Genomic DNA, 57,671 nt, shown 5'->3' on the forward strand with positions numbered 1-57,671 from the left:
GCTCCATAAGGTCTCATGCCTCTTAATATAATCAAAAAACTGTCAATTTCCTATTACTTATGCAAAACTCAATAAGTTCGTCACAGCGCTACAAACAAATCGAATCTCTCGACTTCACATGAGTTGCCGGCACAAGGAAGCAAGAGTATCTGTAAAAATCAAGACCTTCCTGTGCCGCCAGCCTCAACGCCGATCGCCGCAATCCGCAACAGTTCTCTTTCCCCAGCCGGAGGTTGTTCCGCATTGCTGCGATTCTGGCGACGGCGTCTGACGATTCACTTCAGACGCCAATAGGGGAACATCGTTCTTTCAAATCCTATGCCATCGACCGTGGAATTGGTAATATGATTTTCCTGGAATTAACCCCCTGCCACGGCAGCGTTGACGGTGCCTGTTTTCCGGCAATTCTCATCTCTGCGAAAACGATTCCGAATTCTTGAAGTGCGAACAAAAACGGCGCACGTGCAGGTGTGCGCCGTCGCACCGGCGATTGGGGGGAGCGGCAGCCTGCGCGCAACACCTCCGCGCTGCGGGCAACAGCCTCTCCTCCTTCTTGCCGGTCGGTCTCTCCCCGGGCTACCGCCTCACAGCGCGGCGTGATACGCTTCCGGCCTGAAGCTCTTCAGCGCTTTCATGTATTGCGCGCGTTCGAATGCGGAAGGATCCGCGCTGTTGATCTGGCTCATGCTGCCCTGCATTTGCTGGACGGACTCGTATTCGTTCTCCTCCATCCAGCGCACCAGGTTTTGCTCGACGCGGCGCAGATGATCGACACCATAGCGCAGCAGCGCCGCGGCCATCATTGTCACGTTGGCGCCCACCATCAGCATCTTCACCACGTCCGGGGCATCATGAATCCCGCTGGTTGCCGCGAGATCAGCCTTCAGGCGGCCGAAGAGAATGCCGATCCAGGTCAGCGGCAGGCGCAAGGCCTGCGGCGTGCTGAGCAGGACATTGGGCCGGACTTCCAGACTTTCAAGATCAATGTCCGGTTGATAAAAGCGATTGAACAGCACCAGCCCGTTCGCGCCCGCCGCGTCAAAGCGATGCGCCATGTTGGCAAGATTGCTGAAGAACGGGCTGAGCTTGATGGCCACCGGAATCTTCACCGCGGCCTTCACCGCCTTGAGCACGTCCAGATAGCGCTGTTCGATTTCTGCGCCGCTGAGTTCGAGGTCGGTGGGAATGTGATAGACGTTCAATTCCAGCGCGTCGGCGCCCGCCTGTTCGATCAGCCGGGCAAAGTCGATCCAGCCGCCGACCGTGGAACCGTTCAGGCTGGCGATGATGGGTATATCGACTGCCTGCTTGGCGCGGCGAATATGCTCGAGGTAACCGTCCGGCCCGAGATGGAATTCCTGCGGCTGGGGGAAATACGTGAGCGCCTCGGGAAAACTCTCCGTGCCATAAGTGAGGTGATGATTGAGTTCGTAGGTTTCCAGGCGCAATTGCTCTTCAAAGAGGGAATACAGCACGACTGCGGCCGCGCCTGCCTCCTGCATGCGCTCGAGGCTGCTGATCTCCTCGGACAGCGGCGAAGCGGAAGGCACCAACGGCGTGCGCAGTTTCATGCCGAGATAGGTTGTCGTCAAATCCATGTCATCGTTCTCCGTAGCGTTAGCGAAACAAGCGCGAAAAAAGAGGTTCTCCAGCGTGGCGCCGGCCGGATGACGGTGCGGGCCGCGGGGCCGCCGGTTCCGTCACCCGCAGCCACTCACGCCTTCCCCTCTTCACCTTTGGCTTTGCCGTTGCCGGTGGGGCGCGCCGCCAGATACTCATAGAGTTTCCAGCGCGTATGGACATCCTCCTGCGCTTCCTTGAGCATGCGCTTGGCGTCTTCCGGCTTGCTTTTGGTCAACATCTTGAAACGGTTCTCCATGTAGAGAAATTTTTCCACCGGCAGCTTGGGCGCGGAAGAATCGAGCACGAACGGATTCTCGCCATGCCGGGCGCGGTCGGGATGGTAGCGATACAACGGCCACTGGCCCGAATCCACCGCCGCTTTTTGATTCTGCATCGCCGTCGCCATGTTGATGCCGTGCGCGATGCAATGGCTGTAGGCGATGATCAGCGACGGCCCTTCATACGCTTCCGCTTCGAGGAACGCCTTGAGCGTGTGTTCGTCTTTCGCGCCCATGGCCACGCGCGCCACGTAAACGTTGCCGTAGGTCATGGCAATCAGACCGAGGTCTTTTTTCGCCGCCGGCTTGCCGCCCGCCGCGAACTTGGCCACTGCGCCGCGCGGCGTGGCTTTCGACATTTGCCCGCCGGTGTTCGAATAAACTTCGGTATCGAGCACGAGCACGTTGACGTCGCGGCCGCTGGCGAGCACGTGATCCAACCCGCCGAAACCGATGTCATAAGCCCAGCCGTCGCCGCCCATGATCCACACGCTTTTGCGCACCAGCATGTCGGCGAGCGTCAGCAGCCGTTTCGCCTCGGGTGTCTCCAAACGCTGCAGTATCTTCTTGAGCAGATCGACGCGCATGCGCTGCTCGTAAATGTCGGCCTCGTCCTTTTGCGGCGCAGCCAGAATGGCATTGACGAGATCCTCGCCCACCGCGGCGGAGAGATCATGCAGCAGTTGCGCGGCCATCTCCTTTTGCTTGTCGATCGCCAGGCGGAAGCCCAGGCCAAACTCGGCGTTGTCTTCGAACAGGGAATTGGACCAGGCCGGGCCGCGGCCCTCGGCGTTCTTCGTCCACGGCGTGGTGGGCAGGTTGGCGCCATAGATCGACGAACAGCCAGTGGCATTGGCGACCAAAGCGCGATCGCCGAACAATTGCGTCACCAGTTTGACGTAGGGCGTCTCGCCGCAACCGGCGCAGGCACCGGAAAACTCAAACAGCGGCTCTTGCACCTGCTGCTGGCGAATCGTGCTGACCTTGACCTGGCGGCGATCCATCTCCGGGATGGTCAGGAAGAACTCCCAGTTCTTGCTTTCCGGTTCGCGCAGCGGCGGTTGCGGCCGCATGTTGATCGCCTTGATGCGCGTTTCGGATTTCTTCTTGGCCGGACACACGTCCACGCACAGGGCGCAACCGGTGCAATCCTCCGGTGCCACCTGAATCGAGTATTTCAGTCCCTGCCACTCGCGGTCGCGCGCGTCACAAGCCTTGAAGGTGGCGGGCGCATTGGCGAGCTGCTTTTCTTCGAAAACCTTGATGCGAATCACGGCATGCGGGCAAACCATCGCGCATTTGCCGCACTGAATGCAGATGTCCGGCTCCCACACTGGAATCTCCAGCGCAAGATTGCGCTTTTCCCATTTTGCCGTGCCCGTCGGAAACGTGCCGTCCACCGGCATGGCGCTCACCGGCAACTCGTCGCCGCGGCCGGCGATGATCGTGCCGAGCACGTCGCGCACAAATGGATCCGCCTGCTCGATGGGCGGCGGCGGGATGGTGAGGCTGCCGTTGAGGCCGGCGGGAATCTTCACTTCGAACAAATGCGCCAGCGTGCGATCGACCGCGGCAAGATTGATGCGGACGATCTCCTCGCCCTTCTTGCCGTAAGTCTCCACCACGGACTGTTTGATGGCGGCAATGGCCTCTTCTTTCGGCAGCACGCCGGAAAGCGCGAAGAAGCACACCTGCATCACGGTGTTGATGCGGCCGCCCATGCCGCTTTCGCGCGCGACTTTGGTGGCGTCGATGACGTAGAATTTCAGCTTCTTCTGGAGAATCTCCTCCTGCATCTTGCGCGGCAAGTGGCCCCACACCTCCTCCGGGCCATGAGCGATGTTGAGCAGGAAGGTGCCGCCCTCGACCAGACCCGCCAGCATGTCGTAGCGCTCCAAAAACACCGGCTGGTGACAGGCCACAAAATTGGGCCGCGACACCAGATAGGTGGAACGAATCGGCTGCGGGCCGAAGCGCAAATGCGAAACCGTCACCGCGCCGGCCTTCTTGGAATCATAGACAAAGTAGCCTTGCGCATAATTGTCGGTGTTCTCACCGATGATCTTGATCGAGTTCTTATTCGCGCCCACGGTGCCGTCCGAGCCCAGGCCGTAAAACAGCGCGCGAATCACGCTGTCCGGCTCGGTGGAGAACGCCGGGTCATACGGCAGACTGGTGTGCGTCACATCGTCCTGGATGCCGAGCGTGAAATGATTCTTGCGCGTGCTGTCCGTGAGATGATCGAACACGGCCTTCACCATGGCGGGGGTGAATTCCTTGGAGGACAAGCCGTAACGCCCGCCGATGATTTTGGGCATACTCTGCCACCAGCCTTGATCGATGCCCTCGTGCAGCGCGTTGACGCAATCGAGATAGAGCGGCTCGCCCGCGCTGCCCGGCTCCTTGGTGCGATCCAACACCGCCAGCGCCTTGACCGACGCCGGCAACGCAGCCAGGAAGCTCCGCACGTCGAACGGCCGGTAAAGCCGCACCTTCAGAACGCCGACATTCTCGCCGCGCGCATTGAGATCGTCCACCGTTTCATGCGCCGTTTCGCAACCCGAGCCCATGAGAATGATCACGCGCTCGGCTTTGGGCGCACCATAGTATTCGAACAGCCGGTATTGCCGGCCGGTGAGCCGCGCAAAGCGATCCATCACCTCCTGCACCGCCGCCGGGCAGGCGAGATAGTAGGGATTGACCGTCTCACGCGCCTGAAAGAAGATATCGGGATTCTGCGCGGTGCCGCGCAACACCGGATGATCCGGCGACAAGGCGCGGTTGCGATGCGCCAGGATCAATTCCTCATCGATCATGGCACGCATCACCTCATCGGGGAGCAGCTCGATCTTCGACACCTCGTGCGAAGTGCGGAAGCCGTCAAAGAAGTGGATGAAGGGAATGCGCGTCTTGAGCGTGGCCGCCTGGCTGAGCAAGGCGAAATCCATCGCCTCCTGCACCGAGGCCGCGCCCAACAGCGCGAACCCGGTGGCGCGCGCGGCCATCACGTCGCTGTGATCGCCAAAAATGGAAAGCGCCTGTGCCGCCACCGTGCGCGCCGCCACGTGAAAAACCGCCGAGGTCAGCTCACCGGCGATTTTGTACATGTTGGGAATCATCAGCATCAGGCCCTGCGAAGAAGTGAAGGTCGTCGTCAGGGCGCCGGCTTGCAATGCGCCGTGTACCGCGCCGGCCGCGCCGCCCTCGCTCTGCATCTCGACCACCGAAGGCACGATGCCCCACAAGTTGGGCGTGCGCTCCGAGGCCCACGCGTCGGCAAATTCGCCCATGGGCGAGGATGGGGTGATGGGATAGATCGCAATGACTTCGCTCACGCGGAACGCCACGTGCGCCACGGCCTCATTGCCGTCGATCGTTATGAACGTTTTGGTTTTCATGTCGCTGCTTCAAATAGTGGAATGATTAGTTCGATTTGTTCGCAACCGTTGTGGTTGTGTCGATCCTGCAAACCGCCCACAACGGGCAAAAGCGGATGAAGGCAGTCACCAGAGCAATCGCCGCGACGACATAGCCGAGCAGCGCAGCCACTCCCTTGAGCACGCCGAACGCGCCCAGCATCAGCAAGGCAATGCCAATCACCAGCCGCACGCTGCGGTCCAACCCTCCGACGTTTGCTGTCATGACAAACCTCCTTGTGTTTGAACAGCAACCGGTTGGCCGTGCAGTCAACCGGTAAGGTTGCTGGAATTCATTGTTTGAAAACGCAAGCCGCAACTCCTTTTTTCTTGAAAAGAATTTGCCGCCGCCGCTTGAATGATAGCATCTCAAGTGCCAAATGAATCCCAGCCGCCGAAATCCGCCCTAGCCTGCTGTAATTTCATGGATTGACCCGGATTGAACGGCAGGGCAGAACTTCATTAGTTTCTTTACTTTGGGAAAATATGCAGGAGGTTTTCGCAAAATTGACAGACTGCCGGAGCAAGGCCTACGGCAGCAGTTGCGAGGAGAGTCATGCAGACGAATGCAGGCAGGGAAAACCGTCGGAGCTTTTTTGTGATCGTCCAGAAACGAAGCAACCGGCCGGGCGCCGGTTCTTACTTGTGCATCTGATCTGGTTGGTGAAGGGTCTGTCCGAAAACGTTCCGGCCTCGGCTGAGCCGAGGTCGGCAAACTTCGAGTATCGCAGCGACTCGAAGGATTCTGACGCAACCGCCCGGCCGGTGCAGGAACATTTTCTATAAGCTCGCGATTGGGGACGGACGCAAATCTAGCGCGCCAGCACCATGCGTTGCGTTTTGGTCTGGCTGCCGGCCGTCAAGCGGTAGAAATAGACGCCGCTGGCCAGGCCCCGCGCCTCGAATGCCACGGCATTGGCGCCGGCAGGCTTAAGCTCGCGATTCACCAACGTCGCCACTTCCCTGCCGAGCAGATTGTAGACCTTCAGTGTCACCGCCGCGGGCTGCGCCAACTGGAATGAGATGGTGGTGGCGGGATTGAAAGGATTGGGATAGTTCCGCAGCAACGTGATCGCGCCCGGCATCTGCGCGCCGTCATCCACGCCGGTCGCAGGCAGCGGCCGGCTCCAAACGCCGTGGCTGGCTGAAAGGCCGGCAAACAGCCTGCCTTGATGAATGAAAATCGCGCTCACGAAATCGCCGCTGATCGGCAGATTGCCGGTGAGCACGTTCCAACTCGCGCCGCCGTTCGCAGAGGCAACCACGCCCACGCCATCCACCGCGGCATAAAGCGTTTGGTTGAACAACAACAAATCATCCACCACGGCATTCTGCAATTCCGTGCCCACGCTCTGCCAGGTCTTGGCGGAATCAAGCGAGACGTAAAGTCCGGAAGTGGTGCCGGCGTAGATGGTCTCACCCGCCACGGCCAGCGACAGCACGCCCTGCACACCCGCAAGGCTGCGATTTTGCCAGGTTGCGCCGCGATCCAAGCTGACCTGCAAATGGCCGCTGCTGCCGCCCAGCGTCGCGCCCACCAACATGACGCCTGATTCCGTCACGGCCACCGCAGTGATCCCCGAAAGCCCGGTTGGAAATCCTGTGCCGCTGCGCCGCCAGTTCGCCTGCTGCACGGCAGTTTTGTAAACACCGCTCGGCTGCAACCCCGGCGCCCATTCGATGGCGGCATACACGGTGTCGCCCATCACGACGACGCCGGCGGCAAAGGCCTGGGTTTCAAAACCCTCGTTGAAGCTGATCCAGATCGTACCGCCGTCAACGCTGCGGCACACACCGCCGCCAAGAATGGCGGCCCACAATGTGTCCTGCCGGACTTCCAACGCCCGGATGTCATAGGCCATCTCCGGCAGGCCGGTGGGATAGGCCTGAAAACTCGCGCCACCATTGGTGCTGAGCCACAAGCCACTGTCTTCACTGCCGGCAAAAAGCCGTGTGCCGCTCAGCGCAAAAGTAAAGACGCGGTCAGATGGCGATGGCACCGGTTGCCATTGCGCCTGCGCCACGCTCGCGGCCAGCAGTGCGCCGAGCAAAATACTCAAACGATTTCGTTGCATCCCCTCTGCTCCTATGTTTTTGCGATCTCCGGTTGCTTGATCTTATTTCATCAGCCGGCCGGGCTGCGCCAGCAAGTGCGCCATGAGATTGTGCAGCGCGGCCTGCCACTTCAAAGGCTGGCCGGCCAAGTCGGTGCGGCGCTCGGCATGCACCAGTTGCTGCAGCGCCGCGTTGCTGCTGCCCTCCTTCACTTCCAACACCTGGGCCCAAAACGGTGTGTCTTTGGCGATAATGCCCTCCGCGCCCGCCGCCACCACTTTGCCCTCGCGGTCCAGCAAGATGCCGGTGACCTGCAGCACCTCCAGCGGCTTGTCCTCCGCGCTCAGGAACTTGACGCTTTCCTCATAGCCCGTGCCCAGCACCACCTTCTTCCCAAACATGCCTTTGTCGGATTTGGGATACTCGCTGAATCCGAGTTTGAGCCAGAGAACATAATCGACCTGCTGCCCGCCTGCCAACTCCGGCAACTGCGCGCGCCACGCCGCAGAGGGATTTTGAATGTCGATCACCATCGGCGGATACTTGTCATGCTCCTGGCGCTGCATCGCGGCAGCCGGCGGTGCGGCCTCGCCCTCGGCACTGCCGACATAGACATAAGGCGCGCCTTTCTCCGGCAGCGCCTCACCGGCCAGCGGCTTGCTCCAACCCAGGCTGTCCAAATAAGCATTCATGGCCGCGACCAGAGGTTGCAGTGCTTGCTCGCGTCCAGCGAATGAAAACTCTGCCGCCGAGGTCTGGTCAATGCCAACCGCAAAATGGCCGCTGGCCGCATTGGCCACGGCAGCTTTCTTGTTGTAGAGCTTGTAGAAGGGCGCTCCCTTCAAACGATCAGTGCGGCCGGCAGCCGGCATGCTGGCGCTCGACGAACCCGCCAGCAGCATGCTGAACGCCACGGCACCGAGGAACGCAACTGCTTGAAACGAAAATGGTTTGCGCATCTGTTCTCTCCTTTCAATCATGAAAAACACGGCACAGATACGGTTTTCCTCGCAGGCAAGTTACTCGATCAAATGGACTATTGCAGCCGAAATCTGCGGCGCTCTGCCGGAGTTTCAGGCCATCAGGCGCGCAAAGTCAGAGTAAGATTATGAAAGACTCTTTCCCCAAAGCAAGCATTTGCACCGCCGAGACGCCGTGAGCGCAGAGTCTCAAACCCCCAAAAGCCTCTCTCTGCGTTTTCGGCGTATCCGCGGTTCCGCGGTTGACTTTTCGGTGTTCCAAGTCTGAAAGGTTCGTTACTACCCGTAGGGCTTCGCGTTTCAACTTGTCCAAAATCTGGCATACCCTTTCCCTCAAAAAAAGACAGGGTTGGCTGGAGCAGGAATCCTGCTCATCCAGTCAACCCTGTCGAAAAGGCGTTACTGCAAACTGGCGAGGGCGTTGCCGCATCAGGTCGCGATCTTGTGCCGACCTGCCTGGCTGCCTCACTTCGCCATCGACACCTCCTGGCCGGGCGGCACCGGAAACGGCACTTGGTTTTTCACCGGCGGCAGGCTGCGCAGGTACGCCCAAATGGCCTTGAGATCCTCGTCGCTCTTTTGCCCGATAAACTGCCACGGCATCGGCGGCAGAATATCGCGGCCATTGGGATAGCCTTGATGTTTGCCGCTGCGCAACGTGCGGATGAAGGATTCCTCCGTCCATTCGCCGATGCCGGTGCTGGTGTCCGGCGTGAGATTGGCGGCGAAGCTCACGCCCCAGGGGCCGGCCCACGCCGTGAGCATGGGACTGGCGGCCGTGATGAAATTGCGCTTCTGCAAATCTGCCGGCGTCCAGTTGGGATAAGGCAACTCGGCCGGATGGCCGGCGAGCAGCCGCGTCGAATCCGGTATCGGCTCGCCGTGCGCAGTGAACACTTTCGGCGAATGGCAATCATGGCAGAGGCCGGTGTTCACCAGATACTTGCCGCGCGCCACCAGATCGATTTTCGCCTGGTTCACTTCCTGCGGCTTGCTTTCGCAGCCCATGAACTGCGCCGCCAGCACAGCCGCAACCGCTATGAGAAGATTTTTTTTCATAACACTCTCCGTTGGTTTCATTGGAAGTATGGTGTAGAGAAATTTTCTCGCGAGGCAAACCTACTCCGCGCTCTGCCGCAAGCTGACCTGCTCGCCCTGCTCGTTGATCAACACCAGCGTGGCTTTGCCCGAGGCCTCGGCAACGATCTGGAACCGGAACGACGAGGGTTGCAGTTCATTCTCCGCTGCCAGCCACTGCTCTTCGCGCGCAGCGATGCCGCCGCATTGCGTGTAGTCCGTGCCGGTGAAGGGATTGAGCACGATTTGTGATTCGCCGGCGATGATCGTTCCTTCTTGATAGAAGAAATAGGTGATGGCCTCCTCGCCGGCGCCGACGCACTCGCCGCCGCCCAGCGCATACCTGCCATCCGCTTGCACGGCCAGAAACAAACCGGTGCCCTTGGGCGCACGCCATTGCTGCGCCTCGGAATTGTAGAAATTCGCGGCAGTGATGGAGCCGTTGCTCCACCGGCCCACCAACGCGGCCGGCACCTCAAGTCGCGAGTTGGCCGGCCCGCTGCTTTCCGTCACTCCGGCAGCAGCCGTGGCGGGTTGCTTGCCGCCAGCCAGCACCGGCGCGAGGCTGATTCCGATGATCAAGAGGGCGATTGCTTTCTTCATGGCATGTTCCTTTTCTTGAGATTCACGGAGGCGCCTTCACTGGGCGGCGCGGCCGTGCTGTTTGAGAATTTTCGCGGTTGCGCACGCAGAGGCCTTTGCCAGTCTGCGTGATTGACTTCGCCAACCGGTCATTCAAGGGAGATGCCAAAGCCGCAGCGGGGGAAAATGGCGGGGCTAAGAATCAGCAAACAAAAGAATTACGGCCATGCGCCCAGCGCCAGTGCACCGGCGGATTTTGACGCAGATTCTTCGATGAAATGAACGAGAATTTTCGCGGGGTGTTTTTGTTGAGGGAAGGTTCGATGAAAACCACGAGGAAATGGGGCCATTGCGCGCGGGCAATGACTTCACAGAGTCATGCGCGGCAAGGTCGGTTGGTTGCGGTCACCGGCTGTCCCCATTCGCCGGGCAAATCCGATTCACGACTTGATCTTGTGCGGGTGACACTCCAAGCTGCGCTGCCGCGCCGCGCAAACGCGAAGTGAAACTGCGCCTGCTTGCTCCGCGAACCCCGCGGCGCGGCGGTGAGCTGTTAGCGATTTCTGTTTGGGAAAATGCTCCTGCAACGGCTTGGCCGTTGCCGCCAAGTTTCAGCATCCTTGGCGCAGCCGAGGTTGGAACACTTTCGGACAGAAACGGACTACAACGTTAGGTCGAATTCAAGGCACAGACAAACAGCCCCACGGAGGCGAAATGTAGAAGCGAAGGGCAACGCCCTGGAAAGCCGGCAATCATGCGATATCACCAATCCCTAACGGAGCGCCATAATACTACGTCAGGAAGGCCTCCCCTTGTTGGCCAGGTACGTTGGGTTCTATCGGTTCCCAGCGTGCTGCCCGTGGGCTACTACATGCAACCCGGTTGGGGTCCAGCGGCCCCTTTGAAGAAGACAGAATGTCCTTAACGTTGCAGCACTAACGATCGCCCGCCAATACGCTCAACCAGCGCTCTCATAAGCCTGCTTGATCCAGCCAAGCAATTCCTGGTCAACTTCCCTGGCCTCGGTGAGATTGACTTTGTATTGACACATACCACCCGGCGGCAGCGCCAGCAGGCGCGCCGTAGCTTTGACGCCCTTCATGTTCAAGCCGACTTCGAAGCGCGTGTTGGTGGCCGGGCCGAGCATGACGAACTGCTTCTTGCGCCGCAGGCTGACATACGCCTTCTTTGGCGCGATTTCGAACTCGCCGAATTTGCTGATCGCCGCCATCAGCTTGTCATGAATGGGGCGAAAATGCGCCTTGGCGCCGGAATAGATGGCGTCTATCGCTGCGCCAGGCGAAGCGCTGCTCGCTGGCGCGGCGGGCTGCGTGGATTTCATGTACAAATGCACGACGGTGTTGGCATCGCCATGGCCCATGCCGAGATCTTGCTTGAGCAGATCGCGCATTTCGCCGTGCTTCGTCAGGCCGCTTTTTTTGAGGAGCGCGTAGAGCTGGCTCAGCGTCTTGCCGGTTTTGGTTTGAATGTTCTTGAGTTGGGTTTCCAAAGCCTTGTCGACGATACTCATGAGGGCTCTCCTTGAAAAGGATTGGGAAAAGCAAAAGACCGTTTTCAAATCTATTAAGCGTTTCCGCCCATGTCTTTAGCCTGATCGATTCACAAACCGGGAACTGCGCAGCCGCGCAGGGCGCAAAGTAGCCGCAGAGAGTTTTGGCAGCGTGAGAATGATTCGATTTGATTCAGTATCGAACTTTGAGAGTATCTGAGCACCAACTGCCGGGCAAGCCAACAAATGAACTCTTGATCTCTGCGAACTTGGTGACTTCGTGGTCTTCCTGACGGATTATGCCATGAGGCGCGCAAAGTCAGAATAAAATTCTGAAAGATTCTTGCCCACAAAGCGACCGCTTGCAGCGCGGAGACACGGAGAGTGCGAAGTTTCAAAATCAAGAGCGTCCTTCTTCGCGATCTTCGCGGTGAGCCTTTGAGGTGAATGACACGGCAGTGTGCCTCAATCCTCACAGGATCCTTACTGGATGACAGCGCTGGTGGATACGTCGTGCGAGACAACAGTGTATGAATCGGGCTTATTGCTGTCCGCGGCTTCAGATTTCAGCTTGTCTGAAATCTGGCGTAGCCATTTAGGCCTGAATCATAGACAAAGAAAACCGCCAAGGCGCTTGGGATGCGAAGCACTTTTCTCGCTTGAGGAGCAGAAAGTTTGTCCATTCGGGTCTGCTCCTGATCGCTCACTCAATTTTTGCGCCTTCTTGGCGCGCTTTGCGCCTTCGCGGTTTTCTTTTGATCAAGTCCACTTCCTGGCGACCTCAGCGCCGCCTGCAATTTTTTCGGCGCGATCATCCGCCAGGCCTGGCGGATGAGAAAATCCAGCTCGCGATCTTTCACCCGCGCCAGCTCGACGCCGATCCAACCGCGCACGCCCACATAGGGTGGCTTGAAGTATTTCTCCGGCGAGGCGGCAATCACCATTTCCTGGATGCCGATGGGCGCCGGCAGCCACACGGCGAGGTGGCCGTCGTGGTGATGATCGTCGGCAAACATGCAAAAGACTTTCTTGGCGACGAAGAACGTCGGCTCGCCATGCGAGAGTTTTTCGGTGCTCCCGGGCAGGCTGGCGCAAATGCGGCGCACGCGTTGCAGGTGTGTTTGGCTCGTTGCAGAGTGAAGTTTTTTTGTTGGAGGCTTCATCAAATACCGCCGGTCAACCTGAGTACGCGGCTTCTTCGCGCGCGTCCGTGCGACTCTCGAAGAAGAGATTATAGCCATCGGGGTCCGTCACTTGTGTGACCCACATGGCGTTGCCGACGAAAGGCTTTTTCGCCTTGATTCCCCGTGAGATGAAGTCGTGATAAATTGCCAGGGCGTCTTTGCAGATGAAGTAGATTGATACCCCCACTCCCACCTTGCCTTCCGGCGTCCAGGAATCATGCCCGTCCTTGCGGAACTCTTGCAGCATCAGCGCCGCGGCGCCAAGCTCGAGCCGGCACCAGCGGAGCTTGCCCTCGTCGATCCATTTGGTCGCCATTTTGAAGCCGAGGCCGTCGAGGTAAAAGCGAAGAGATTTTTCCATATCGGCCACCGCAAAAAACGGCACGGCCTGCTGGACGTTCGTTTCGGGCTTCGTTTCAGGTTCCATTGTTCGGTTTCCTATTCAGGATGTTTGGAAAAGGGAGGTGGAACTGAAATGCGCACGCACTCCGCCCCGCGTCCGCAAGCTGCAAGAGGCGGAGCGGGGGAGTCGCAAAGACGCAGAGAATGCGCAAAGAGAAATTTTTTCATTTCGATGAAAGTTCAATTTCTTTGAGCAAAAGACCCGTTTTGATTTTCTTTGCTTTGCCTGAGCGACTCTGCGCCTTTGCGTGAATGACTTTGCGTTTATTTCAACTCGCGCCCTGCCACTCCGCCACCTCGCGAACGCCGAACCTCTTCATCGGCGAATCACCCGGCGCCCTGCCCAAGATGCCGCAGATCAGGCGATAAAAGCCGTCACTTTTCTCATTTTCCCAATCGCGCATATCCACCCACAAGGTTTGACGAACAAAAAGCGGCAGTTCGGGCGTCTCTTCGACTTTGGGCAAAATCACTGGAATCATTCGCGCTGTCCCGCTCGCCCATTTCTCCACGTAAGCTCTGATCTCCAAAATGTGCCATTTGCCAATATCCGCTGGCCCAAAACACAGCGCCGCGCACGGAATGGTTTTGATGGCCTGCTCCAAAGCCTCTGAAATCGTATCGCCCGGAGTAAGATTCCATCTATCCAGCCACGGACGAATTCCCACCTTGAGCAATTGCTTCGCGATTTTCTCCACCGCTGCTTTGTCTTTCGAATTATGGCTCAGGAACACGTCGAATTTTCCTTCTGCTTCCTTAGCCTTGATGACCAACCCGGCGGTCATGCGCTGGCGGCCAGCTTTGGCATCCGTGCCAATCTTTGCTGCCACCGATTCCGCTGCGGCAGTTGGCTCGGCCAGCAGATTGATGAGCGGGGTCTTCTGCTCGCAATAAGGGCAAAGCAAATTTTTCTTTCGCGCTGCAAGTCTCGCTTTCACGAGATCGTCGGCGAAGGGCTTGCGGCACTCCGCATTGATGCAGTGATAGTCATGCCGCTTGCTCACGCTGCCTGGCGTGCTCTTCGACTCCAAATGCTTGCTGACGAATTCGAGGAAGCCCTGCCGGACGTTTGCCGGTGTTTCGCCATCGAAGAACAACTCCAGTTCGCCTTGACCGCGGCCGTGGTCGCGCAGACGGACGAGGCAGCGCCCGCCCGCATCTGGCCGGTAGGCGGCAGCGTCCTGAAAGAACTCCCGCTTCTTGAAGCCCTCGTAATGCGCGAGCTGCGCGATGAGCGTCGCATAAATACTTCGCACCGGCCCGCTGAACGCGAACGCCACGCCGAGAGCCGCCGCGCCCGGAAACCTCAGCTCCGCCGTGCATTGCGAGGGGAACACCACGTAATCTTCACCCTTGATGGTCTCGCGCAGCGCCAGATCGCGTGATAACAATTCCTCCAACACATACCACAGCAGATGCCGCTCGGACTCGGGATCGGCAATGCGCTCGTCTTTGTCGAGCTTGAAGCTCCCCTCGCGCACGCGCGATTCGAGCAGATGCCCAGGCCCGTCGGGTTCGTCTTTCGCGGCCACTAACAGCGCGCTCGAATACGCATCCACTCGCGTGGGGTCGAGCAGCGCCAAGCTTTCCGGTTGCGGCGCCGCGCCCGTAGTGTGAAAAACCAGCAAATCCACCGCGTCCGTCGCTTCGAGACGTTGCAGGTGCGCGATGAATTCCTCCAAAGGAAGCTTCTTGCCAAAGTACGAGCTAAAGCCCTCGTGCAGCTCCGCGATGGTAAACAATCTGGCGGGCGCGGCCTGTTGACCGGCCTTCGCCTCCGCGCCGCCTTTCTCGCCCTTCAATCTCGCCACATAATCACGCAGGGCCGCCAGCGTATCGGTCGTGGTCACCTTCGGCACTTCGTTCCAGGGAATGCCTTGGCGAATGGCCGCCAGCAAGTCATCGCAGCCCTCGCCGGTGCTGGCGCTGGTGGGAATGAACTGCGTAAAGCCGTGCTCGCGGGCAAAGGCTTCGATGCGCTCTTTGCTCGCCGGCAGACCGCCCACGTCGATGCGCGCGGCCACGAGCAGCTTCTTGAGCTTCGTGTTCGTAGCCGCCTGGTCGAGCACCTGCGACCAATAAGCCGCGCCCTCGAAGGGATTCGTTTCGTTGCGGCAATCAAACAGCACGCAGGCCAGAGCCGCGCCTTCCATGCTCAATTACTAAGCTTTTTATGAAGCCACTCGATAATCTCGTTTGTCCCTTCCGGAGGATCAGGACTCTCAGCCAATACAGTAATATACAACCGCAGTTCACGAATAACATCTTTGGAGGGAAATGAGCGATATCCATCTTCCATGTAACGTTTTGCATCACTTACGTTGCCCTTCCCTAAATTCGCCCATCCTAAAGTATAAAAGTCATGACTATGGGTTGAGCCAGCGTCAATTCGCTTTTTGCAAAGTTTTTCTGCTTGTTCGAAGCAAGAAATTGATTTGTCTTTTTGATTAAAATATCGATAAATGGTTCCCAAATGTAAGTAAGGAGCGGGATATTCTGGATTAACATCTATGCACGACAGGAAAGTTGCTTCAGCTTTTTCGTATTCCTTTTTTCCCACATAGATTTCTCCCAGATTGTTTAATGTTTTAAAATCATCAGGCAAAAGATCAAGAGCCTTCTTCATGTTCATTTCAGCTTCGCTTAGCCTGTTCATCATGAAGTAGACAGCGCCAAGATATCTGAAAGCTCTGGGATTATTTGATTTGATTTCTATAGATTTTCTAATTTCTGAAATTGCTTTCGTATAGTTCGCTTGATCTTTGTATACTTCGCCCTGAAGCAGATGCACATCGGAACGCAGTTCATTGTCTGTATCTTTGACCATTTCTAGTGCTCTCATGATCTCCCTATGGGCTTCTTGAATTTGACCAAGATTTTTAAAGGCCCTTGCTTGCGAGAGATAATTAAGACATAGTATCAAATTTCTACTTTCATTCAATACTTGGCCTCGAACCTCTCCAATCTTCTTAATCGCATCTTCCATTTGATTCAACTTTATTTCCATCTCTTTCTCCTTCGAACGGACAGCGTTAAACTCTCTCAATCCTATAAAGCCTGCGACGGCAATCCCTATCGTAGTTATTGCCAAAAGAGCCGCCATCCATTGAATGAGAATATTCGCAATATCAACTTTGTGCTGTGCTGTTTGTAATATGTTCATCGACAATTGATCATCAATACTATTTAGCTTTTTATCGATTGCTGAGTAGTTCGTGTTTATTTGCTGCCGAAGACTATCGATTGTTTGTTGCATTTGTATTAACTGTTCCTTGTCGGACAAAGGCTTTTGTTGAGCAAAACACAGATGTGTCATCAATATGATGATGAGACCAGCAATAAGTGCACGTCTTTGCATCTTCAACCTCAAGAAGATAGAATGTTTATTCTCGCAATTCGTTGATTTGGTGTTATGCGAGTTGAATGGTCTTTTCTGCAACCTGCTCGCTCGCGGCTTTTGCTTCGAGCAGCTTCGGATATTGCTGCTCACGGTCTTGCGAGAGCCAGTTGATGTAAAGGAATTGCGCCAGCGAACCTTTGATGGGAGCGTCATCGAGCCGCAGGGGAATGAAGCGGCGCTCCTGGTTCAGCGGGTTGCGAAACCGGCAGGTGCCGGCCTCCAACTGCGCCCAGTCGGAGCCGAACGCATTTGCCGACATGCAGAGCACGAGCACGCGCGAGCTTTCCAGCCCCTCCTCAATCTTCGCCGGAATGCTGTCGCCGGGCTTCAGCTCCCACTCGTCGAACCAGACGCGCAGCTTGTCATTCTTCAGCCGGTTTGCCAACTCGCGAACAATCGATTTGTCCTTCGCGCTGTGGCTGAGGAAGACGTCGTATTTGAAATCGTTGGGCATAGGGTGTCTCTTGCTTGACCGTTCGTCCCATGTCAAGACGCGAAAAACATTTCAGCTCTATGCAGCCTTTACAAGCCAGTCGCAAAAAAGCAAATTCAACGTTCAGAAACTCTGGTTGGCATTGACTGGTAAACGCGATCTTCAATATCGATGGCATAAATGATAAAAACAAAATCTTTTGTTCCGTTTAGCTCATCGCGCAACGCATTCATTTCATGTGTCTTAAGTTCGGTGTTCAGATAGAACTTCAACGAAAGGTTTTCAATTGTGTTCGGGTCAAGAATCAAATGGTGGCCTCCAATTGTCTTCTCTTGATGTGCATTGCGTAGATCCTTGTATGAGTACAAATCGAGCCGGAGTTCTTGCATACCATTACTCAAGGGAATGTCAAATTTGATGACCAGATGTGACTCGACCAAAGCAATTGGTTTTCTCCCCTCATTATGAAATACACACTGAAATTCAGTTTTGATTCTCTCAACCCCGAAAGTACTGAACTTCATACGTGGTTTGTGAATCTTAATCGCAAGCGCATGTTCCGGTTCGCTTTTGTCAATTTGAGCTCCTGGAGAAAAACCCATTTGAGGCACACTAACGTTCTTTTCTGAGCTGAAGACTTCACCCGTAGAAAGCCTAGCTCTGAACATCGTATAGGCGGTTTCCCTAGCTTGTTCAGGAATTCTGAAACATTCGATTCGAGTTTCCCAAGTTTCGTCCAATCTCAGCCTTTTCGGCAGCGGTCTATCGGACTGAAGAACTGCAATTTGACGCTCACCGTCAAACCAAACATGGGTCACTTCAACTTCTCGCGCAGGTGATAGATTCGTAACATTGATGAAGTAGAACTCGGTTTCACTATTGACAAATCTGGCTTTATGAACACATAGTTTTATCATTGTTTCCTCGGAATCAGCGAGATGTCTCACTGATATCGATTGGACCATCGCAAGGTCCTGGCTAGTTTCGGTTTCTATCGCCTGTGGCTTCGCTGGCGGTCGGCAAGCTTCGATGAGCTTCGCATACTCCTGCTCGCGGTCTTGCGAGAGCCAGTCGATGTGAAGGAATTGCGCCAGCGAGCTTTTGACGGGGGCGTCGTCGAGCCGTAGGGGAATGAAGCGGCGCTCCTTGTTTAGCGGGTCGCGAAACCGGAACGTGCCGGCCTCCAACTGCGCCCAGTCGGAGCCAAACGTATTCGCCGACATGCAGAGGACGAGCACGCGGGAGTTCTCCAGCCCTTCCTCGATCTTCGCCGGAATGCTGTCACCGGGCATCAGCTCCCACTCGTCGAACCACACGCGCAGCCTGTCATTCTTCAGCATGTTTGCCAACTCGCGAACAATCGATTTGTCCTTCGCGCTGTGGCTGAGGAAGACGTCGTATTTGAAATCGTTCGGCATGTTATTTTGTAGTCACGACCCCTTGCGGGGCGATGGTGGAAAACAGAACTCATGAACACGTCACAGCCGTCCACAAGGGACGGGGACTACGAAACGCCTCAGAATCAGGGCACATCTTTTTCACATACGTCGCGGAACTCAATGCTTTATCTAAACCCATCGAATTCGAGGGGTTTGAGATTCAAACGTTTACCATCGCCACGAAATTCGTTGTTATTTTGAACCCATCGAATTCGATGGGTTCAGAAAGACGAACAGCCAATTTCTTCGGAAATCAACCACGCAATTTCTCCGCCATCAACATCACCGGATCCGAACCTTTGCGGCTGCAGATTTGCCCTTTGAACACGCTGAACCGGCCGTCCTTCTCCATGCGCTCCGCAAGCTGGCGGTAGGTGAAGGTCGGGACAATATCCATTTCATGCAGCACGGCATCGACCAAGTCTTTGGTCATGCCCACCCGCTCGACCGCCAGCAGTCTGTGGATTTCATCGAGGCACAAATCCATCATCTGCTCCGCAGTAATCTCCGGCCGCAGGCCGTTCTGGTTGTGAACAGGGATTGCATCGAAAGAGGTAATTTGCGCAGACGTTGCAGACCCTTCCGGCAGAGGGAAGTGAACCGTCTTCTTTGTTGCCGCTGCCGCGCTATAGTTCTTCTGGTAACAACAATGCTTGTATTTCTTGCCGGAGCCGCATGGGCACGGATCATTTCTTCGCACGGCGTTCATACTCGCCCTCCTGAACAAAAGGAACTGGTTGGTGAACCCCGAAATCCCGATCACCCGGAATTGGTCGTCGGGTACGGTCGCAATGGGCAATTGATCTGCGGGAACCGGAAACCTGCATCCCGCACAGCAAGCCGGGCCAAAATATAACCAGAGGGGTCTGCAATTTCAAAACAAATTTCCCCCGGCCGCGGCGTCAAGAGCAGGGTCCGGGCAAAGCGTGAGCACAAAGGCAAACTCGCGTGGCAGCGGGCCGCGCAAACAAAACCTGCCCGCTGTTAACTCGCGAACTCGGCGAGGAAAACGGGGATCTTGCGGTGGGAATTCGAGGAAACTACTGCTGCGCTTCGGCGCGAACCGTGGGCGTGCCACCTGCGGCCCAAGCGCTGTAGCAGAAAAGTCCAACAGGACGGCGGACGACAGCTCAAGTTTGACTCGCCAGCTTTGTCAGGGCGCGAAGCAAACTGCTCAGGCGCCGGCTGGCAGATTTCCCCCATCGCAGCGCGCCAGCCTGGTCGCGGCTCCTGCGCGATCAGGGCTTGCGCGCCAAAAACGTGACGCCCACGGTTCCCAGGCTGATCGCCCGGGATTGTTGTGGCGTGTCGCTGAACACATCTTTGCGGCGTTTGATGGTGAAGCCGTCAAAACCGGCTTCACGCACGACTGCTTCCAGTTCTGCTTCCAGCAGAGCGCCGGCAATTCAGCCGGTCCACAGGTCGATGTTCTTTTTCGCCTTCTCCGATATGGCTTTTCGCACGACGAGATCGGCAATCTGCAGGCGGCCACCCGGCTTGAGCACACGATACATCTCACGGAAGACTGCCGGCTTGTCCGGGCAGAGATTGATGGCGCCATTGGAGATGACGACATCGGCCCAGGCGTCGGGAAGCGGCAGCGACTCTGCATAGCCTTCTTTGAACTCGACCTGACGCAATCCGGCCGCAGTGGCCGCGGCCCGGGCTTTGTGCAACATCGCCGGGGTCATATCCACGCCAACCACCCGCCCGGATGGGCCCACCAGGTGCGCGGCAATCAGGCTGTCGAAGCCGGCGCCGGACCCCACATCGAGGACGTGATCACCGCGACGAATCTCGCCCACGGCGAAAGGATTGCCGGTGCCCGCGAAAGAGGCAACCGCCGGCGCTGGAATCGTGTTGCACCAATGCGCCTCATAGTCGAGCATCTGCGCCAGCGCGCCGCCGGTATGAAAGTGAAAGCCTTTGCCGGGCGTGTTGGCGACTTCGGAATATTCCCGCCGGATTTCATAGCGCAAAATTTCGCGCCCGACGTGCGAAGGGAAAAGCGGCCGCGCCGCTGTTTTGTGAGCCGCCACCGGCCGGCCGGCAGCCGGCAAATACGCACAGGTCTTGAGGGCACCGACATCGTACGCTTCCTCGGTCGCGATCATCTCGAGCGGTTCGGGAAACTCGAGGTCAGCCATGGCGGACTCGGTCGCCAGGAGGTATTCCCGCGCGGCCACCGAATTCTTCAACAGCCGGTGCACGGTGATGACATCGACGCCGGACAGGCGGTTGAACTGGCCGATCTTGCTGAACACCGCCTCGCCACTGTGCACCACGATCTTCAGCTTCAACTTGGCGATGTTCCGGCAGGCATTGCAGAAGCACATGCTGTACGCCTGCAACTCCTCGGTTTTCCTCCGGAAGACGGCGAAGAATTCGAGCAGTTGCGCGCCGATCTTCTTGCGAGCGACGGCCTGCTCCGCTTTCGCAGCATACATGAACACGGCGTCGCCTTCCAACTCGACGACTTCGAGCGGGGGCCCGGCTTGTTGCACCAGCAGATTGAGCAGCTCACTGATCACCATCTGGCTGTGCACCAATGCTTTCTGATGATCGAGCATGAAACGGGTATAGCCGCTGATATCCGCGATGATCAGCACAACGCTTTCAGTTTTCATCCGGTAATCTCCTGCCTGCATTCCAATGTTTGGAGCAAGTGGGGCTGTGCGCAGCGGAGCCGGCTCGAGTCGCTCGTCACGGCACACTCTCCTCCCCGGCCGGCTCGCGGGGCCCACTTCCTTCGCTCTGACTTGGCGAGCGCCTCGCGGCCGAGAGCGCACTGGCCTTGGCGGAATCCGGCGCGTTCGGCTAAGCTTCCTGCAGCGTCGCTTTCTTCCTGCCCACCGGAAGGAGCATGGGCACTTCCTCGCGATAGTTCTTGTAGGCCTCGCCGTGCAGGTCCACCAAATCCCGCTCTTCCAGACGGATCGCGATCAGGATGTAGGCCGTGGTGGCGAGGGCGAACACCAGATGCGCCGCCGTCATGGTCGGCGTGGCCCAGAAGGCGAAGAGCCAGCCCAGATAAAGCGGATGGCGAATGTGCTTGTATGGCCCGGGAGTGACGAATTCGAGCTTCTTGTACTCCTGGCCCCGCAGATAGAGCCAAACCTGCCGCAGTCCGAAGAGGTCGAAGTGGTTGATCAGAAACGTCGTGGCCAGCACCAACAGCCAGCCGAAGCCATAAAGGCCGAAAAGAAGCGCGCGGCCGGTGGCGTCCTGCACGTCCCAAATCACGCCGCCCATCGGTCGCCACTGCGCGAACAGCAGGATCAAACACAGGCTGGAGAGCAGAACATAGGTGCTGCGTTCGGCTGCCGCGGGGATGATCTTGGTCAACTGCCGTTTGAAGCTTTGCCGTGCCATCACGCTGTGCTGAATGGCGAACAAGCCGAGCAGTGCCGCGTTGATGAGCAGGGCTTCGCGCAACGGCCCCTGGGCGCCGGAATCAATCGACTTCGCGACAAAGAGATTGCCGATGAACCCGAAGGCATACAGAAACGTGGCGAAGAAAACGGCATAGCACACCACGCCATACACGAAAACCAGTACTCGCTTCATCTGAGCTCCTTTCTGAATTGGGTTGATGAAAAAAGCGCTGCGACCATCGTGATTTGTTGCGCGCAAGGTAGGCGAGCGCGGGCATAAATTCTACTATCCCTAGCGATGGTTTTCGCCGAGATCGAGGCCGCGGCCGGGCCTCCTCCCCCTCAACGGCCTTGCTGATCAGTACGGCAACTATCTCTTGGGATAGGCCGGCACAGCGCGCTTGTGGAGAGGTAACGCAGGCGGAACAAGAGGAAGAGAGAAGGGAATGAAGCAGGTTGGCGCAGCGCCGGGACTGCAATGCCGGATGGTCGCTGCCGGAGCTTCCCGTCCGGTCAGGTTGCTGCTTTCAGCGCGGAATTAGCGGGCTTGGCGCGCCGACCGGCAGTGAGCGCGAAAATGGAGTGCCGGCGGTTTTCTTCATTTGCCGGATAAATTCTTCAAGGGCACCAGGGCTTTTATTTGCGTGCCTTTGCCGGGCGCGGAAATAAGCTCGAAGGTGCCGCCCAATTTCTCGGTGCGCAGGCGCATATTGACGAGGCCGTTGCCCTTTTCCGTGCCGGTCGCGGCGATGCCCTTGCCCGCATCCACGATCTCGACAACCAGGTTCTTCCCCTGAAGCAGGAATTTGATGGCAAGACTCGGGCTGCCGGAGTACTTCACGGCGTTGTGCAACGCCTCTTTGGCGATCAGCAGCAGACTGCGCCGCAGCTCGGGATGCAGTTTGATGCCGGCAATTTGCTCGGCCACTTCGAAATGCAGCGCGATGTTGCGGGCGCGGCAGATTTCGTGGGCAAAGACGCTCAGCCGGCGCTGCAGCGCTTCCCCGGAGTCGTGTTGGGGATTGATCGACCACACCACGTCGCTCATTGCCGCCGACAGTTCGCGCGCGACGTTGCCCATCCGTTCCATCGCACCGCCCAACTCGTGAACTGCGGCCGCTGCCGTCTGCAGATCGAGTTCGCCGGCCGCGAGCGCCTGGTCACTGTCCTGGGCGAAAAACGGCCGCACATTCTTCTTTTGCAGGGCGACTTGGGAGAGCAGGCCAATGTGCGTCAAACCGGCGCCGATGTCGTCATGCAGATCGGTGGCGATCCGCGCGCGGATTCTTTCGATTGCCACCAGGCGATCCAGACGCACGACGTGAATGCCATAGAGCACGCTGCCCAGCACGATGAGGCAGAACGCGATGAACCACCAACGCTGCCAGAACGGCGGGGTGATCTTGAACGAAATGGCCGCCGGCACGCGGCTTTCCACGCCTCCGGCATTGACCGCTTTCACCTCAAAGGTGTAATTTCCCGGCCGCAGCGAAGCGTAGGTGACGACGCGCTCCGCAATCGGCTCCTGCCACTCTTCCTGCAAGCCGGCCAGCCGGTAGGTGTAGCGCAACGCATTCGCGCCGGTGAGGCTGATGCCGGTAAACAGGATGGTACACACATTCTGGTCATGGCTGAGCTGCAAACCGTTCTGCAGCGGCTGCTCCTTGCCGTTGACACGCATGCCGGTGAGATAAACCGGCGGCGGTGGCGACGGCGGCGCCGTACGCCCATATTCGTAGAGGATCAATTCGTCCGCACTCATCGCCCACACGGTTTTCTCGCTTGCGATGACGCCGAGGCCTTCGGTGAATCGGCCGATCAAATGGGCATTGGCCCGGAGCCGTCGCGAGTCCTCCGCCTCGGTCTGTTGCACGCCGGCAGAGGTGCCGATCCACACGCGGCCTTCGGAATCCTCCGCCAGCGCCCACACTGCATTGTGGAGCAGTCCGTCTTTGCTCGTGAGCCTTGCGAAGGTTCCCTCGCGATAGATCGAAATCCCGTCAAAGCGGTGGCCGATCCAGATTTCGCCGTTGCGGCGTTGCAGCAGTGCGCGGATGCGATTGCTGGGCAATCCCTGCCTCACGCTGAAATGCCGCTGCCGGCGCAGGGAATCCTCTGCCACTTCGAAAACATGAATGCCGTCATTGAACGTGCCGATCCAGATTCGCCCCTGCCGGTCTTGAATAAAAGCTTGCGGCGTCTCCGTCTGCAGATACGACTGGCTTCGCAAAGTAACCGGATCGATCTGCACAATGCCCAAGCCCCAGATCACATACCAAATCCGGTTGCGGCGGTCAATGGTGATGCCAAGCGGATTACCATCGGGCAGGTCTCTGCCCGGCGCCAGCTTTCTGACCAGCGCCAGACGCGAGGCTTGCCGCGGTTGTCGCGTGACGCGATAGGCCGCCAAACCGCCGCCGTGAATCGTATGCCACAGCAGACCGTCCGGTGCAAACGCCACAGAAGTATGATGCGCGAAGAATCGCTTTTCCGGCCGGGGCGCCAGGGCGGGAAGCACATGCAGAAATATCGCCCAACTGCCGTTGTCATCCCGCCAAATTTCCCACAGTCCCCTTTCCGTCGCCACAAACAAGTGGCCAGCCGAATCGACTACCGCGGTGTGATTGAGAACATCGGGGCGTGAAGCCAGGCCGGCAAAAGGAAGGCGCGTGAGCGAGCGTTCGGACAGCTTGATCAGGCCGCCGCGGCGGCTCGACAACCACAGATTGTGCTCGCGATCCAGGAAACACGATCCCACCACATTGTCGGGCAGTCCATTCGCTGTCGTAAAGCGCGTGAATTCACTGTGGGGAAAATTCTTCTTGGCGATCTTCAACAGGCCGCCGGCCGCGACCCAGAGATTCCCCTCATGGTCTTCCACGATGCCGCCGACGTCGAATGCCCCCGTTGATTTGGAGGCCGCCAGGCGGTCCTGCTGAATCTTGTAAAGCGCACCACCTTCGGCGCCGCACCACACGATTCCATCTGCGTCCTCGAACAGGCAGACCAGCGGAGCCGACTGCTCGCCCAGGTCCACTTGTTTCACAGCGCCGGTGCCGGCCGTGTAGTGGTAGAGTTTTTCTCTGGCGTTGAACCACAAGCGGCCGTCCCGCGTGGGTACGAAAAACTGCACGATGCCGGAGTCGCCGCTGGCGAAGAAGAACGAGACACTGTCACCGCGTACCTGGTAGATGCCGACATTCGTGCCGCACCAAACAGTGCCGTCGTCATCTTCATAAATCGCATGAATCGTATTGTGCAGCGCGCCGGGCTTGGCAGGCAGGCCGTGACGGAGCAAGCGCGCAGTGATCTTGCCGTTTTCGAATGTGGCCAGGCCGCCGCCGTTCGTGCCGAGGTACATGGTGCCCGGCGCTTTGCGGCTCTCGCCGAAGCACCAGACAAAGCCGACCGGCAGGCCCTTATCCACGTCATAGTTTGTGAAGCGGATGCCATCGTAAATCGCGAAGCCGCCGTCGCCACCGGCCCACAAATAGCCGCGGGCATCCTGCACGATTGCCGTGATCCAGTTCGAAGGCAGGCCGTCTTTGATGGAATATTGCTCAAACGGCAAGAGCTGAGCGTAGCCCAAAGCAGAATAGCAAAGGAGAAGGACGAGAAATGTCGTTGCGGTTGGTTTGTTCTGCATCAGCATTCAGGAGAAGAAAACGGCCGCCCTGAACCCTCCGGCCGGCGCCGGCCGCTGCGAAAAATCAGGCGCCGGAGAAGCTGTGCTAGCCGCCGGCAATGGAACCCAACACGATGAACGGTTCGCTTCCCGTGGCCACCGCCTCCGGTAGCAGCGTGTCCGGCGGTTCGAGGGACCAGTCTGCTTCACAAGCGAAGTAGCGCAAAAACGGCCGGCGCTGCTGCGTCACGTGGTCGCGGATCGTTCCCCGCAACATGGGATAGCGCGCCTCGAGTGCGTCGAGCACCGCGCGCAGCGTGACCGGGCCTGCGATCTCGAGCTGCACCTCGGCGCCGGTTTGCGCCAGTGTGCGGAGATGATAGGGAATGATGACTCTGATCATGGCAAGTTGCTCATTGCTTCTTGGTAGTCCCGCCCGCTGGTGAGTCGCTGTCGAAGCCAAAGAATTCCATGGTTGGAGCGATGCCGCACGAGGGGCAGGACTACGAAATCCTGGTAACTGAGCCTGCGCTCCGGCTACCGCAGGGTTTGCACTTCCACGGAAAGCACGGAGGGCAAATCGCGGACGATGGGCGCCCAAGTGTCGCCGCCATCGGGTGAGCAATACACTTGGCCGCCGGTGGTGCCGAAATAGATGCCGCACTTGTCGAGCGTATCAACGGCCATGGCATCGCGCAGCACGTTGACGTAGCAGTTCTGTTGCGGCAAGCCTTTGGTTAAGGCTTCCCATTCGTTGCCACCGGTTTTGCTGCGGTAGACGCGCAGTTTGCCCTCGGGCGGATAATGCTCGGAGTCGCTCTTGATCGGCACGACGTAGATGGTCTCCGGCTCGTGCGCGTGCACGTCGATCGGGAAACCGAAATCCGTCGGCAAGTTCCCGCTGACTTCGCGCCACGACTCGCCGGCATCATCGCTGCGCATCACATCCCAATGCTTCTGCATGAACAGCACGTTCGGCCGCGAGGGGTGCATGGCAATGCGATGCACACAATGGCCAATCTCGGCATCGGGGTCCGGAATGTATTGAGATTTCAAACCGCGATTGATCGGTTTCCAGGTCTTGCCCTCATCGTCGGTGCGGAACACGCCCGCCGCTGAAATGGCGCCATAGATGCGCCCGGGATTTTTTGCATCCAACAGAATCGTGTGCAGGCCCATGCCGCCGGCGCCGGGCATCCATTGCGACCCGGTGCCGTGGCCGCGCAGTCCGGCTAGCTCATGCCAGGTCTTGCCGCCGTCGGTCGTGCGAAACATTGCCGCGTCTTCGACACCGGCATAGACGGTATCCGGATCGGTGAGCGACGGCTCGAGATGCCACACGCGCTTGAACTCCCACGGATGCTGCGTGCCGTCATACCATTGATGCGTAGTCAGTGGCGCCGCAGAGGCATCATAAACAAACTTGTTGCTTTCGCCCATGGGCATGCCGTCGGGCGTGGTGGTCGGTGCGCCCGCCGGCGTGCCGGGCTGGTACCAGGTTTTGCCGCCGTCATCCGAGCGTTGGATTATTTGCCCGAACCAGCCGCTGGTCTGAGAGGTATAGATCCGGTTGGGATCAACCGGCGAGCCTTTCATGTGATAGATTTCCCAACCTGCAAAGTGCGGCCCGCTCACCTCCCATTTCCCCCGCTTGCCGTCCGCGGAAATGATGAACGCGCCCTTTTTGGTGCCGACCAAAACGCGTACTCGGCTCATGCTTGCTCCTTTCCTTGTGGGTCATGTGAATAGGTCTGCGAATTCAGTAGCGAATTTCAATAGATCTTCTCCGTGCCCGGCAGCCGAATTTGACGCACACGCACGGCGTTGGTGACGGAGTTCTCCAACAGCCAGAGCTCGCCGTTCGGCGCGGTTAATCCGCCGGTCGGCGACCACGGCTGTGATGAGTGCGCCACGATCGCAACCGCGCCCGCGCGATTGACTTTTTTCACCACGCGACTGGAATAGACCGCCACATAAACGCTTTCATCGTGATCCAGCCACAAGCCCATCAGGCTGTGCCGGTCATTCACGTGAGATTGCGCCAGGTTGCGCGCAATGGTGCTGACAGTTCCCTCCGGCGTGATGGCGCGCAAGTCGCCGGCATCGATCAAATACACGGTTCCGCCCGCACTGCACGTCATCCAGCGCACGTCGCGGAAGTCGTGCGTTTGGCAGAGATCGCTCAGCGTGCCGTCGGGCGCGCGTTGGCGAATGAGAATCTCAGCCGTGCCGCCTGCTGCCGGCGTGTTGCGCTCGGCCCAGTACATGTTGCCGGCGCCATCGCGCACGAAACTGAAGTCCCGGTAATTCTCCCGAAAACCCGGGCGAGGCGGGATCAAGCGCTCGAGTTCGCCGCTGGCGTGCAGTTTCCAGACATAGTGTCCCCATTTGTCCGTGGCCTCGCCTTCATACCACAGATGCTCGCCGTAGAGGTTGTCCTCCGCGTCGAGGCAAAGCTCGTGCGTATGCACGTTGGCGACTGCTATGGTTTTTCGCCCCTCCGGCGAGATTTTCCAAACCTGCTTGAGATCGGTGTAGAAAATCTCACCGCGGCTGTTCCGCACGATGCCGATGCCGGGATGCGCAAAAGCCGCGGCATGCAACACAAGCAAAAGGATTGGATAAAGCAATGTCTTGTGCATTCTGCGACCTCCCCTTGTCGAATTTCGTCTTCCCTTCCGGCGCGGCGGCACTTCCAGCACGCTCACAGCCTCTAGTCGTTCGAGAGCGCCCAAAATCGACAGGGCCTTCGGCTATGGCAGAAAATTCTCGGCCTGCCGAACTCAAGGAATTGCCCTTGTAAAAATAATGAGAAGCTCTTCATGCGGCCCGGCTCGCCTTCAGGATCTTCTCAATGGTGTTCCAGTTCCGGGTCGTCACCTTCCGCCCATATTCCTTTTCCAGCATGCTCATGAGATCAACCGTCTGGTAGCTCGTCAAGACACTGCACACCTCGCGGTCGTTCGCACGAATGATTCTGCAATTCTTGTCAGGAGTTTCATACGGAATCTTCAGACTGCTCTTGTTTTTCTCCGAAAGAAAGGTCACAAACAACCGCGTCTGCGGGGTGATTCTGATCCCCGCGAAAGGCGCAGCCTCGGCCAGACGCCGTAGCTCTTCAATCTTGCGGACGAGTACACCGATATCACGCCCGAAATCCGCTGCCAGCTTCTTTTCGATCTTGCTCACCAGTGTGCTCTCGCTCGCAGCGGTCGCGGTAAAAAGCACATTGCCGCTGGCCAGTAACGTTTTGACCCCGGCAAATCCCAGGGCTTCGAACGACTTCTTCAGTCTGTCCATTTTGACGATGACGCCGCCGACGTTGATGCCGCGCAGAAAAGCGACGTAATCAACCATGAAACTTCTCTCCCTTCTTGAGCATTGCCAGAATCGCCTGCATGCGCCGCGCCCGCGTTTCGGGCCGCTTGGCGGTCTGCAGCCGCCACGCGATCGCGTAGTGATTCGCCCGGTTCAGCGATTCAAAAAACGCTTTCGCCTTCTTGTCCTTCGCCAGGGCTTGGAGAAAATCCGCCGGCATCTCCATCGCCCCTTGCGGATCGTAGGCCTTGTCCCAGCGGCCGTCCTTTTTTGCCGCTTCCGCTTCTTGGAGACCGGCGGGCTTCATTCTGCCGGCGGCAGTCAGGCGGTTGACGTGTTCGATGTTTCGCTTGGACCACGGGCTTCTGGGCCGGCGCGGCGTGAAGCGGCGCAGCCACGATTTTTCATCGTAAGGATCGAGCCGGCCGTCGATCCAACCGTAACACAATGCCTCATCCAAAGCTTCGGCATACGTCACCGAGGCCACGCCTGAGTCCTTCTTGAAAAAGCGCAGCCAGATACCGTTGGAAGCCGCATGCTGCTTGGCCAGCCAGTTTGCCCAGTCTCTTTGCGACTTGAATGAAAGGATCGGCACATCCGTTTTGTGCATTGGTTCGCCTCCCTCAGGCCAGGCCTGAAAAATCCCAAGTCCTCACGTTCGCATGATTGCGGGAGATCGTACGATGCTATTGCAGCAAGATCATTTTTTTCGTTTCCCGGAATGCACCCGCACTCAAGCGGCAAAAATAGATTCCGGAAGGTACTGCGCGATCATGATCATCAGCGCCGTCCCAAACAACAGCTTTTTCACCAGCAGACTGCCGTCCCTCGACCAAGGTCCTGACCTTTCGGCCCTGCACATCGAAGACGGCCAACTCGACCGGCGTGGCCCGCGGCAAGTGATAGCGTATCTCAGTCGCAGGATTGAAAGGATTCGGGTAATTCTGTTTCAACACGAACTCCTGCGGTTTTGCGAGACGAGTATCATCAACGCGGGTCCGGCTGCCGAGCGCCATTGCCACAGCCTGCGCCACGGACAACCCCACCAACTGCTGCAATGGACCGAGCCTTGCAAGTTCGACATTCAGCGAATCGCGCAGCGAGTCGCTGGCAACAGCCCGGAGACTGTCCAAGAACGCGGACACGGAATCGATCAGGGTTTGTGTGACGAGTGCACTGCCGTCGCCCTCCAGCAGATTGCGCAGCGGCGGCTGCATCATGGCGAGGGCACGCACCGCCTGCATGCCGATAGCGCTGCGATCAAAGAGAAGCAGCGGCATCACCTCCGGCGCGGTGCGATAGTAGAGATTCACGAAGCGCGTTCCGGTTTGAGTGGCCAGCAGCGTCTCGTCCCGGAAGCGGCGGAAGAGATCGACCTCGAGGGTGTCGACGATTGCGGCGGCAATGACACTGCCGGCCGCGGTGCGCAATGCCGGCGGCGGCAGGAAAAGCGCAAGGCACTCGAGCGGGCACAGGCAAAAGTGCATGGTCACAAACGCATCGAGCGACTGGTTCAAGCCGTCCGTGATTTTGTAGAGAAAGAAATCGGTTTCGAGATTTGCGGACAACAGTCCATCATGCGAATAAGTGATACTGGTATCGTTGAACGATTCAATGGTGCCGCCAAACGCCGGTTCGCTCACGCTCAGCACGCGGATGGGATCGCCCTCGGGATCAGAATCGTTTTGAAGAACGCGCAGGGTTTTGTTGCTGTTGAAGAAATAATCCAGATAGAGATAATCATCCGCGCGCGCGACCGGCGGCTGGTTGGGCGGCGGCGTGTTGTGAATGGTCACCGTGAAATTGTCGCTACCGTGCCGGTAGATCAAATCTTGATTGGGAGGAAGCGGCGGCTGGGTGGCGCCGCGCGAGCTGAGGCGCAAAAAACCAAAGTAGAGAAAATCGCCGCCGTCGGAGAAATCAGGGTGATCACCGGAGCCGTCGAGCGCCGTGAAGCTGCTGGCGGTCAAACCGGTTAGGGTTCCGCTGTGCCACAAAGTATCGGCAACCACCTGCAAAAAAACGTTGGCGCGAAAAATTCTGCCGGATTGCCGGATAGCCGGAAAGCTGCGAATGAACGCCTGATTCCAGGGCAAATCGAGCAGTCTGATGTCCTCGGCATAGTCAATGTGGTCGATCGCCTCCAAGGGGAGATATGCATCGCCGTCATAGATGTGTGTGACTTCGACTCGCGTCAAATCACTGGGGCCCGGCGGCGCCGGCAGGATGTGCTCCATGAAACGAAAGGCGCCGGGATTGCCGCCGGTGGTTCGCTGCGTGTGAGTCTCGCTCGCACCGAAGGTTGTGACTACCGTCTCACTCCAGTTGGCGGGCGGGTAGGTGCTGTCGGAGATGACGGTTTGACCGTGAAGGGCGCAGCAAACCAAGAGGAGGAAAACCAGGGGCGGCGCAAAGCAGGCGTTTTCAACTCGCATGTCGCGACCTCCTTTTGAGTCTTTCAAGATTTAATCGCATAACATGGCGCCGGGTTCCGGCGCGTCCCACTGCCACAAAGCCCGCTTTTTTGAAGGCACTCACAAATCCCATAAGCGGCTGGCCCCGTCTTGCTGGTTGGCTTCTTCTGGCGTGGCGCGCCAGCCATGCACCAACAATACTTGGGCCCGCCGCGGCTTGCGAAGAGTCTCACAAAGTCATTCAAGCGCTGGCGATCGACTTCGTGAAAGACGATTCGCCACAGTTTATCATTCATCGCGGGTGCGGAATTCACGTCAGGTTTTGTCCCTCGCCGGGCAGACGGCAAGGCCACGGATTTCAACACACCCGAGTGCTGCCGTGGCATTTCAGAAAGTTCCTTCATCTGCGGAAGGGCCATAAATGGAGGGCACCGGTATGTCGTTGAGACGCATGTAGACAGTCAGTTGTCCGCGGTGATGCACGAGATGGTTTATGGATGAGCCAACGATTTCTCCGGCAGGAGAGCTGAGCAGCACCTGACCCTGGTGTTTGAGAAAAAAAGTCTTGTCCAGTTCCTGGTCGGTAACTTTGGCCAGTGCACTACTCGAGCCTTCAAGATTTTCATCAAAATGATTCACCAATTCCGCCGTAGTTTTGGGCTGAAAACGTCCAAATGTGGCAAAGTCGATTTCACCCTTCTCGACGATGTAAGTTATCCATCTTGGGATTTCGGCAACCAGCAGGGCGAGATACCCCATGGTCATGGATTTCTCATGCGGCTTCCAGCCAAACCGGCTCTCCGGTATGCGTTCCAGACATTTGCGTGTGGCAGGAGCTTCGGCCTTCAGTTCTTGCAGAAACGCTGAACCTCGCGTCAATTCAGTCATATGTTATCCTCCTTGAGGCCCGGCGTTGGCAAACCAAGTCCATCGCGATAAAACTGCAATGCTCGCTGCAGATCGGCAACGCCGAGCGTGATGAAACTGATTCGCGGTTTCATGCGGTCATTCCGATTTGGCGGGATGGCGATAGAACGTCTTGGCGACGATCTTCCAGCCCTCGTCGAATTTGTAGAGTGAAATGTAATCAGTGAAGGTGTGTTTGCCGTCGCGATAAAGCGCCACCTTCACGACCGCCGCGCTGCCGGTCACCTCGACCAGCGGGAATTCTGCTTTGATTTCCGGCCGGGCTTTGTTTGCGCCTTTTGCCTGCGCGGCTGCAATGCGGGTAATCCATTCATCACGCGTCACTTTATTGATCTTGCTGCCCTCTTGCACGAACATGATGAACTCCGCGTGAAAGCCCCGGCGCATGGCCTCACCGTCAGGATGGGCGTGCACGCCCTGGACGTAGGCCTCTTCCACGACTTTGATCACCGCCTGTTTATCATCTTGATTCCGGGCGAATGCACTCAGGAGGGCCACCAGCACCATGACAATTGAACCCTGCAGGACTCTTGCTTTCATTGTTTGATCTCCATGTTTTGAGTAGTTGCACAACGTTGAGTCTTGTAGTGGAAAATTTCGATCCTACCCAACTCTCGTCGCGATCCACCACGTCGTCCCGCCGGCCTCCTTGACGCCGCCGCGTTTGTCTTCGTCATCTTGCTTTACCGGCGCTTGCACCGGGACAGCGCCGGCCTCCAAAGCACGTTGGTAGATCGCATCAACCTCCGCCACATAAATATGCACATGCGCCGGAACCGGCGGCCAGCCTTCGACACTCTCGGCAATCATCACGACCGTGTCATCAATGCGAACCTCAGCGTGCATAATTCTTCCGGCGGAATCCGTGAAGCGGCGCAGCTCAACCGCGCCGAAGACGCGTTTGAGAAATGCAATGCTGTCGCTTGCGCCTTTGACAATGAGATAAGGTGAAACGGAATTGTAGCGGTTCGGCTTGTACGATGTGCTCATGGGTTCTCCTCCGTGCCGGAAGGCCGCTACGGCTTGATGATTTGCTCCCTGCCCTCGCGGCTCACGATCTTCACAAAATTGCCCCGGTGTTTGGTGGAGGCCACTTCGACACCGCCGTCCGCGTCATCCGAAAGGCCAAGGGCCGAGCCTGCTTCCGTGGCCGTGATCTTGACAAGCGGACCGCTGTGCGGATCAGTCAGCCGCAAAACCACCGTCTCCGGATAGGTGCGTGAATCAATCGTGACCGCCGGCTCCACGGTGATGCTCGCCCGCACCCGGCCGCTGCTGTCCACGATTTCAAGCGCGCGGCCGCGCAGCACCGGCGCGATATTCTGCGCCCGGGCGGAAAGATTCTGCGCCATCAAGAGCACGAGCAGCACGAGATTCATCAACGTGAGGACGACTCCAAATCGGTGCGCTTTCACCACACTCTCTCCTTTCTGGCAAGATCGTTACGCCAAGGTCAAGCCGCGGGCGCATCGATGAGATGCCCGCCCAGCGCGAAACGTTCAATCGTGCGAACGTTGGGAAAGCGCGCCAGATTGCATCGCGCCTGATGCCCGCTGCGCTTGACTGCGATGGTTCTCCGGCCTCCGCCCTTTCCGGCGCAAGGCCTTTGCCGTCACCGGGTCGAACCGGCGCAGCAGTTGCCCCCGAATCTCGCAATCCTCGCCCGCGCAGATTCAAGTCGAAACCATTCTTCAAGAGCACAATAAGGCTTGGGACAAGTCGTGCCGAGTGAAGCGCATCGCGCAAAACAGAGAAGCTTCACCAGCCATGGGGTCACAGCGCTGCTCATATCCAACAGATAGTGGTGGTGCAGAGCGCTGAGTCAAATCGTAGTCATTCAGGAGGGATTTCCAGTGGTCTCAAGCGCGCTTGGGCGAGGCGGCATGAGAAAAAACATGCAGAAGATAACAGAAGCTACTGACAACCCTATGTCAGCAGCGGCGAAGATATTCACCTGCGCACCGGTTTCGGCAAACTGCAGACCTCACCAGCGGAGCATAAATCCAGCCGGCACGCCAAGCCGTATCTTGCCTCGAGCCATGTATCGCAGCAGTTCGAAATGCGGAAATCCGTCATGCCCGGCGGTGCAGTGGCGGGATGCGGCTTTCGGTTTTGCGTGTGTTTGCCCGCTTGGCCTGCTGGCTGGTGTTTGCCGTCAACACTCGGCTCTTCACGCGTTGACCAAAACTCTGGACCACAAACAAAATGAGAAGCAGACTCAGCGTTGCCCTTCAAAAATTGCATCCGGCCTCCACGGCAACAGAAGCCCCGGTGCCCAACCAGGCCTGGGCATTCGTTTGGCTGGCAGCAAAGGATGCAATTCCAATTCCGGCAGGCGAGAGAATAATTTCCTGCCTTCCTGTCTTGGCAGTAAGATTTGGTTCCGGCATGTTCTGGTCGTGGCGTATCATGCTGACGGCCTCAGCGCCGGCAGGTTGACGCCTTTGTTGATCGACCACAGTGCGAGCGCCACTTCACACTCCAACATTGCCCGCCACAGCAGCCCGATCGTCGCGCTCGAGAAAGGGCGTCACTCCCCACACGAATGCCGAGAAACAAGTGAACAGCGCGAGCCACACGCCAATGCGCCTCGCCCTTGCGTGCGCGGCAATGTTTGCGAGCTTGGCCGCGATCCCCTCTGCGCTGGTTGCCCGGCCGGTGAGAACCACGCGGGTGATGCTGGCCGCAAGGTGGCAGAGAAAGGTATAACCGGCGAGCCTGGCATTTGTTCTATTGATCATGTGCCTCGTTTCCTTTGGCAGGTGCTGCCCGGAACGACAGCGCCACAACGATCGCTACATTGCCTTTGCGCCGGCCCGCTCTTGCCAGCGTTGAACGTCCACGCCCTTCCTGAGCAGCCAAAAAATCAGCACGGCTGCCACCAACAGGGCGAAGGGGGCAACAAAAGGAAACAGACGATAGCCGAGTGGCGGATACAAAAAGGTCAGCCAGCCCACACCCGCAAGGGCCGACAACCCGCCGATGATCCGTGGCAGGAAGGTAGACCTGAACATGAGATAACCATTCAGGCTTGTGGAAAATCCGAAAAACGCCAGGGCAAGCGCAGCGCCCTGGTCATTCAATTTGAGAAAGAGCAGTGCCAGCGCCTGCAACTGCTCCGGCTGAAATGCAGTCATGTCGTGCGTGCCGCCCAGCACGAGCAGGGGAGCAAGGTAGAAGAGACGGCTCAGGGTCTTGATCACGCAGCCGGTGAGGCTCCAACACGCCGCCAGCAAAGCGAGACTGCTGCTCACCGGCTTGAGCAGAATATAGAAAAGCGCCGTCATCGCGACTTGGCACGCCATTTCGAGGAGGTAGATCGAGAATCCCAACTCAAACAGGCGCTTGTGCGCCAGGAGGTTGGCTGCCGTGGCCGCGGCGTCACCGTACACAACGAGCTGGCCGCTGATGAAAAGCTGCGCGCAGATGCCCGCCAGGATGGTGAGCAGATAGAACAAACCGGTCGTCCTGGCCAACCGGCGTGGCGAGGATTCCAATGCTCGGGGCACCATTTGATTTTCTCCCAACGAAGTATTCGTAGATTGGCCTCACGACCGCGAGCCAGGCGACATCGACGAGGCCAGGAAACACCGGCCTCGCCTTGATTCATATCAATCCGAGGTTGTACTCAGCGGCCGGGAGCGGCGGCGACTGATTCGGCCGGGGGCTGCGGCTTTGCCCCCATAATCAGCAGCCACAACGGGAACGCCGCCTCTCCGAAGAGGGCGGGAAAGGTGATCTTGTTGACGATCGCCAAGTACTGCGGCCACAGCATCCCCGTGAAACTGATGATGACATAGGCGACTCCATTGACGATCAGCCAGAGGCCCAAGAAGCGGGGCAAAAAGCCGGAACGAAAAACCAGCAGTCCGAGGGGAAAGAGCCACAGCCCCCAAAAGAGTTCGATGGGAAAAATGGCCTTGTTGTTCGGATCGAGAAGCACCATGGCCAGCGCGTCCCGCTGCGCTTTGTCGAAAGCGGACCCCAAACTCTCGCCGCGCAAGAGTTCCAGAGCGGAGATCTGATTCATCGCGTCGTGAATGCCGACCGGAACCTGGACGAGAACCAGGATCACCATGAGCGCGGCATGTTGCGGGTTCACTGGTTTGAGCAGCCGGTAGAGGGCCAGGGCAACGAAAAGAAAAAGGACCGAGGAGAGCAGACTGTTCACCGTGTGGATATTGAAGAGCGATTGCGAGGCGAGAATATTGGCGGCGGTGGCGGCGGCATCGCCGCGCACCATCAGCCTGCCGGGAACATAGATGAGACTGAAGACGCCTGAGGGTATCATGAGGAGGTACAACAATCCCGCGCCTCGTGCCCTCTTTGCGGTTGAATTCATCCTTGTCTCCTTATTGTCGTGCGACTTGGTCACTCGGATCACTGACAGCAACGCCAGAGTGGGATCACGGATGCGAATGTGCGCCGGACAGCGCGGCTTGGTCAGCGGGCGGGCCGACCGGCACAATCATGCCATTTTCCTGCCGCTCGAGGGCCAAGCCGGGGGGAGAAGAACGTTTCTGTCTGGTTTGCCAGTTCTCCGCTCCGGGAGGCGCGGCGGCTCATCGCATGCTGCCCAGCGGGATGCAGGCTGTGCCCGCAGAATACATGGCTGATTGGCTCAACGCGATATCGTGCTCGTGCCATTTCGCGCGGATTTCCCATGACACGGGTCTTGAGCGTATACGGCATCATCTGAACAATTGGCTGCGGGAAAATAGTGCCGCAGCGCGCCAAAGTCAAACTTGAAATTTGCGACCATCGAAGCGGTTGCTTGGTGATGCCAGTCGGAAAGCCGTAAAGGTTGGAACCAACGCAGCTCGCGTAGCTTTCGCATCTTGATCGCTCGAGGTTCTCAAACTACGCAGCCGCCCGCGCTCCGCTACCTCCGCCTAAGGCGCAACTTATCCCCCGGCGGCTGGATCTGTTTCAACCTCAGTTGTCCCGCCACCTGGATCATGCCGTCGGCGAATGTACGCAGAGGGGTGAGCTCGTGGCCGATGCCACATTAAAAATCGATTTTGGACGCGCCGGCCCCCGGCAGAGCAGTGTTCTCTTAACCTGCCAAGTTGGAGAACAAATTGGTGAAGCCGGACAAGTGACTCTAGCGCATGAGCAAGAGCTTGGTCTGCGCGCTGAACGAAGCCGACCGCAGCACGCACAGGTAGACGCCGCTCGCCATCGGCAAACCCTGATCATCTCTTGCATCCCACACGAAGCTATGCTGGCCCGCGGCCATCTCGCCACTAACCAACTCACGCACGCTTTGTCCAGCCAGGGTGTAGATCACGAGGGCGACGTGCTCGGCTTTTTGCAGCTTGAAGCCAATTCGAGTCGTGGGATTGAACGGATTGGGGTAGTTCTGCAACAGCCCGTAGCCGGCTGCGTCCGTCTGATCACCATGGAACGCGAGCGCCTCAGACTCGGATGCTTTCGGCAGATTTCCCGCTCCCGGCAGAGTCCCGGGCGAGTCATGGTGCAGAAACAAACAATCGCGTTCCACCACGATTTCGTTGGCGCAAATCGCGCCGCGCAGTTGGCTGTTTTTGGCGAGCGCGACGGCCGCATTCGGTGCGATCAGGTTGCCCAGAAAGTACGCTTCTTTTCCGATATTCACAGCCGTGCTCTGCAACGTGAAGAAGGTCACCAGCTCGCTATCGCTCTCGCCATTCGGCAACAGGCGAATCTCCACTTCCTTGCCCAATTGCAGATTGCTGACGACGTTGATATTCACCGGCGCGCCACTGGCAAGATCAGTCGCGATCACTGCCGTCGAGCCGGGATAGCGCAGCTCGTTAATGAAATATTCGCCGCTGGTAAGCTGCAGTGTGCCGCCGCTGTTGAGGGTAACAATGCCATACGAACCCGGCGCCAGCGCGAGCGCACCATTTTGCGGCACGGTTTGGTTCAAGCCGCCGGCGCTGTAGCTCTTGCTCGGCAACGGTTCGATGGCAACCGGCCCCACGCTGATCACGCCGTTGACCGTTCCGGCATTGCTGACCGCGAGCGATGACTTGACGTTGCCGTTGATGGTATTGTCTTTTTGAATCGTGAGCGCGCCCACCGCGGTGAGATTGGAGTTGTATGTGCTGGGATCGCCTTTTTCCACCAGCAGTGTGCCGTTGGAATGAATGTTGCCGGCCGGCGTGTGTTGCTTGGTACGCTTGAGCGTCACTTTGTTGGCGAGAAAGACAAAAGGGTTGCACACGGCGGCGTCAGTCACTTTCATCACAAACACATCGCGCTGACCATGAGGCGTTGCCTGGAAGGCATTCAGAGTCGGGAGATCAGTTGAAAACGTCAAGCCGGTCATGTAAGCGGCACCGTGAACATCCACAGCGAGGCCGGTGGGCCGGTCCTCGGCAGTGCCGCCGAAATAAGTGGCATACACCAAAGCCGAACCCGCCGGATTCAACTTGGCAAGGATGCCATCATAAACGCCACCGGCGAAAGTCGATTGCATCGGATTAGCGGTGGGAAAGTCAGATGACAGCGTCCAGCCCGCCACATAAACACTGCCCGTACCGTCGACGGCCAGGTCACGAGCATATTCGTCCAGGCTGCCGCCGAGGAACGTGGAATAGACGAGCGCCGAGGCCGTGGCATTCAATTTCACAACCATGGCATCGCGGCCGCCGGCCAGCGCCGGCTGCAACGCATTCGCCGTCGGAAAATCCGGCGAGGCCGTTTGTCCCGTCACATACAAATTGCCGCTGGCATCTCTCGCGATATCCGTGCCGATATCGTCAGCGCTGCCGCCGAGAAAAGTGGAATAGGCCAGAGCCGCTGTACTCGGATTCAACTTCGTGATAAAGACGTCCTGCAAGCCAGCCCAAGTTGGCTGCAAGGCATTCGCAACCGGAAAGTCCGGTGAATCCGTCACGCCGGTCAGATAGGCGTTGCCGGCGTTATCGACAAAGATACCTTGTGCTGAATCGCGAGCGTTGCCGCCCAGATAAGAGGAATAGACCAGCGTCGAACCCGTTGCATTGAACTTGGTGACAAAAGCGTCAGTGGCGCCGCCGGCGTAGAGCGGCTGTTGCGCATTCACCGTGGGAAAATTCGGCGAATCCGTCACGCCGGCGACATGGACATTGCCCGTCGCATCCGCAAAGATGGCGTTGCCATAGTCGACTGTTCCGGTGCCGCCGAGAAAAGTGGAAAAGACGAGTGCAGACCCGGCGGGGTTCAGTTTGAAGACGACGGCGTCGACATCGCCGCCGCCAAAAGCCGGTTGCGCGGGATTCATCAGGGGAAAATCGGAAGATTGGGCCCATCCGGAAACATAAGCGTTGCCGGCGGCGTCCACGGTAATGTCGAAACCTGCTTCGCGCCGGGTGCCGCCGAGATAAGTGGAGTAGACGAGCGCGGTGCCGGAGGGATTGAGCTTGGTCACGAAAATGTCCTGGTCGAGACAAACGCAAACCGGCTGCAAAGCATTCGCCACCGGGAAGTCCAGCGAGCTGGTGAATCCCGTGATATAGGCGCTGCCCGCGCCGTCCACGGCGATCGCGTTGCTGATATCCTGATCGCTGCCGCCGAGAAAAGTGGAGTAAATGAGAATCGGATCAATGACGAGAGGCGCGCTCATGTCATAAGCCTCGACATGAAAGCCGACGTGCGGCAAGCCATTACCTTCGTCATCGTCTGCCGCGCTCGCGAGCAGCTTGTAGCCGCCGGAAATCTCCTGGCGAATGCCCTCCTGCTCCTGATAGATGATGGGCTTGTGCATGCGCACTTGCGCATCGGCGACGTGCATCACCAAGTCGGCTTGCGAATCCACTTCGAGTTCATCCACGCCGGCAAATCCCAGCTTGATCGCGGCCGGATCCGCGCCCGGTGCCACGATGAAGTCGTACTCCAATTCTTGCTGATTGCCGTAATAAACCAGATCGACGCCAGGATATATCGCGTGGTATTTGATCTTGGCGTAGGTGGCAACGTTGGTCCGCCAGTGGGTGGGATCATTGCCCTTGAGCTGGTTGATCTTGCCGGGCAATTGCTCCAATCCCTGTATGCGAGGCGCCGGATTCGCGCCGGCAAGCTCCAAACGAATGACGCTGGCGGCTCGTGGTTCGTCGCTCGTCGTCGCGACCATTTGTGATTTCTTTGGCGCCGCAATTGACAACTGCTCACTGAAAACTGACAACTGCTCACCGCCCACGGGCTTTTGCAGCGAGAACACGGCTTCTTGCGTGGTCAAGAACAGGGCATAGCCCTTACCGCGCGCCGTGAACCGGACCTCTTCCGCGGTTTGTCCCTGGTTGGCTGCGAAGCACAGCGGCAGCTTGCCGTAAGCTTCTGCAAGCTCGGCCTTGCCGGACGAATTCGCGTTCGTCGGGACGACCGGCTGGTCCTGAAAAAATCTCTTGGGCAGCAGGCCTGCAAAGAGAAGCAGAACAAGCGCCACCACTGAGATGCTGGTCCAGGTTGGTTTGGCATTCATGACTGGCTCACCTCGGTTCTTCTGCAGGACGGTTGACCGGCACAATGGCGACGGCAACACAAACCGCTGTCACTGCAACTCTTGACAACCATCTGCGAGCGATTGCCCGGTCACTTGAGACGTCCGCGCCTGCAAACATCGCGCTGCCACAGTGATCGGTCAGTTGTTTGTGGGAAGCAGCAGATGATTTCACTTCGTCAAAAGCAATTTCTTCGTCTGCGTAAAGCCCTTGGCTTCCAAACGATAGAGATAGAAACCGGAAGCCAGCGAGCTCGCGTCCCAATTGACTTTGTACGTGCCTGCCGGGACCTGCTGATCAACGAGCGTGGCGACTTCTGCTCCGAATGTGTTGTACACTTTCAGGCGAACAGGACTGTCACGCGGCACGGAAAATTGGATCGTCGTCACCGGATTGAAGGGGTTGGGATAGTTTTGTTCGAGCGCATAACTTTTTGGCAAAGTCGTGATTTCTGCAGTACTGAAAGCGGCCTTGGGTGCGGAAGCCATGTTGATGGCATCAATAATAGCCTGGGCTTGCGCAATCAGCGCAGCGGCCTCAGTTTCCGTGATCGCCTTGCCGCGTTGTGCGGTGACTTGGTTGATGAAAGTATTCAGTTCGGAGACCGCCTTTTTAGGCTCGTCGTTTTGCAGATATGCTTGGATTTGACCCAATTTGGTGAGCCAAGCATTCTTGATCCCTTTATCAGTATCCTTGATGTTCAATGAAGTGACCGTTGTGATCAGATCACTGATGGCGTCTTCTGCCGACTTCACTGTGATAACAACAACATCTGTAGCTGTTCCGCCTTTGCCATCGGCAACGGTCAACTCGATATCATGAATGCCAACGCCGAGAGTGACTTGCGAGGTCGCGCTATTACTTTCTGCGGCGATGACGTTGCCGTTTTCTTTCCAAGTATAGGTAAGTGGATCATTGTTCGGATCGCTGGAACCGGCGCCACTGAGGGTGATTTGAGCAGAACCGGTCGCGGTAATGACCGTCTGATCTGGTCCGGCATTGGCTGTGGGTGGCGTGTTCAAAACATACCTGCCAAAATATGAAGAGGGTTTGCCGCCTGCGGTGGTGAAGCTGCCTCCCACATACAGATGGTTGCCACTCACAGCAATGGCATGGACACCACCATTCGTTCCGCTACCGAGCGCCGACCAACTCGTGCCGTTCCATTTGGCAATACGGTTTGCCGGGACTTCCCCTGCGATTGTGAAGTAACCTCCCGCATACACCTCGCTTCCGTAAACGGCGATAGCCCGGACAGTACTATTCGTTCCGCTTCCCAGGGTAGACCAATTCGTGCCGTCCCATTTGGCAATATTTTTCGCTGCAACTCCCCCCGCTGTGGCGAAGTAACCTCCCGCATACACCTCACTGCCGCTGACAGCGATGGCATAGACAGGCCCATTCATTCCGTCTCCCAGCGCCGACCAACTCGTGCCGTTCCATTTCGCAATACTGTTTGCTGGAATTCCTCCCGCAGTGGTGAAGTAACCTCCTGCATACACTTCGCCGCCGCTGACAACGATGGCATAGACATTCCCATTCATTCCGCTACCCAGCGCCGACCAACTTGTGCCATTCCATTTCGCAATATAGTTTGCCGGAACTCCCCCCGCAGTGCTGAAGTGACCTCCCGCATACACTTCGCTGCCACTGACAGCGATTCCCAGTACCCTGAAATACGTTCCACTACCGATTCCACTTCCCAGTGCCGACCAACTCGTGCCGTTCCATTTCGCAATATTGTTTGCCGGAACGCCACCCGCTGTCGTGAAAAACTGGCCTCCCGCATACACCTCGTTGCCACACACAGCGATGGCATCGACGGAACTATAGTATTCGCCCATTCCGCTTCCCAACGCCGACCAACTCGTGCCATCCCATTCTGCAATACGGTCTGCCAGAACTGGCCCTGCAGTTGTGAACCCGCCTCCCGCATACGCCTCGCTGCTGTTCATGGCGAGGGCATTGACAACACCATTGACCCCATTTTGACTTGAAGCATGTAGCCTAGACCAATTCGTACCGTTCCATTTTGCGATATCGTTTGCCACAACGTTGCTTCCGGTGGTGAGGTAACCTGCTGCATAAACCTCACTATTGCTGATGGCGATGGAAAAAACATTACTGTTCATTCCACTGCCCAGCGTCGACCAACTCGTGCCGTTCCATTTCGCAATATGGTTCGCCGGATCTCCCCCCGCTGCCGTGAACATGCCACCCGCATAGACCTGGCTGCCGCTGACAGCGATGGCAAAGACATAATAATTCGTTCCGCTACCCAGCGCCGACCAACTCGTGCCGTTCCATTTCGCAATATGGTTCGCCGGAACTCCCCCAGCGGTGGTGAACCAGCCTCCGGCATACACCTCGCTGCCACTGATAGCAATGGCATGGACCTCACCGAACGACCCCATTCCGCTACCCAGGGCGGACCAACCCGTGCCGTCCCATTTTGCAATGTGATTTGCCACAACTCCCCCTGCTGTGTAGAAGCGGCCTCCCGCATAGACCTCGCTGCCGCTGACAACGATGGCATAGACGTTTCCACTAGCAAATGTACTGCCATCTCCACTCATACCGCTACCCAGCCCCGACCAACTCGTGCCATTCCATTTCGCAATGCCGGATGCCCAAACAGGCCCTGCCTTCGTGAACCAACCTCCCGCATACACCTCACTGCTGCTGACAGCGATTGCATAGACTCTGCTATTCATTCCGCCACCCAGCGCCGACCAACTCGTGCCGTCCCATTTCGCAATGTTGTTCACCAGAACTCCCCCCGCGGCGCCGAAGTCGCCGCCCGCATAGACCTCGCTGCCGCTGACGGTGATGGCATAGACGTCTCCACTTATTCCGCTACCCAGCGGCGACCAACTCGTGCCGTCCCATTTCGCAATATTGTTTGCGACAACTCCTCCTGCTGAGGTGAACCGCCCTCCTGCATACACCTCGCTGCCGTTCACGGCGATGGCATAGACATGGCCATTTGGCCCGGGTGTGGCGAATCGATCATCCCAGTTCTCGTCACCAGTTGCGGCCATGACCTGGACCATACCGGCTGTTTGTTGTGCAGCGTTTGCAGGCACAAAGCGCGGCTCGCCATTCGGGCCAGTCGTCATTTGCCAGCCTGCCGGATCCACGCTGCCGCGGAAACCGCGTTCGAGATTGAGCGTGCCGTCGTGGTTGAGCAACTGCTCCAGCGGCAACTTGGGTTGAGTCAATTCTTGCTGGTCTTGCGCCAGCACGCCATTGCCCAGGGCAAATGCCAAGAGCCAGCACAGACACAGCGTCAAAAGCCAATGCGTTTTCATGATTTGTTTCCTCTTTGCTAGTGAGGGTACTTTGGGGACGCACCCATTTTTTTTGAATTCGGCTGTTTCTGCCAAAATAATGTTGGAACAAGCCACTTCAATTTTAACACAAAACTCATACCTGCCAGCAAGCCGTATTACCGCCGGTGCCACGCCCGCCCAAGTCATTATTAAAAATGGAGGCACCGCAAGATCGGGCTGGCATTTTTCGGCGGCAAAAACTCAATCGCTGGGTCAAATAACCCAGAACGACAGCAAAGACCGTGGTAAGTCACTCACTGTGTCAAAACTCGTTATCTCCAATCACGCCAAGTGACCGGTCACTTCGAGTGATCGGTCAGTGACGTCATTTTGACCTTATCTCATCAAAGTCATCTTGCGGGTTTGCGCGAAACCATTGACGCGCAGCTTGTACACGTAGACGCCGCTCGGCAAAACTTGGCCTGCATTGTCCTTGCCATCCCAATTGATCACGTGACGTCCGGCGTCCATCTGTCCGGAAATCAGCGTGCGAACTTCTTGTCCATTGATATTGTAAACCGCCAACTGCACCACACCCGCTTCCAAAACGCTGAACCGAATTGTCGTGCTGGGGTTAAACGGATTCGGATAATTCTGCGCCAACTGATAACTCGTCACTGGTGACTGATCACTGGTCGCTTCTTCATCATCCGCGGCAGATTTCGGAAGATTCCCGGGGCCGGGCAAGGCAGCGGGCGAATCATGATGCAGGAACAGGCAATCATTCTCCACCAGAATCGTGTTGGCGCAAAGCGAGCCGCGCAACTGGCTGTTCTTCGCCAGCGTGACGGTCGCATTCGGCGCATGCAGCGTTCCGAGGAAGTAAGCTTCTTTGCCGACGTTCACCGCCGTCCTCTGCAAAGTGAAGAAAGTTACCAATTCGCTGTTGCTCTCGCCGTTGGGCAGCAGGCGAACCGCTACTTCCTTGCCCAACTGCAGATTGCTGACGACGTTGATATTCACCGGTTCACCGCTGGCAAGATCGATCGCGATCACGGCGGTGGAGCCGGGATAGCGCAGCTCGTTGAGGAAATAGTCGCCGCTGGTCAGTTTCAGCGTGCCGCCGCTGTTGAGCGTCACAATGCCATACGAACCGGGCGCCAGCGTCAGGGTGCCATTTTGCGGCACGGCCTTGTTCGGCCCGCCAGCGCTGTAGCTCTTGCTCGGCAGGGGTTCGGAGGCAACCGGCCCCACGGTGAGCACGCCGCTGACCGTTCCCGCGTTGCTGATCGCGAGCGGAGAAGTCACGTTGCCATTGATGGTGTTCTCTTTGTTGATGGTGATCTTGCCCACCGCAGTGAGATTGGAATTGTACGTGCTCGGATCACCCTTCTCGACCGTGAGATTGCCGTTGGAATGAATATCGCCGGCCGGAGTCGATTGCTTGGTGCGTTTGAGCGTCACGGTGTTGGCGAGAAAAACAAAGCGCTTGCATGTGCCCTTGACGGTTACAGTCACCTCGTCCGCATTCGTCAGCCTGTTGGCGTCCGTCACAGTGAGTTTGTAAGTAGTTGTCACCGTGGGTGAGGCAATCGGATTGGCTGCCGTCGCATCATCCAGGCCTGTTGCCGGCGTCCAACTGTAGGCATACGGCGGCGTGCCGCCGCTTGCCGCCGGGTTGCCGCCAATCAGAATGGACTGGCCGTCGCAAATTTGCCCGTCCGCACCGGCATTCGCTACCAGCGCAGGTAGCACGACGATTTCGGCCGTGTAGTCCGTGAAGTCGCCGTCCTTGTCTTTGATGCGACCCTTGGCAGCGAAGGTGCCGCTTGCGGGATATGCACACGCGTAAGAGTTCGCCGTCACGTCACTGACTTCAAACGTGCCGTCATTCGTGCAATCATAAGAATACGTGAATCCAGCAGCCACATCCGCCGCGCTCGGATCGAGAGGATTGCTGAACGCCAACGTTGCTGATTGTCCGACGATGATGGTGCCCGGCGTACCGGTGAAAGTGGCGGTCGGCGCGACGTTGCTTATGTTGACGGTCGCCTGGTCGGTGGCCTTGAGGCCGCTATTGTTTGTGACTTGCACCTGGATGGTACTATCTGCCGGCCCGTCGAGGTCTGCAGCCGAGAACGTCACGCTTTGCCCCGGCGTTTCAAAGCTGCCGTTATTGTCGAGATCCCAAGCGTAGGTCAGCGGCCCGGCGTTCGGATCGTTGCCGGAAGCAGTGACCATGACGGATGCGCCCTCGGTGACGACATACGGTCCGCCAGCCTCAACGGTGATGGAAAGAAAGCTGTCAAAGCCGTCATCGTCAACGTCGATGATGGTATTCATCAACTCGCCGGCCGGCGGTGGAAAGGTGGCGAGAGTGGTGACATTCCCCAAAGGGTCAACACGCTTAACGAATCCTTCGAAACAATCTATTTGGGAGGGCGCGCAACCGCCAAAACCGCCTCCCGCAACAAACAAATTGTCGGCGGCATCGATGGTGAGCTGCAGCGATTGATCCGGGATTCCACCCGGACTCACAAAAGTGGTGAGAGCACCGTTTTGAACTTTCCAGATGATGCGGGTATTGCCGGGGGGAACGTGCCCGAGAATAAGCATTTCATCTTGAGAATTGAACCGCACGTCAATCATGCTGCCGCCGCCCATTTTGAGAGGCGGAAGTCCGGGGTCGAAGAACGTGGACACCTGGCCATCGCGCGTGATGCGGATAATGCGGCCACCGCTATTGCCACCTTGCATCGCCAGGTAGAAATGGCCGCCAGGCCCGCAAGTGAAACCTCTTCCATTCTGGCCGGGCGGAGCTTCATCCACCGTCGAGGCAAGAAGCGAGGGAGCGCCATTTTCGACCAATTCCCATACGGCACCGTACATGTCACCGTTCACAGGATTCTCCATGGACGCGAGCAGGAAAGGCTTGCCGTCATCGGTAACCAGGAGATCGTTCAGACTGCCCTCCGGCAGGCCCGTCGCAAAAGTCGAGACCGACCCGTCTGGGGTGACCTTCATCAGTCTCCCCTCGAAGTCAATCACAAAGAGATTTCCATTCTTATCGAACTTGAGCGGGCCGGGCCGGCCGAGACCGGTGGCAAAGATCGTCTTGGCGCCTGAGTTATCCACCTTTAAAACGTTACCGGAGTTGGGCTCACTCACGAACACCGATTGAGCTCCCGCACCGCTTGGAATCGACATGGACAGGCTGAGCCCCAGAAGCGTGAGCGTGAAATAGACGACGAGTTTTCGCATCATGAATTCCTCCTTGACCGAATTCTGCGACATGATAGCTCATGAACCCACGACGTCAAACCGTGGCTTTCAATATTTTCGCGCGATTATTGTTCTTCCATTCAGGTGAGCGCCTTGGTCAACCGTGCAGAGATTGGCCAGCCGGCGAGTCAAGAGAGGTAAGCCCTGCGGCTCAATTGCTCCTAATACTGCGCAGAGGATACTTGTTGATGATCGTCTTGCACGATCCAGAATGCCAATGCTACCCCGCCATTACTATTGTCACTCCATCAAGATACATGCCAACGGCCACAGGCGAAAGGGTAGATTGATTATAAAGAATTAATGCCAAGCAAACGGCCAGGCATCGACGCGAAAATTCTCACAAGCAAGAACACTTCATGAAAGTTTTCCCAGAATTCGGATAGAAAAAAATCAAACCAGGTGCAGGCCGCAACCTGAGAGGTTTGGCAAAAATCTCACGAGATGTACATTTTGTCACCCATAGTATACTCATCGAAACGGCTTTTGGTCTGCTGGCAGCAGCGGCGCAGCAATCCATTGTCTGCCTGCTGGCAACCTTCACTCCGTCCCCCCCAGCAGCTCAGACCGCAGGCCGCGTCACTCAAGACATCTCAGAATCATAGACTTACCCTGAGGGTTGCTGCTGCATCGGGGCACAGCGCCGTCCCAAGTGTATGCTCAGCCGTCTCCTGCCACCGCACTTTTCCCGCCACACGATTGTGCTTTTTTTTCCAGCCTGCATGAAAATCGCGACTGTTGCGTCTGTTAAGAGGTGAAAGGATAGAACGGCACAGCAGTCTTTCTGCGCAGGCATTTGAATCGCGCAGAAGGTGGAGATTGCTGCGCTTTGGCGTCAAGAAGAGCCTTTCTCCGCGGCTCTGCGGTTCCGGTGCCGGCCTGGTGACTTCGTGGTGTTCCCGCGCTGTCGAGTTGATTGCTCGTTGGGCTTCAGCTCTCAGCACAGCAGCGCAATGAAATACAAGTATTGATGATCAATCAACCTTGGACCCTCATACCTGGAGACGTTATCATGAAGAATTTGCTGACTCAACTAGCGGGGTGTCTGCTATGCGCCGGGCTTGTCTTGATCGGCTGTGACCAAGCGCCGCCTCCCACAATGCCGGAACCGGCACCCATGAATGAAGCGACTACTGCCTTTCTCAAACTCGCATGTGATTGCACCCCAGTGCCGCCGGGAGTGACAAGCTGGTGGCCGTTTGATGAAACCAGTGGCGTGACCGCGGAAGACATCGCCGGTGAGAACAATGGTTCGCTCATCGGAGCAACGCCAATGCCGGCTATGGTTGCCGGCGGGCTGAACTTTGACGGTGTTGACGACTACGTGGCCGTAGCGGACAATCCCAGTTTGGATCTCACCTCCCAAATCACCATTGATGCCTGGATAAAACCCGACAACTTGGTTGGTGAGCATGCCATCGTCAACAAACAGCCATCAGGCTATGCCGATCATAACCATGCCGGGAACTATGAAATCGGCCTCTGGGAGGCGAAATTGATCTTTAAGTCGCAATACGCGCCCTATAATCGAACATGGGGACATATCGCGAATATGCCCGACTTGGTGGTTGGTCAGTGGTACTTCGTTGCCGTCTCCGCCGATGCCGGGACTCGAGTCGTGAAGTTCTATGTCAACGGCGATTTGGTGGACACTGTTGTTTGGCAACATAGCTTGTTGCAGTACCCCAATGATGAACCATTGCGCATCGGCCGGCGAAAGGATGGTTTGTTCTTTGATGGCCTCATCGATGAAGTCGAGATTTATGGTCGCGTCCTCGCAGATAACGAAATCCAGGCCATCTTCACTGCCGGTGCTGCGGGAAAATGCAAGTTCATTCCAATCGAGATCGACATCAAGCCCGGCAGTGATCCCAACAGTGTAAACTGCAAGAATCTGAACGGCGTCATTGCCGTGGCGATTCTAACCACGAGCAAGGCGGCCGGTGAAGCAATCGATTTCGACGCGATCACGGTCGATCCTGCCACGATCCGCTTCGGGCACAGCGGCACTGAGGCCCTCGAAACTCACGGCAAGGGGCACAGCGAAGACGCCGATGGCGATGGCGACCTGGACATGGTGCTGCATTTCCGGCTGGGCGATACGGGGCTGACGTGTAGTGATACCGAAGCCATGCTTACGGGAAAGACCCTTGACGGCGAACCGGTTCAAGGGGAAGATGCCGTACGCATGGTCGGAGGTCAAAAGGATTGATCCGGCGATGCAAACCATGCACCTGCTGCTGCCAGAGCTCATGCAGCGTGGCGCGCCTCGTGCCGGATGGTTCAAGTTGCGGGGAAGGGCGTTGCCACGCTGCTCGTGAGGTGAGAGCCTCATCCACGCAACCGGTGAAATCAAAAGCGGAGATCCTATGCAATCCTCAATACCCGCTCGCGGTCCAGTGCGATTGACGTCGGCGTTGGTTCCGGCCATGCTGATGGGCTGGTGTATTTCAAACCTCGCTTTCGCGCAATGGACCAGTGATCGCAACACGAACATGCCGGTGTGTACCGCCTCCGGCGATCAAACGTATCCCAGCATCATCAGCGACAACGCCGGCGGTGCCATTATCGTTTGGCAGGACAGCCGGAATGGCAAGCTTGATATTTATGCCCAGCGTCTTGACGCAAAAGGAACGGCGTTGTGGGGCAAAAACGGGGTGGCCGTGTGCTTGGCGCCGAACGATCAGCACAGTATCAAAACTGCAGGTGACGGTTCCGGCGGCGTTATCATCGCCTGGACGGATCTCCGCAATTCCACATTCCATCTCTATGCCCAACGGGTCGACGCAAACGGCCAGCCGCTGTGGATTGCCGATGGCGTACCGGTACTTCCCCTGTCGACAATGCTGTCGTCAGATTCTTATAAAATCGTAGGTGACGGCACCGGTGGTGCAATCATTGCCTGGGATTGTTGGACCAGTACTGATCAAAAGGTGTTTGTACAGCGTCTCAATGCTGGTGGTGCGTGGCAGTGGCCGGCGAATGGTGTTGCCGTCTTTTCTGCGCCGAATCCACACTGGGTGGCGGCTTTACTTGCGTTGCATGAAGGTGGCGTGATCATCGCATGGACTGCTTGGCAAGCCGGTGATCGCGATCTCTATGCGCAACGCCTGGATGCCAATGGTAACCCGCAATGGACTGCCGATGGCGTGGGCATTTGCGTTGAACCAAGGACAAGGGACCTGGTCAGTTGCCATTTGATCAGCGACGGCGCAAACGGCGCCATTATAACGTGGCAGGACAATCGCAAGATTTATTTTAGAATTTATGCGCAGCACCTGGATGCTTCCGGAGCTGCCCAATGGGATAGTAACGGCGTCGCAATTCAGTCACCTTACTATCTGGTGAGTGGGTACGATCTCGACAGTGATGGGGCGGGAGGCGGCATTGTGACCATGGTTGAATACCAAAATCTGCTTAATGCACAACGTTTCAATGCTACAGGACAGAGCTTGTGGGGATCCGAGGGCGTTCGCGTTTCCACCTCAACTTACGCTCAACGCCAGCCCACGATGGTGAGCGATGGCGCCGGTGGTGCCATCATTACCTGGCGCGAGGAGCGCGACGCAAGAGATTACATTTTTGCGCAGCGCCTTGGTGCATACGGACAGCGGTTGTGGACTGACACCGGCGTCACCCTTACCACGGCAACAGGAACACAGGAGAACCAACAGATCATCGGCGATCAGGCCGGCGGCGCGATCGTTGCCTGGCACGACACACGCAACGGAGATGCTGACCTCTACGCGCAACGCATCGGCCGGCGCGGGGAACTGGTGCCCAAACCCACCATTCTTTCGGTGCAAGATGTTCCCCATGATCAAGGCGGCAAAGTCATCGTGCGCTGGCAGGCGGCTGATCTCGACACCATCGGCGGCCGCGCGATCGAATACTACTCCATCTGGCGCTCGGTGCGGCCCTCGCCGTATGCACCTATCGACTGGGAATGGGTTGGCAATCAGCCACGGCACAATTTCCCCACCTACGCCTGCACAATCCCGACGCTTTACGATTCCATGGCCACAACGGCTGGAAATCACAGCTTCCTGGTTTCCGCGCATACGGGTAATCCCAACATCTTTTGGGACTCCAACCTGATGAGCGGCTACTCGGTCGACAACCTGCCGCCGGCAGCGCCGGGCAATGTGACCGCGGCTTTTGTGGCAGGAGAAGTGGTTCTGCGCTGGCGTGCCAACCAGGAGTCCGATTTTGCCGGTTATGAAATCTATTGGAGCAACACGCCGAATTTCGATCCGGATACCATGACGGCGTTGGCGACAACCGCAGACACTTCGTTTGTGCATTATGGAGTTCCGGCCAATCGCAATCAGTACTACGCCCTGCGCGCCGTGGATGTGCATGGCAATCGCAGCGCCAAGAGCAACGAAGCGGCGGTGATGCTGGTGGGCGTGGAAGAAACGCCGGCAATTGCGGCCGCGTTCAGTCTGGAACAAAACTATCCGAACCCTTTCAATCCCACCACGACGATCACGTTCACGCTCTTGAGGTCCGCGTTCGTTACCGTCAAGATCCTCACTATTCAGGGCGAAGAAGTCGCCACGCTGGTTTCAGAAAAACTGCCGGCGGGCAAGCACCAGCGCGTGTGGGAGGCAAAGGGCTTGGCGAGTGGGGTGTATTTGTATCGGTTGGAGGCCGGTGAGTTCGCGCAGACGAGGAAGCTCATTTTGCTGCGATAGTGTCATACCACCCCGACGGCGGCACTGTGTGAGCTTCGGGAATGCAGCAGCAACCTCTATGATGGTGAGCCTTTCGTCTTTGACTCGTCGCAGTGGGCAAGTCCGGGTGGCCATCAAAGTGGCTGCTGCTGCCCGGAGGGCGTCAGTGATCATTGTCAACAGCAACGGCGATGTTGAGAAGGTGGTACTCTTTCCTTGCCGAAATGCCGGTGCACTGGAGTTTCCTAAAACGAGCCGAATGACAATTAATGAAAAAAATATCAAAAATGAGAAATTTTATGCCACGATTCTCGAATTTGCGACAGAATCGTAACTGATGGGCAGCCCCGCCGTTGATAAATCCTTGAGAAACCTGCATGCCGATGCCAAATCCATCGGCACAGCGTTTGAGAGTAGAGTCTAATTGGCCTGACATAGCGGCTTCGTGTCACGATCGGCCAGCACCAAACCTTGGGAAGCACACCAGAGCAAACGAGTAGCAAAACCCTGTACCGAGCCTGAAACAGGTTTGGGCAGGCGCCCCCCCGCATCTGCGCATTTGCCATGTCCTCTTGCTGGAGTTTTCCCGCCTACCCATTCTTGGCCTACCTTCAGGCTCGTTGACGGCTTTCAATCATTGCCGGGCAGTTAGGTGATTCTGGCAGCACAAGCGGCCGCGCCGGCATGGATCGGCACCCGCGGCAGTATGCCGATGCCGGGGCAATAATGACTCTGATTACGTTTGTCTTCAGCGCTGACTTTGGCGATGACATGAGCTTTGCGGTCACACTTTCAGATAATATGCTTACGCTGGCTGGCGACAGCGCTTTTGATTTTGACAACAACGGAACCGATGAGCCAGCCAGCGTTGTGATCGTGCTGCAAAAGAGCTAAAGCGATTGAAGGTCAGGTGAAGAAGGATTTATCCGCTATTTGTGGATAAAGACGAGTTTTCCGCAATTATGGTGTCGATCACTTGATGATTATCACGCATCAATCTCGGAGGAATTATGATGAAAAGTGTCATGACCATTCTATCAGCATTATTTCTTTTTTGTGCAACCTCAGCGCTGACACAAACAGAAGACCGCCAAATTATCTCGCTGAGTGACTCCATCGGAGCTGAGATCGACGCCGCCGAGCGCGCGAAGTACGGCCTGTTTCCTGATTTAGACGGATTTCAATCAGCGCGAATCATCCGCTTGAAAGCGTCAGCATATCGCCTGGAGTACAGCTTCACTGATACCCTCGGCAAGCATCACAAATCCAGAAAGATTTCCGCGCCAGCCGTCGAATTGACCAAACTCCACGTCAGGTTGATTGAAGAACATCAAGCCTCACAGCCGACAAAAGAAACAGATGACAGCCTGCAAGCTGCGATCATCTATCGCCTCGGCCTGCGGTACGCCGCACAAAACCGCCACGAGTTGACTTCCGTGCTCTTCGGAGATTTGCTGCAGAATTACCCGCAGAGTCCGCAAGCCTTGCAGGCCAAAGAGAACTATGCCGGCCTCGATCAGTTGTGGAAAACGAAGAAGGCGCTGTTTTGGAAGGGGTCGCTGCTCGATCAAAGTGGCCGCACCCAGCTTCTCATTTTCAGCGGCTATTATGGCCTGTGGCTGGGTATTGCCACACCAAGCGCCCTGAAAGCGGATTCCCCCCAGGCTTTCGCGCTCGGCCTGCTGCTGGGCGCTCCCATATCTTTGGGCATCGCCAGTGGCGCAACAAAAGAGGCAAATATCAGCGATGGCAGGGCGACGATGATTGCCCTCGGCGGACATCTCGGAACCTGGCAGGGAATCGGCTGGGCCGCAGTGGGAGAGGCTGAAGGGAATACTGTCACCGGCATGGGTGAAATCGCCGGCCTGGCTGGAATCGGCGCGGCGGCTTGGCTGACAAGCCAAACTGATTTCTCGCCAGGCCATGCAGCACTCACCAGCTCGGGACTGCAATGGGGCGCGTGGTTTGGCCTGGTCGTGGGCGCTTTGGCGAATTTGGAAGACAATGACCTTGTGCGCGCTTCTCTGGTTGGCAGCGACGCGTTGATTCTCGGCACCGGCATGGCGGCGAAGGAGGTGCGTATCAGCAAAACGCGCGTCCGGCTTTTGAATTTGGCCGGCGCCATCGGCACGGTCTTCGGGTTTGGTCTCGACTTGCTTTTTGAGATCGACGATGCTTCCGCCATATTTGGCATCGCCGGATTAGGAAGTGTGGCCGGCATGGCAATTGGGGTGAACATGACCAGGGATTTCGACAAAGGCAAAGATTTGACTCTGGACAATGATCAAAACCGACTCATTCCTCTTGGCCATCATGAGAGTGGCAAGATACACGTTGGCTACCCGCAATTGAGCTTCCTGCGACCTCCTCATGACCCGGGCAAAATTGTTCCGGCGATGAGTATGCAAATTGCATTTTGAAGTGAACTTTAGACGGCTGAACTCAAAGCCACTGGAGACAAAGTATTTTACAACAAAGTCAATTCCGGGTTACCCGACAATTCGGTCCTCGCCATTGCCGTTGACAATAGTGGCAAGAAATGGATCTGCACCTTGCAAGGAATAGCCGAATTTGACGGCACAACATGGACGGTGTATAATCCTTCCAACTCCGGCCTGCCATCTAATTCGATAAGCTGCATTCTGGTCGATGATAGCGGAAACAAATGGGTCGGCACTGACAACGGACTGGCCAAATTCGACAACACGAACTGGACACTCTATACACCCGCTAATTCCGGTCTGCCAGAACAGTCTGTACTATCCCTTGCTTTTGGGTTTTTAACATACCCAACCGAAGGAGTGGCCATGAAAAATATTATCACTCATCTCCTATGTCTTTGCTCCGTGGCGGCAAGCCTGTGCTATAGTCAGGAACAGTGCCTGCTGGTTTCCACCAATCGCATTGACCTCGGCACTCAACCGGGCTGTGAAACGTTTTCAGCCAGTTTTGTGGTCTACAGAAGTGGATGTTTTCCCACCCGTGACGTATCTCTCTCGGTTCAAGTCCAAGAAAACGAGAATTGGATTTGGACAATATCTCCGGAGGCCTTCACGATTGACCAGGCATTTGGCCAGACCACGGTACGGTTCTCCGGGGGGTTTCCTTACGCTGCCGGCAGATTCGCGGGAACCATTATCGTGACCGGTGATACTCCACTTTCTCCGCAAGAACGGGAGGAGATTGAGGTGTTTGGCACAGTCGAAGGTCCTCAACTCCAGGTATCGCCTGCAAAGATCGAACTGGGTACGCTGACGGAGGGCGCGGAATTATCGCGCAGTATCACGATCAAGAATGCCGGTGGTGGAATTTTGACCGGCCAAATCTCAACGAATACTGACTGGATTACGAGCCTGTCGTTTAATGATTTTACCCTACGCTGCAATGATCCTTGGCATGGCGAGCGAGTTCTTGAGTTCGACCTCAAGTTACCCTGGCAAGAGTACCTACCCGACGGTGGCCCACAATTCAGTGGCGCCATCAGGATAGACTGGACGAATCCGGAGGGACAGAGTATGACGGATGAGGTCTTCATATCCGGCAGCGTAAACGATGGTGCCTGTTCCAATGAGGACGAGCTAGTTCTGTCGCACTATCCATTGCAGATGCCGTTTGGATCAGGGCGCCAATGGGAAGTGGGAAACCCGGGGTCTTTCTATGGTGAAGGCTTTCACAAAGGGAAAAGCTACTACGCTACCGACTGGAATCTGGAGCCCGGGGATGACTTGGGAGCAGCGGTTTTCCCTGTTGCTCCTGGAAGAGTCGTTGCGGTTCGCGATGGTTGTTTCAATTGTTACGACTCTGATAAGCAAAAATGCTTCCATGGACCATGTGACGCCTGTTACAAGAACAACGCCAGATTCGATGATGCTTACGATAGGTCTTCCTTTTTGGGTGAAGATGGAGATTTTCCCGGATTCCTTGGAAACTACGTTGCCGTGGAGCACAAATTTGGCATGACCAGCTTGTATGGGCATTTACAGGATGTGAATATCGAGCCGGGCCGGGAGGTCTTCGTCGATACCCAAATTGGGACCGTCGGCAACAATGGATGTTCAACAGGTCCGCATCTGCATCTGGCCTTCTGGCGCCATACGCGAGGGGTCTATGAGTGCTTTTGCGCGCCCAGCCCAATAATTGCGAGAGACAGCCTCTGGGTATTGACCGATGGCGGCATTGCAACTGTAGCACCCAAAAACCTGTTTCTGGATGTACCTCAAAACTTCTGGGCGAAGTTATGGATTGACGCCATCATCGCCTCCGGAATCATTCAACGCGACCAGGAGGATATTCGCTATTTCGATCCCTATCGCAGAGTTCTCAGATCCGAGATGGCGCATTACCTCCTCCGGGGCAAATTTGGTCGCGGCTACGATGCCAACAAGGATATTCCACGCCCCTCCGGCATTTTTGCAGATGTCCCGCCCAGCCACCCGGATGCTGCCTGGATTGAGAAACTCTATCTCGAAAACATGACAGCCGGTTGCTCTTCAGACCCGCTCAGGTATTGTCCGAATCAGTATCTGACGCGCGCCGAGATGGCAGTCTTCTTATTGCGCGCGTTACACCAAAGCTCCTACGTCCCGCCGGCTCCTTCACGACAGACATTTGTCGATGTGCCGCTTGATCACTGGGCAGCCGAGTGGGTCGAGCAGTTGTGGCAGGAGGGTATCACCGGGGGATGTGGGGAAACGCCAAGAAAGTTCTGCCCGGAGAATTATGTTACTCGTGCAGAAATTTCAGTATTTCTCCTGCGTGCGTTTAAAAAATATCCACCTGCCAGAGATCAGGAGGGATTTGGACTACTAGGCGGTCCAGAAGTCGTTGTCTCCGTCTGTACACCTGAGGAGATTGCTCAATTGCCACGCCAAGTTATGCTGCTGCAAAACTACCCGAACCCTTTCAACCCGGGCACCAGCATCGAATTCGTGCTGCCGAAGGCAAGTTTTGTTACGTTAAAAATTTATGATGAGCTGGGCAAGGAAGTCGCCACGCTGGCGGCGGAAAAACTGCCGGCAGGCAAGCACCAGCGCGTGTGGGAGGCGAAGGGCCTGGCGAGCGGGGTGTACGTGTATCGCTTGCAAGCGGGTGAATTTGAGGAAACGAAGAAGCTCATTTTGCTGCGGTAATTTAACGTTGGTGTTGAACAATATTTTCGCTCAAAAAAAAGACCGGAGACTGTGTTTGCACAAAAAGGGGTCGAATATTTCAGAGAAGCTGCAAAAGCCGGCACAGTCTCCGGCTGATGATTTATTTCAAGTGTTTTGGGTTCTCACTTTCTCCTAAAAAAGGAGTCTGTCATGAAGAGAATGCTAATTTCTCTCGCGGTGGCAGTGCTTTTTGCCACCTCTACCCTGGCGCAGATCATTCGCGTGCCGGCAGATCAACCCACCATTCAGGCCGCCATCAATGCCGCAGCCAAAGGCGACACGGTTTTGGTCGCCGACGGCACTTACTACGAGAACATCAATTTCAAAGGCAAAGCCATCACCGTGGCGAGCCGCTATTGGGCTGATGGCGATACCACGCACATCAATAAGACCATCATTAATGGCAGCCGGCATAGCCATCCCGATAGCGGCTCGGTGGTGTATTTCATTTCCGGCGAAGATACCAACTCGGTGCTGACCGGTTTTACCATCACCGGCGGCAGGGGTACGTCTACACTCTGGGAAGATGGTTCTCGCAGTAAAGATGGTGGAGGTATTTTCGTGAAAGAGGCTGGGGCAAAAATTGAATGGAACAAGATCGTTAATAATCAGGTAACGGCTGTGGCTGATACCTTTGCTGAGTATGCCGGCATCTTTGTCATGGGAGGGGTCGGTGGTCATATCGTTATTCGGAATAACGACATCAGTCACAATACCTCTACGACTACGGGAATGAATGGGGTCGCTTTCGGCGCTGTTAACTTGTCTGTGAAGGGAACCTGTGTGTTT

43 protein-coding genes and 2 pseudogenes (1 of these 45 running past the window's edge) are annotated in these 57,671 nt (G+C 57.0%); 8 read left to right on the forward strand and 37 right to left on the reverse strand.

Going from position 1 to position 57,671, the window contains the following annotated elements:
• Positions 1-584: 584 nt before the first annotated feature.
• The 36 genes and pseudogenes from L6R21_12365 to L6R21_12540 form a co-directional block, all read right to left on the reverse strand.
• Entirely contained in the window at positions 585-1,598 is a 1,014-nt protein-coding gene (locus L6R21_12365) for a dihydroorotate dehydrogenase-like protein (protein MCK6559981.1), read from the reverse strand.
• Between the two features lie 116 nt (positions 1,599-1,714).
• Entirely contained in the window at positions 1,715-5,299 is a 3,585-nt protein-coding gene (gene nifJ / locus L6R21_12370) for a pyruvate:ferredoxin (flavodoxin) oxidoreductase (GenBank protein ID MCK6559982.1), read from the reverse strand.
• 25 nt (positions 5,300-5,324) lie between these two features.
• Positions 5,325-5,543 (reverse strand): DUF2892 domain-containing protein, encoded by a 219-nt coding sequence (locus tag L6R21_12375; protein MCK6559983.1) that lies wholly within the window; start codon positions 5,541-5,543, stop codon positions 5,325-5,327.
• Between the two features lie 586 nt (positions 5,544-6,129).
• Entirely contained in the window at positions 6,130-7,392 is a 1,263-nt protein-coding gene (locus tag L6R21_12380) for a T9SS type A sorting domain-containing protein (protein MCK6559984.1), read from the reverse strand.
• A 42-nt stretch (positions 7,393-7,434) separates the two neighbouring features.
• Complete coding sequence (locus tag L6R21_12385; GenBank protein ID MCK6559985.1) at positions 7,435-8,331, reverse strand: hypothetical protein; 897 nt, start codon at positions 8,329-8,331, stop codon at positions 7,435-7,437.
• Between the two features lie 486 nt (positions 8,332-8,817).
• A complete protein-coding gene (locus L6R21_12390; protein MCK6559986.1) occupies positions 8,818-9,411 on the reverse strand; it encodes a c-type cytochrome in 594 nt (197 codons plus the stop codon).
• 60 nt (positions 9,412-9,471) lie between these two features.
• Positions 9,472-10,032, reverse strand: coding sequence for a hypothetical protein (locus L6R21_12395; protein MCK6559987.1), 561 nt, complete (start codon positions 10,030-10,032; stop codon positions 9,472-9,474).
• A gap of 937 nt (positions 10,033-10,969) precedes the next feature.
• Complete coding sequence (locus L6R21_12400) at positions 10,970-11,542, reverse strand: DUF4287 domain-containing protein (protein MCK6559988.1); 573 nt, start codon at positions 11,540-11,542, stop codon at positions 10,970-10,972.
• A 686-nt stretch (positions 11,543-12,228) separates the two neighbouring features.
• A complete protein-coding gene (locus L6R21_12405; protein MCK6559989.1) occupies positions 12,229-12,684 on the reverse strand; it encodes an MmcQ/YjbR family DNA-binding protein in 456 nt (151 codons plus the stop codon).
• A gap of 13 nt (positions 12,685-12,697) precedes the next feature.
• Positions 12,698-13,132, reverse strand: a complete 435-nt coding sequence (locus L6R21_12410; GenBank protein ID MCK6559990.1) for a VOC family protein — start codon at positions 13,130-13,132, stop codon at positions 12,698-12,700.
• A gap of 244 nt (positions 13,133-13,376) precedes the next feature.
• The gene (locus L6R21_12415; GenBank protein ID MCK6559991.1) at positions 13,377-15,260 is read right to left on the reverse strand and encodes a TIR domain-containing protein; all 1,884 of its coding nucleotides are present in this window, start codon (positions 15,258-15,260) and stop codon (positions 13,377-13,379) included.
• Positions 15,261-15,262: 2 nt separating this feature from the next.
• Positions 15,263-16,465, reverse strand: a complete 1,203-nt coding sequence (locus L6R21_12420) for a hypothetical protein (protein MCK6559992.1) — start codon at positions 16,463-16,465, stop codon at positions 15,263-15,265.
• Positions 16,466-16,517: 52 nt separating this feature from the next.
• On the reverse strand, positions 16,518-16,961 hold the full coding sequence (locus tag L6R21_12425; protein MCK6559993.1) for a toll/interleukin-1 receptor domain-containing protein: 444 nt from the start codon (positions 16,959-16,961) through the stop codon (positions 16,518-16,520).
• Between the two features lie 95 nt (positions 16,962-17,056).
• Complete coding sequence (locus L6R21_12430) at positions 17,057-18,358, reverse strand: toll/interleukin-1 receptor domain-containing protein (protein ID MCK6559994.1); 1,302 nt, start codon at positions 18,356-18,358, stop codon at positions 17,057-17,059.
• A gap of 274 nt (positions 18,359-18,632) precedes the next feature.
• The gene (locus L6R21_12435) at positions 18,633-18,869 is read right to left on the reverse strand and encodes a hypothetical protein (protein ID MCK6559995.1); all 237 of its coding nucleotides are present in this window, start codon (positions 18,867-18,869) and stop codon (positions 18,633-18,635) included.
• Between the two features lie 174 nt (positions 18,870-19,043).
• Positions 19,044-19,088, reverse strand: a pseudogene (locus L6R21_12440) (SEC-C domain-containing protein).
• Positions 19,089-19,785: 697 nt separating this feature from the next.
• A complete protein-coding gene (locus tag L6R21_12445) occupies positions 19,786-21,006 on the reverse strand; it encodes a DUF2652 domain-containing protein (protein ID MCK6559996.1) in 1,221 nt (406 codons plus the stop codon).
• A 190-nt stretch (positions 21,007-21,196) separates the two neighbouring features.
• A complete protein-coding gene (locus tag L6R21_12450) occupies positions 21,197-21,946 on the reverse strand; it encodes an isoprenylcysteine carboxylmethyltransferase family protein (protein ID MCK6559997.1) in 750 nt (249 codons plus the stop codon).
• A 405-nt stretch (positions 21,947-22,351) separates the two neighbouring features.
• Complete coding sequence (locus tag L6R21_12455) at positions 22,352-25,399, reverse strand: hypothetical protein (protein ID MCK6559998.1); 3,048 nt, start codon at positions 25,397-25,399, stop codon at positions 22,352-22,354.
• 85 nt (positions 25,400-25,484) lie between these two features.
• Entirely contained in the window at positions 25,485-25,781 is a 297-nt protein-coding gene (locus L6R21_12460; GenBank protein MCK6559999.1) for a MoaD/ThiS family protein, read from the reverse strand.
• 134 nt (positions 25,782-25,915) lie between these two features.
• Complete coding sequence (locus tag L6R21_12465; protein ID MCK6560000.1) at positions 25,916-27,094, reverse strand: exo-alpha-sialidase; 1,179 nt, start codon at positions 27,092-27,094, stop codon at positions 25,916-25,918.
• Positions 27,095-27,150: 56 nt separating this feature from the next.
• A complete protein-coding gene (locus L6R21_12470) occupies positions 27,151-28,020 on the reverse strand; it encodes a hypothetical protein (protein ID MCK6560001.1) in 870 nt (289 codons plus the stop codon).
• Between the two features lie 178 nt (positions 28,021-28,198).
• On the reverse strand, positions 28,199-28,678 hold the full coding sequence (locus tag L6R21_12475) for a DUF1697 domain-containing protein (protein ID MCK6560002.1): 480 nt from the start codon (positions 28,676-28,678) through the stop codon (positions 28,199-28,201).
• A 49-nt stretch (positions 28,679-28,727) separates the two neighbouring features.
• The gene (locus tag L6R21_12480; GenBank protein ID MCK6560003.1) at positions 28,728-29,306 is read right to left on the reverse strand and encodes a YdeI/OmpD-associated family protein; all 579 of its coding nucleotides are present in this window, start codon (positions 29,304-29,306) and stop codon (positions 28,728-28,730) included.
• Between the two features lie 76 nt (positions 29,307-29,382).
• Positions 29,383-31,131, reverse strand: coding sequence for an Ig-like domain-containing protein (locus tag L6R21_12485; protein MCK6560004.1), 1,749 nt, complete (start codon positions 31,129-31,131; stop codon positions 29,383-29,385).
• Positions 31,132-31,497: 366 nt separating this feature from the next.
• Positions 31,498-31,998 (reverse strand): DinB family protein, encoded by a 501-nt coding sequence (locus L6R21_12490; protein ID MCK6560005.1) that lies wholly within the window; start codon positions 31,996-31,998, stop codon positions 31,498-31,500.
• Between the two features lie 14 nt (positions 31,999-32,012).
• Positions 32,013-32,111 (reverse strand): annotated as a pseudogene (locus L6R21_12495) (VOC family protein).
• Between the two features lie 4 nt (positions 32,112-32,115).
• The gene (locus L6R21_12500) at positions 32,116-32,577 is read right to left on the reverse strand and encodes a nuclear transport factor 2 family protein (GenBank protein ID MCK6560006.1); all 462 of its coding nucleotides are present in this window, start codon (positions 32,575-32,577) and stop codon (positions 32,116-32,118) included.
• Positions 32,578-32,640: 63 nt separating this feature from the next.
• The gene (locus L6R21_12505; protein ID MCK6560007.1) at positions 32,641-33,027 is read right to left on the reverse strand and encodes a VOC family protein; all 387 of its coding nucleotides are present in this window, start codon (positions 33,025-33,027) and stop codon (positions 32,641-32,643) included.
• A 26-nt stretch (positions 33,028-33,053) separates the two neighbouring features.
• Positions 33,054-33,452, reverse strand: a complete 399-nt coding sequence (locus L6R21_12510) for a hypothetical protein (GenBank protein MCK6560008.1) — start codon at positions 33,450-33,452, stop codon at positions 33,054-33,056.
• An 816-nt stretch (positions 33,453-34,268) separates the two neighbouring features.
• Positions 34,269-34,448 (reverse strand): hypothetical protein, encoded by a 180-nt coding sequence (locus tag L6R21_12515; protein ID MCK6560009.1) that lies wholly within the window; start codon positions 34,446-34,448, stop codon positions 34,269-34,271.
• Positions 34,449-34,511: 63 nt separating this feature from the next.
• Positions 34,512-34,778 (reverse strand): hypothetical protein, encoded by a 267-nt coding sequence (locus tag L6R21_12520; GenBank protein MCK6560010.1) that lies wholly within the window; start codon positions 34,776-34,778, stop codon positions 34,512-34,514.
• 54 nt (positions 34,779-34,832) lie between these two features.
• Positions 34,833-35,549: a DUF4386 domain-containing protein gene (locus L6R21_12525; GenBank protein MCK6560011.1), complete on the reverse strand. Its 717-nt coding sequence runs from the start codon at positions 35,547-35,549 to the stop codon at positions 34,833-34,835.
• A 116-nt stretch (positions 35,550-35,665) separates the two neighbouring features.
• On the reverse strand, positions 35,666-36,343 hold the full coding sequence (locus tag L6R21_12530) for a DUF4386 domain-containing protein (GenBank protein ID MCK6560012.1): 678 nt from the start codon (positions 36,341-36,343) through the stop codon (positions 35,666-35,668).
• Between the two features lie 798 nt (positions 36,344-37,141).
• Entirely contained in the window at positions 37,142-40,483 is a 3,342-nt protein-coding gene (locus L6R21_12535) for an SBBP repeat-containing protein (protein ID MCK6560013.1), read from the reverse strand.
• A gap of 189 nt (positions 40,484-40,672) precedes the next feature.
• On the reverse strand, positions 40,673-43,813 hold the full coding sequence (locus tag L6R21_12540; protein ID MCK6560014.1) for a T9SS type A sorting domain-containing protein: 3,141 nt from the start codon (positions 43,811-43,813) through the stop codon (positions 40,673-40,675).
• On the opposite strand from L6R21_12540, the gene L6R21_12545 reads away from it, so the two are divergent.
• Positions 43,812-44,129: a hypothetical protein gene (locus L6R21_12545; GenBank protein MCK6560015.1), complete on the forward strand. Its 318-nt coding sequence runs from the start codon at positions 43,812-43,814 to the stop codon at positions 44,127-44,129. The genes L6R21_12540 and L6R21_12545 overlap by 2 nt on opposite strands.
• Positions 44,130-44,170: 41 nt before the next feature.
• Here L6R21_12545 and L6R21_12550 read toward each other — a convergent pair whose 3' ends face one another.
• Complete coding sequence (locus tag L6R21_12550) at positions 44,171-47,038, reverse strand: T9SS type A sorting domain-containing protein (GenBank protein ID MCK6560016.1); 2,868 nt, start codon at positions 47,036-47,038, stop codon at positions 44,171-44,173.
• 1,030 nt (positions 47,039-48,068) lie between these two features.
• Here L6R21_12550 and L6R21_12555 point away from each other — a divergent pair.
• From L6R21_12555 to L6R21_12585, 7 genes are all read left to right on the forward strand, one after another.
• The gene (locus L6R21_12555; protein ID MCK6560017.1) at positions 48,069-49,268 is read left to right on the forward strand and encodes a LamG domain-containing protein; all 1,200 of its coding nucleotides are present in this window, start codon (positions 48,069-48,071) and stop codon (positions 49,266-49,268) included.
• A 157-nt stretch (positions 49,269-49,425) separates the two neighbouring features.
• On the forward strand, positions 49,426-51,753 hold the full coding sequence (locus L6R21_12560) for a T9SS type A sorting domain-containing protein (protein ID MCK6560018.1): 2,328 nt from the start codon (positions 49,426-49,428) through the stop codon (positions 51,751-51,753).
• 58 nt (positions 51,754-51,811) lie between these two features.
• Complete coding sequence (locus L6R21_12565) at positions 51,812-52,066, forward strand: hypothetical protein (protein ID MCK6560019.1); 255 nt, start codon at positions 51,812-51,814, stop codon at positions 52,064-52,066.
• Between the two features lie 350 nt (positions 52,067-52,416).
• A complete protein-coding gene (locus L6R21_12570) occupies positions 52,417-52,626 on the forward strand; it encodes a hypothetical protein (GenBank protein ID MCK6560020.1) in 210 nt (69 codons plus the stop codon).
• A gap of 116 nt (positions 52,627-52,742) precedes the next feature.
• The gene (locus L6R21_12575; GenBank protein ID MCK6560021.1) at positions 52,743-54,152 is read left to right on the forward strand and encodes a hypothetical protein; all 1,410 of its coding nucleotides are present in this window, start codon (positions 52,743-52,745) and stop codon (positions 54,150-54,152) included.
• 132 nt (positions 54,153-54,284) lie between these two features.
• Positions 54,285-56,861, forward strand: a complete 2,577-nt coding sequence (locus L6R21_12580) for a peptidoglycan DD-metalloendopeptidase family protein (GenBank protein ID MCK6560022.1) — start codon at positions 54,285-54,287, stop codon at positions 56,859-56,861.
• A 171-nt stretch (positions 56,862-57,032) separates the two neighbouring features.
• A protein-coding gene (locus tag L6R21_12585) for a T9SS type A sorting domain-containing protein (GenBank protein ID MCK6560023.1) crosses the window boundary here: on the forward strand, positions 57,033-57,671 show its 5' portion. The gene runs 3,573 nt beyond the window's last position; the window shows 639 of its 4,212 coding nt (coding positions 1-639); it begins with the start codon at positions 57,033-57,035; its stop codon lies beyond the right edge, outside the window.

The organism is bacterium (genome assembly GCA_023150945.1).
Classification (GTDB): Bacteria; Zhuqueibacterota; Zhuqueibacteria; order Zhuqueibacterales; family Zhuqueibacteraceae; genus Coneutiohabitans.

Coding starts and splice junctions, on each gene's coding strand:
- L6R21_12365 (MCK6559981.1), bottom strand. CDS start 1,598: ATGGATTTGACGACAACCTATCTCGGCATGAAACTGCGCACGCCGTTG.
- nifJ (MCK6559982.1), bottom strand. CDS start 5,299: ATGAAAACCAAAACGTTCATAACGATCGACGGCAATGAGGCCGTGGCG.
- L6R21_12375 (MCK6559983.1), bottom strand. CDS start 5,543: ATGACAGCAAACGTCGGAGGGTTGGACCGCAGCGTGCGGCTGGTGATT.
- L6R21_12380 (MCK6559984.1), bottom strand. CDS start 7,392: ATGCAACGAAATCGTTTGAGTATTTTGCTCGGCGCACTGCTGGCCGCG.
- L6R21_12385 (MCK6559985.1), bottom strand. CDS start 8,331: ATGCGCAAACCATTTTCGTTTCAAGCAGTTGCGTTCCTCGGTGCCGTG.
- L6R21_12390 (MCK6559986.1), bottom strand. CDS start 9,411: ATGAAAAAAAATCTTCTCATAGCGGTTGCGGCTGTGCTGGCGGCGCAG.
- L6R21_12395 (MCK6559987.1), bottom strand. CDS start 10,032: ATGAAGAAAGCAATCGCCCTCTTGATCATCGGAATCAGCCTCGCGCCG.
- L6R21_12400 (MCK6559988.1), bottom strand. CDS start 11,542: ATGAGTATCGTCGACAAGGCTTTGGAAACCCAACTCAAGAACATTCAA.
- L6R21_12405 (MCK6559989.1), bottom strand. CDS start 12,684: ATGAAGCCTCCAACAAAAAAACTTCACTCTGCAACGAGCCAAACACAC.
- L6R21_12410 (MCK6559990.1), bottom strand. CDS start 13,132: ATGGAACCTGAAACGAAGCCCGAAACGAACGTCCAGCAGGCCGTGCCG.
- L6R21_12415 (MCK6559991.1), bottom strand. CDS start 15,260: ATGGAAGGCGCGGCTCTGGCCTGCGTGCTGTTTGATTGCCGCAACGAA.
- L6R21_12420 (MCK6559992.1), bottom strand. CDS start 16,465: ATGCAAAGACGTGCACTTATTGCTGGTCTCATCATCATATTGATGACA.
- L6R21_12425 (MCK6559993.1), bottom strand. CDS start 16,961: ATGCCCAACGATTTCAAATACGACGTCTTCCTCAGCCACAGCGCGAAG.
- L6R21_12430 (MCK6559994.1), bottom strand. CDS start 18,358: ATGCCGAACGATTTCAAATACGACGTCTTCCTCAGCCACAGCGCGAAG.
- L6R21_12435 (MCK6559995.1), bottom strand. CDS start 18,869: ATGATGGATTTGTGCCTCGATGAAATCCACAGACTGCTGGCGGTCGAG.
- L6R21_12445 (MCK6559996.1), bottom strand. CDS start 21,006: ATGAAAACTGAAAGCGTTGTGCTGATCATCGCGGATATCAGCGGCTAT.
- L6R21_12450 (MCK6559997.1), bottom strand. CDS start 21,946: ATGAAGCGAGTACTGGTTTTCGTGTATGGCGTGGTGTGCTATGCCGTT.
- L6R21_12455 (MCK6559998.1), bottom strand. CDS start 25,399: ATGCAGAACAAACCAACCGCAACGACATTTCTCGTCCTTCTCCTTTGC.
- L6R21_12460 (MCK6559999.1), bottom strand. CDS start 25,781: ATGATCAGAGTCATCATTCCCTATCATCTCCGCACACTGGCGCAAACC.
- L6R21_12465 (MCK6560000.1), bottom strand. CDS start 27,094: ATGAGCCGAGTACGCGTTTTGGTCGGCACCAAAAAGGGCGCGTTCATC.
- L6R21_12470 (MCK6560001.1), bottom strand. CDS start 28,020: ATGCACAAGACATTGCTTTATCCAATCCTTTTGCTTGTGTTGCATGCC.
- L6R21_12475 (MCK6560002.1), bottom strand. CDS start 28,678: ATGGACAGACTGAAGAAGTCGTTCGAAGCCCTGGGATTTGCCGGGGTC.
- L6R21_12480 (MCK6560003.1), bottom strand. CDS start 29,306: ATGCACAAAACGGATGTGCCGATCCTTTCATTCAAGTCGCAAAGAGAC.
- L6R21_12485 (MCK6560004.1), bottom strand. CDS start 31,131: ATGCGAGTTGAAAACGCCTGCTTTGCGCCGCCCCTGGTTTTCCTCCTC.
- L6R21_12490 (MCK6560005.1), bottom strand. CDS start 31,998: ATGACTGAATTGACGCGAGGTTCAGCGTTTCTGCAAGAACTGAAGGCC.
- L6R21_12500 (MCK6560006.1), bottom strand. CDS start 32,577: ATGAAAGCAAGAGTCCTGCAGGGTTCAATTGTCATGGTGCTGGTGGCC.
- L6R21_12505 (MCK6560007.1), bottom strand. CDS start 33,027: ATGAGCACATCGTACAAGCCGAACCGCTACAATTCCGTTTCACCTTAT.
- L6R21_12515 (MCK6560009.1), bottom strand. CDS start 34,448: ATGATACGCCACGACCAGAACATGCCGGAACCAAATCTTACTGCCAAG.
- L6R21_12520 (MCK6560010.1), bottom strand. CDS start 34,778: ATGATCAATAGAACAAATGCCAGGCTCGCCGGTTATACCTTTCTCTGC.
- L6R21_12525 (MCK6560011.1), bottom strand. CDS start 35,549: ATGGTGCCCCGAGCATTGGAATCCTCGCCACGCCGGTTGGCCAGGACG.
- L6R21_12535 (MCK6560013.1), bottom strand. CDS start 40,483: ATGAATGCCAAACCAACCTGGACCAGCATCTCAGTGGTGGCGCTTGTT.
- L6R21_12545 (MCK6560015.1), top strand. CDS start 43,812: ATGATTTGTTTCCTCTTTGCTAGTGAGGGTACTTTGGGGACGCACCCA.
- L6R21_12540 (MCK6560014.1), bottom strand. CDS start 43,813: ATGAAAACGCATTGGCTTTTGACGCTGTGTCTGTGCTGGCTCTTGGCA.
- L6R21_12550 (MCK6560016.1), bottom strand. CDS start 47,038: ATGATGCGAAAACTCGTCGTCTATTTCACGCTCACGCTTCTGGGGCTC.
- L6R21_12555 (MCK6560017.1), top strand. CDS start 48,069: ATGAAGAATTTGCTGACTCAACTAGCGGGGTGTCTGCTATGCGCCGGG.
- L6R21_12560 (MCK6560018.1), top strand. CDS start 49,426: ATGCAATCCTCAATACCCGCTCGCGGTCCAGTGCGATTGACGTCGGCG.
- L6R21_12565 (MCK6560019.1), top strand. CDS start 51,812: ATGATGGTGAGCCTTTCGTCTTTGACTCGTCGCAGTGGGCAAGTCCGG.
- L6R21_12570 (MCK6560020.1), top strand. CDS start 52,417: ATGGATCGGCACCCGCGGCAGTATGCCGATGCCGGGGCAATAATGACT.
- L6R21_12575 (MCK6560021.1), top strand. CDS start 52,743: ATGATGAAAAGTGTCATGACCATTCTATCAGCATTATTTCTTTTTTGT.